61 protein-coding genes and 1 pseudogene are annotated in these 54,848 nt (G+C 60.7%); 27 read left to right on the top strand and 35 right to left on the bottom strand.

Going from position 1 to position 54,848, the window contains the following annotated elements; genetic code table 11:
* Positions 1 to 32: 32 nt before the first annotated feature.
* The 7 genes from QMX82_RS07990 to QMX82_RS07960 all read left to right on the top strand — a co-directional run bounded on the left by QMX82_RS07990 (position 33) and on the right by QMX82_RS07960 (position 5,059).
* On the top strand, positions 33 to 287 hold the full coding sequence (locus QMX82_RS07990) for a hypothetical protein (protein ID WP_156522266.1): 255 nt from the start codon (positions 33 to 35) through the stop codon (positions 285 to 287).
* A 23-nt stretch (positions 288 to 310) separates the two neighbouring features.
* Positions 311 to 652, top strand: a complete 342-nt coding sequence (locus tag QMX82_RS07985; protein WP_156522265.1) for a hypothetical protein — start codon at positions 311 to 313, stop codon at positions 650 to 652.
* Between the two features lie 420 nt (positions 653 to 1,072).
* Positions 1,073 to 1,717, top strand: coding sequence for a DUF2491 family protein (locus QMX82_RS07980; protein ID WP_082900352.1), 645 nt, complete (start codon positions 1,073 to 1,075; stop codon positions 1,715 to 1,717).
* Positions 1,718 to 1,732: 15 nt separating this feature from the next.
* Positions 1,733 to 2,170, top strand: coding sequence for a DUF350 domain-containing protein (locus QMX82_RS07975; protein ID WP_064306923.1), 438 nt, complete (start codon positions 1,733 to 1,735; stop codon positions 2,168 to 2,170).
* A gap of 11 nt (positions 2,171 to 2,181) precedes the next feature.
* Positions 2,182 to 2,964, top strand: a complete 783-nt coding sequence (locus tag QMX82_RS07970; protein ID WP_064306922.1) for a DUF1190 domain-containing protein — start codon at positions 2,182 to 2,184, stop codon at positions 2,962 to 2,964.
* Between the two features lie 10 nt (positions 2,965 to 2,974).
* A complete protein-coding gene (locus tag QMX82_RS07965) occupies positions 2,975 to 4,129 on the top strand; it encodes a glutathionylspermidine synthase family protein (protein WP_064306921.1) in 1,155 nt (384 codons plus the stop codon).
* Positions 4,130 to 4,159: 30 nt separating this feature from the next.
* The gene (locus QMX82_RS07960; RefSeq protein WP_156522264.1) at positions 4,160 to 5,059 is read left to right on the top strand and encodes a hypothetical protein; all 900 of its coding nucleotides are present in this window, start codon (positions 4,160 to 4,162) and stop codon (positions 5,057 to 5,059) included.
* Positions 5,060 to 5,180: 121 nt separating this feature from the next.
* Here the strand turns inward: QMX82_RS07960 and QMX82_RS07955 are convergent, their stop codons facing one another.
* The 4 genes from QMX82_RS07955 to QMX82_RS07940 all read right to left on the bottom strand — a co-directional run bounded on the left by QMX82_RS07955 (position 5,181) and on the right by QMX82_RS07940 (position 7,426).
* Entirely contained in the window at positions 5,181 to 5,720 is a 540-nt protein-coding gene (locus QMX82_RS07955; protein WP_064306920.1) for a hypothetical protein, read from the bottom strand.
* 65 nt (positions 5,721 to 5,785) lie between these two features.
* Complete coding sequence (locus tag QMX82_RS07950; RefSeq protein ID WP_156522263.1) at positions 5,786 to 6,019, bottom strand: hypothetical protein; 234 nt, start codon at positions 6,017 to 6,019, stop codon at positions 5,786 to 5,788.
* 196 nt (positions 6,020 to 6,215) lie between these two features.
* A complete protein-coding gene (locus QMX82_RS07945; protein WP_064306918.1) occupies positions 6,216 to 7,034 on the bottom strand; it encodes a hypothetical protein in 819 nt (272 codons plus the stop codon).
* A gap of 2 nt (positions 7,035 to 7,036) precedes the next feature.
* The gene (locus QMX82_RS07940; RefSeq protein ID WP_064306917.1) at positions 7,037 to 7,426 is read right to left on the bottom strand and encodes a hypothetical protein; all 390 of its coding nucleotides are present in this window, start codon (positions 7,424 to 7,426) and stop codon (positions 7,037 to 7,039) included.
* Between the two features lie 2 nt (positions 7,427 to 7,428).
* On the opposite strand from QMX82_RS07940, the gene QMX82_RS07935 reads away from it, so the two are divergent.
* Positions 7,429 to 7,578 carry a hypothetical protein gene (locus QMX82_RS07935; RefSeq protein WP_156522262.1) on the top strand — a complete coding sequence of 50 codons (150 nt, stop codon included), beginning with the start codon at positions 7,429 to 7,431 and terminating at the stop codon, positions 7,576 to 7,578.
* Between the two features lie 448 nt (positions 7,579 to 8,026).
* Here the strand turns inward: QMX82_RS07935 and QMX82_RS07930 are convergent, their stop codons facing one another.
* The 3 genes from QMX82_RS07930 to QMX82_RS07920 are packed head-to-tail and all read right to left on the bottom strand — an operon-like array spanning position 8,027 to position 10,110.
* Positions 8,027 to 8,218 (bottom strand): hypothetical protein, encoded by a 192-nt coding sequence (locus tag QMX82_RS07930; protein ID WP_064306916.1) that lies wholly within the window; start codon positions 8,216 to 8,218, stop codon positions 8,027 to 8,029.
* Positions 8,212 to 8,601, bottom strand: a complete 390-nt coding sequence (locus QMX82_RS07925) for a hypothetical protein (RefSeq protein WP_064306915.1) — start codon at positions 8,599 to 8,601, stop codon at positions 8,212 to 8,214. The genes QMX82_RS07930 and QMX82_RS07925 overlap by 7 nt, the downstream gene beginning before the upstream one ends.
* A gap of 15 nt (positions 8,602 to 8,616) precedes the next feature.
* Complete coding sequence (locus QMX82_RS07920) at positions 8,617 to 10,110, bottom strand: ATP-binding protein (RefSeq protein ID WP_064306914.1); 1,494 nt, start codon at positions 10,108 to 10,110, stop codon at positions 8,617 to 8,619.
* An 866-nt stretch (positions 10,111 to 10,976) separates the two neighbouring features.
* Here QMX82_RS07920 and QMX82_RS07915 point away from each other — a divergent pair.
* Positions 10,977 to 11,189, top strand: a complete 213-nt coding sequence (locus QMX82_RS07915; RefSeq protein ID WP_064306913.1) for a DUF3892 domain-containing protein — start codon at positions 10,977 to 10,979, stop codon at positions 11,187 to 11,189.
* A 92-nt stretch (positions 11,190 to 11,281) separates the two neighbouring features.
* Here the strand turns inward: QMX82_RS07915 and QMX82_RS07910 are convergent, their stop codons facing one another.
* Positions 11,282 to 11,935: a hypothetical protein gene (locus tag QMX82_RS07910; protein WP_064306912.1), complete on the bottom strand. Its 654-nt coding sequence runs from the start codon at positions 11,933 to 11,935 to the stop codon at positions 11,282 to 11,284.
* Positions 11,936 to 12,099: 164 nt separating this feature from the next.
* Here QMX82_RS07910 and QMX82_RS07905 point away from each other — a divergent pair, with 164 nt between their 5' ends.
* The 8 genes from QMX82_RS07905 to QMX82_RS07870 all read left to right on the top strand — a co-directional run bounded on the left by QMX82_RS07905 (position 12,100) and on the right by QMX82_RS07870 (position 20,413).
* Positions 12,100 to 13,533 (top strand): Ig-like domain-containing protein, encoded by a 1,434-nt coding sequence (locus tag QMX82_RS07905; RefSeq protein WP_064306911.1) that lies wholly within the window; start codon positions 12,100 to 12,102, stop codon positions 13,531 to 13,533.
* Between the two features lie 22 nt (positions 13,534 to 13,555).
* Entirely contained in the window at positions 13,556 to 15,025 is a 1,470-nt protein-coding gene (locus QMX82_RS07900; RefSeq protein ID WP_082900351.1) for an Ig-like domain-containing protein, read from the top strand.
* Positions 15,026 to 15,093: 68 nt separating this feature from the next.
* Positions 15,094 to 15,405, top strand: a complete 312-nt coding sequence (locus tag QMX82_RS07895; RefSeq protein ID WP_156522261.1) for a hypothetical protein — start codon at positions 15,094 to 15,096, stop codon at positions 15,403 to 15,405.
* A gap of 41 nt (positions 15,406 to 15,446) precedes the next feature.
* Positions 15,447 to 16,622, top strand: a complete 1,176-nt coding sequence (locus QMX82_RS07890; protein ID WP_156522260.1) for a tandem-95 repeat protein — start codon at positions 15,447 to 15,449, stop codon at positions 16,620 to 16,622.
* A gap of 180 nt (positions 16,623 to 16,802) precedes the next feature.
* On the top strand, positions 16,803 to 19,013 hold the full coding sequence (locus tag QMX82_RS07885; RefSeq protein WP_064306907.1) for a DNA cytosine methyltransferase: 2,211 nt from the start codon (positions 16,803 to 16,805) through the stop codon (positions 19,011 to 19,013).
* A 173-nt stretch (positions 19,014 to 19,186) separates the two neighbouring features.
* Positions 19,187 to 19,441, top strand: coding sequence for a hypothetical protein (locus QMX82_RS07880; RefSeq protein WP_064306906.1), 255 nt, complete (start codon positions 19,187 to 19,189; stop codon positions 19,439 to 19,441).
* A complete protein-coding gene (locus QMX82_RS07875) occupies positions 19,431 to 19,688 on the top strand; it encodes a hypothetical protein (protein WP_178121682.1) in 258 nt (85 codons plus the stop codon). The genes QMX82_RS07880 and QMX82_RS07875 overlap by 11 nt, the downstream gene beginning before the upstream one ends.
* Before the next feature lie 161 nt (positions 19,689 to 19,849).
* Positions 19,850 to 20,413, top strand: a complete 564-nt coding sequence (locus QMX82_RS07870) for a hypothetical protein (protein WP_064306904.1) — start codon at positions 19,850 to 19,852, stop codon at positions 20,411 to 20,413.
* Between the two features lie 129 nt (positions 20,414 to 20,542).
* On the opposite strand, the gene QMX82_RS07865 is transcribed toward QMX82_RS07870, so the two are convergent.
* The 3 genes from QMX82_RS07865 to QMX82_RS07855 all read right to left on the bottom strand — a co-directional run bounded on the left by QMX82_RS07865 (position 20,543) and on the right by QMX82_RS07855 (position 22,557).
* Positions 20,543 to 21,184 carry a DUF6012 family protein gene (locus QMX82_RS07865; RefSeq protein WP_064306903.1) on the bottom strand — a complete coding sequence of 214 codons (642 nt, stop codon included), beginning with the start codon at positions 21,182 to 21,184 and terminating at the stop codon, positions 20,543 to 20,545.
* A gap of 26 nt (positions 21,185 to 21,210) precedes the next feature.
* Positions 21,211 to 21,528, bottom strand: a complete 318-nt coding sequence (locus QMX82_RS07860) for a hypothetical protein (RefSeq protein ID WP_064306902.1) — start codon at positions 21,526 to 21,528, stop codon at positions 21,211 to 21,213.
* Between the two features lie 435 nt (positions 21,529 to 21,963).
* On the bottom strand, positions 21,964 to 22,557 hold the full coding sequence (locus QMX82_RS07855; RefSeq protein ID WP_064306901.1) for a hypothetical protein: 594 nt from the start codon (positions 22,555 to 22,557) through the stop codon (positions 21,964 to 21,966).
* Between the two features lie 181 nt (positions 22,558 to 22,738).
* Here QMX82_RS07855 and sppA point away from each other — a divergent pair, with 181 nt between their 5' ends.
* Entirely contained in the window at positions 22,739 to 23,683 is a 945-nt protein-coding gene (gene sppA / locus QMX82_RS07850; protein ID WP_064306900.1) for a signal peptide peptidase SppA, read from the top strand.
* Positions 23,684 to 23,774: 91 nt separating this feature from the next.
* Here the strand turns inward: sppA and QMX82_RS07845 are convergent, their stop codons facing one another.
* The 4 genes from QMX82_RS07845 to QMX82_RS07830 form a co-directional block, all read right to left on the bottom strand.
* Complete coding sequence (locus QMX82_RS07845) at positions 23,775 to 24,083, bottom strand: DUF3509 domain-containing protein (RefSeq protein ID WP_064306899.1); 309 nt, start codon at positions 24,081 to 24,083, stop codon at positions 23,775 to 23,777.
* Between the two features lie 357 nt (positions 24,084 to 24,440).
* On the bottom strand, positions 24,441 to 24,782 hold the full coding sequence (locus tag QMX82_RS07840) for a hypothetical protein (protein ID WP_064306898.1): 342 nt from the start codon (positions 24,780 to 24,782) through the stop codon (positions 24,441 to 24,443).
* A 5-nt stretch (positions 24,783 to 24,787) separates the two neighbouring features.
* Positions 24,788 to 24,964, bottom strand: a complete 177-nt coding sequence (locus QMX82_RS07835; RefSeq protein WP_173150413.1) for a hypothetical protein — start codon at positions 24,962 to 24,964, stop codon at positions 24,788 to 24,790.
* Positions 24,965 to 25,077: 113 nt separating this feature from the next.
* Positions 25,078 to 26,067: a hypothetical protein gene (locus QMX82_RS07830; RefSeq protein WP_173150411.1), complete on the bottom strand. Its 990-nt coding sequence runs from the start codon at positions 26,065 to 26,067 to the stop codon at positions 25,078 to 25,080.
* Positions 26,068 to 26,452: 385 nt separating this feature from the next.
* Between QMX82_RS07830 and QMX82_RS07825 the strand changes: the two genes are divergently transcribed.
* The 4 genes from QMX82_RS07825 (at position 26,453) to QMX82_RS07810 (ending at position 29,690) form a co-directional block, all read left to right on the top strand.
* Entirely contained in the window at positions 26,453 to 27,511 is a 1,059-nt protein-coding gene (locus QMX82_RS07825) for a hypothetical protein (RefSeq protein WP_064306897.1), read from the top strand.
* Positions 27,512 to 27,731: 220 nt separating this feature from the next.
* A complete protein-coding gene (locus QMX82_RS07820) occupies positions 27,732 to 28,313 on the top strand; it encodes a hypothetical protein (RefSeq protein WP_064306896.1) in 582 nt (193 codons plus the stop codon).
* A 603-nt stretch (positions 28,314 to 28,916) separates the two neighbouring features.
* A complete protein-coding gene (locus QMX82_RS07815; protein WP_064306895.1) occupies positions 28,917 to 29,354 on the top strand; it encodes a glyoxalase superfamily protein in 438 nt (145 codons plus the stop codon).
* On the top strand, positions 29,355 to 29,690 hold the full coding sequence (locus QMX82_RS07810) for a hypothetical protein (protein WP_064306894.1): 336 nt from the start codon (positions 29,355 to 29,357) through the stop codon (positions 29,688 to 29,690).
* A 126-nt stretch (positions 29,691 to 29,816) separates the two neighbouring features.
* Here QMX82_RS07810 and QMX82_RS07805 read toward each other — a convergent pair whose 3' ends face one another.
* From QMX82_RS07805 to QMX82_RS07785, 5 genes are all read right to left on the bottom strand, one after another.
* The gene (locus QMX82_RS07805) at positions 29,817 to 31,142 is read right to left on the bottom strand and encodes a type II toxin-antitoxin system HipA family toxin (protein ID WP_064306893.1); all 1,326 of its coding nucleotides are present in this window, start codon (positions 31,140 to 31,142) and stop codon (positions 29,817 to 29,819) included.
* 83 nt (positions 31,143 to 31,225) lie between these two features.
* A complete protein-coding gene (locus QMX82_RS07800; RefSeq protein ID WP_082900349.1) occupies positions 31,226 to 31,525 on the bottom strand; it encodes a HigA family addiction module antitoxin in 300 nt (99 codons plus the stop codon).
* 514 nt (positions 31,526 to 32,039) lie between these two features.
* Complete coding sequence (locus QMX82_RS07795) at positions 32,040 to 32,459, bottom strand: hypothetical protein (protein WP_064306892.1); 420 nt, start codon at positions 32,457 to 32,459, stop codon at positions 32,040 to 32,042.
* Complete coding sequence (locus tag QMX82_RS07790) at positions 32,452 to 32,739, bottom strand: hypothetical protein (RefSeq protein WP_064306891.1); 288 nt, start codon at positions 32,737 to 32,739, stop codon at positions 32,452 to 32,454. The genes QMX82_RS07795 and QMX82_RS07790 overlap by 8 nt, the downstream gene beginning before the upstream one ends.
* A 223-nt stretch (positions 32,740 to 32,962) precedes the next feature.
* Complete coding sequence (locus QMX82_RS07785) at positions 32,963 to 33,313, bottom strand: hypothetical protein (RefSeq protein WP_064306890.1); 351 nt, start codon at positions 33,311 to 33,313, stop codon at positions 32,963 to 32,965.
* A 147-nt stretch (positions 33,314 to 33,460) separates the two neighbouring features.
* Between QMX82_RS07785 and QMX82_RS07780 the strand changes: the two genes are divergently transcribed.
* Entirely contained in the window at positions 33,461 to 34,591 is a 1,131-nt protein-coding gene (locus QMX82_RS07780; RefSeq protein ID WP_064306889.1) for a phosphoadenosine phosphosulfate reductase domain-containing protein, read from the top strand.
* 65 nt (positions 34,592 to 34,656) lie between these two features.
* Here QMX82_RS07780 and QMX82_RS07775 read toward each other — a convergent pair whose 3' ends face one another.
* From QMX82_RS07775 to QMX82_RS07720, 12 genes are all read right to left on the bottom strand, one after another.
* On the bottom strand, positions 34,657 to 35,775 hold the full coding sequence (locus tag QMX82_RS07775) for a hypothetical protein (RefSeq protein ID WP_064306888.1): 1,119 nt from the start codon (positions 35,773 to 35,775) through the stop codon (positions 34,657 to 34,659).
* Positions 35,772 to 37,010 (bottom strand): hypothetical protein, encoded by a 1,239-nt coding sequence (locus tag QMX82_RS07770; protein ID WP_156522259.1) that lies wholly within the window; start codon positions 37,008 to 37,010, stop codon positions 35,772 to 35,774. The genes QMX82_RS07775 and QMX82_RS07770 overlap by 4 nt, the downstream gene beginning before the upstream one ends.
* A gap of 616 nt (positions 37,011 to 37,626) precedes the next feature.
* Positions 37,627 to 38,646: a ParB/RepB/Spo0J family partition protein gene (locus tag QMX82_RS07765; RefSeq protein ID WP_231893025.1), complete on the bottom strand. Its 1,020-nt coding sequence runs from the start codon at positions 38,644 to 38,646 to the stop codon at positions 37,627 to 37,629.
* A gap of 5 nt (positions 38,647 to 38,651) precedes the next feature.
* Positions 38,652 to 39,881 carry an AAA family ATPase gene (locus QMX82_RS07760; protein ID WP_064306885.1) on the bottom strand — a complete coding sequence of 410 codons (1,230 nt, stop codon included), beginning with the start codon at positions 39,879 to 39,881 and terminating at the stop codon, positions 38,652 to 38,654.
* 311 nt (positions 39,882 to 40,192) lie between these two features.
* Positions 40,193 to 42,856, bottom strand: coding sequence for a DEAD/DEAH box helicase (locus QMX82_RS07755; protein WP_064306884.1), 2,664 nt, complete (start codon positions 42,854 to 42,856; stop codon positions 40,193 to 40,195).
* A gap of 40 nt (positions 42,857 to 42,896) precedes the next feature.
* Positions 42,897 to 43,619 (bottom strand): hypothetical protein, encoded by a 723-nt coding sequence (locus QMX82_RS07750; protein ID WP_064306883.1) that lies wholly within the window; start codon positions 43,617 to 43,619, stop codon positions 42,897 to 42,899.
* A 35-nt stretch (positions 43,620 to 43,654) separates the two neighbouring features.
* Positions 43,655 to 44,215, bottom strand: coding sequence for a hypothetical protein (locus tag QMX82_RS07745; RefSeq protein ID WP_064306882.1), 561 nt, complete (start codon positions 44,213 to 44,215; stop codon positions 43,655 to 43,657).
* Positions 44,216 to 44,217: 2 nt separating this feature from the next.
* Positions 44,218 to 44,460 (bottom strand): hypothetical protein, encoded by a 243-nt coding sequence (locus tag QMX82_RS07740; protein ID WP_007163063.1) that lies wholly within the window; start codon positions 44,458 to 44,460, stop codon positions 44,218 to 44,220.
* A gap of 181 nt (positions 44,461 to 44,641) precedes the next feature.
* Positions 44,642 to 45,088 carry a hypothetical protein gene (locus QMX82_RS07735; RefSeq protein WP_064306881.1) on the bottom strand — a complete coding sequence of 149 codons (447 nt, stop codon included), beginning with the start codon at positions 45,086 to 45,088 and terminating at the stop codon, positions 44,642 to 44,644.
* Between the two features lie 41 nt (positions 45,089 to 45,129).
* Complete coding sequence (locus QMX82_RS07730) at positions 45,130 to 45,393, bottom strand: hypothetical protein (protein WP_064306880.1); 264 nt, start codon at positions 45,391 to 45,393, stop codon at positions 45,130 to 45,132.
* Positions 45,394 to 45,597: 204 nt separating this feature from the next.
* Positions 45,598 to 45,930 carry a hypothetical protein gene (locus QMX82_RS07725; protein WP_064306879.1) on the bottom strand — a complete coding sequence of 111 codons (333 nt, stop codon included), beginning with the start codon at positions 45,928 to 45,930 and terminating at the stop codon, positions 45,598 to 45,600.
* Positions 45,915 to 46,181 carry a hypothetical protein gene (locus tag QMX82_RS07720; RefSeq protein WP_156522258.1) on the bottom strand — a complete coding sequence of 89 codons (267 nt, stop codon included), beginning with the start codon at positions 46,179 to 46,181 and terminating at the stop codon, positions 45,915 to 45,917. The genes QMX82_RS07725 and QMX82_RS07720 overlap by 16 nt, the downstream gene beginning before the upstream one ends.
* 238 nt (positions 46,182 to 46,419) lie before the next feature.
* On the opposite strand from QMX82_RS07720, the gene QMX82_RS07715 reads away from it, so the two are divergent.
* The gene (locus tag QMX82_RS07715) at positions 46,420 to 46,635 is read left to right on the top strand and encodes an Imm31 family immunity protein (RefSeq protein ID WP_064306878.1); all 216 of its coding nucleotides are present in this window, start codon (positions 46,420 to 46,422) and stop codon (positions 46,633 to 46,635) included.
* A gap of 123 nt (positions 46,636 to 46,758) precedes the next feature.
* Here the strand turns inward: QMX82_RS07715 and QMX82_RS07710 are convergent, their stop codons facing one another.
* On the bottom strand, positions 46,759 to 48,624 hold the full coding sequence (locus QMX82_RS07710; protein ID WP_173150407.1) for a phosphoadenosine phosphosulfate reductase domain-containing protein: 1,866 nt from the start codon (positions 48,622 to 48,624) through the stop codon (positions 46,759 to 46,761).
* A gap of 610 nt (positions 48,625 to 49,234) precedes the next feature.
* Between QMX82_RS07710 and QMX82_RS07705 the strand changes: the two genes are divergently transcribed.
* Together QMX82_RS07705 and QMX82_RS07700 are read left to right on the top strand one after the other, a co-directional pair.
* Entirely contained in the window at positions 49,235 to 49,513 is a 279-nt protein-coding gene (locus tag QMX82_RS07705; protein ID WP_143075235.1) for a hypothetical protein, read from the top strand.
* 2,311 nt (positions 49,514 to 51,824) lie between these two features.
* Positions 51,825 to 52,445, top strand: coding sequence for a tyrosine-type recombinase/integrase (locus tag QMX82_RS07700; protein ID WP_093251033.1), 621 nt, complete (start codon positions 51,825 to 51,827; stop codon positions 52,443 to 52,445).
* A 117-nt stretch (positions 52,446 to 52,562) separates the two neighbouring features.
* On the opposite strand, the pseudogene QMX82_RS07695 reads toward QMX82_RS07700, so the two are convergent.
* A pseudogene (locus QMX82_RS07695) lies at positions 52,563 to 52,646 on the bottom strand (integrase); the annotation flags it as partial.
* Positions 52,647 to 52,751: 105 nt separating this feature from the next.
* Positions 52,752 to 53,738, bottom strand: a complete 987-nt coding sequence (locus QMX82_RS07690; protein ID WP_177344779.1) for a hypothetical protein — start codon at positions 53,736 to 53,738, stop codon at positions 52,752 to 52,754.
* Positions 53,739 to 54,216: 478 nt separating this feature from the next.
* Here QMX82_RS07690 and istA point away from each other — a divergent pair.
* On the top strand, positions 54,217 to 54,848 hold a 632-nt coding region (gene istA / locus QMX82_RS07685), incomplete at its 3' end, for an IS21 family transposase (RefSeq protein WP_282282155.1).

The raw sequence follows: 54,848 nt of genomic DNA, 5'->3' as shown, positions 1-54,848 counted from the left end.
ACTATTTCGCTTCAAAACGATAGGTTTGACGTATGAATGCTGACCATACTGAAGAACTTGCACAAGCTCGTCGTGAGAAGCTGAAAGCTCTTGCGCGGACGAGCCTTTGGTTTATTCCTTTTACCCTAGGAACAATGATCGCAGCTCTGTATGAGATGAATAATACAGAAGGTACTATGCTCTCATTAATGACTCTTAACGTGGAAGTTTGTTCTTGGGCGGCACCGGGTTTCGCTATGTTCGCTGTGCTTTTTCGGTTGCTTCTTGCTAATATGCAAAAGCCCTGAAACACCTTTGACGAAGATCATGCGTGCCAAGCCAGACTTCGTTGGTCCAACGCTGGACCCGTCTAGCAAGCCATTTAGCTGAAAATGGTCAAGCTTTAAAATTACTTTTTATCTTAGGACTCCTCTATATTTCTGCTGCTCTCTTGATGCTACTTGCCTACGTCGTCTTGGTGTTCACTATCATTCCACTGCACGATGTCCAGTCAATCGAGCAATTTTTCAACATCCTTATTACATACGTCTGGGGTGCGGCCTGCATCGTCGCGGTCATCGCCATAGTGGGCATCTATCTTTTTGTATGGATCGAAAATCGCAATGACGCGAAGGAAGAAGAGGAGAAATCCAAGCTCGCAGGTAGGGAGTGATGCCGAGATGATCCTAAGGGTGCTCATCGTTCTTATCTGCACGATAGCGGTCCCGACTATCGTAGTGCTGCACGACATTCAATCTGCAGAGCAGTTTGTCCGGATTTTCAGCATATACATGCTGGCAGCGATACTGGTTCCAGCAGTGCTTTACGGTATTGCTCGCTGTGCACTCGCCTGGCTAGACAGATAGACCAACCCCCGCGACGACCACGCCAGTCTGCGCTATCTCATGCCTGGTCACGCTTGGTGGGGTGATGCCCTGGCGCTCGTCACCCGGTTCACGCCCTGTCCCGGGGCGAACTCGCCACCCCTTCGGAGCTTGCATATTTACCTTTGCCGGTAGCGTGATCCTGCCGGCGACGCGTAACGGACCTTGCCGGCGGCCATCAGCCATTCCCACCGTCACGAGGATCCTCAATGTCACTCTTGCAACGTATCCGCAGCGCACTGGGTTTCAGTGCCATGCCTACCGGCCAACTCGTCGTAGGCTATCCCCTGGATTTGCGCGAGGGTCTTCCCCTCACCATCGACCCCCAGCTAGCCAGCGCCATGACTGGCCTGACGCTGGTCACCTTCCCCGGTGCGCAGCCCATTGAGAACATCGGCGTCATTGACCTCGGTGCTGGCGCGCAGCTCTACCGGGTCTACCTTGCCGATGAGGACTACTGGCTCCAGGTGCACACAGAGCACGGGCAGGTCGAGTCGATCGTCCTGTTCAATTACCTCAGTTGGTTGCCCATGGAATCGCAAGACCACCTCCTGCAGACCGCCGGCCCGGCTAGCCCCATCGGCCGCCCCACCTACCTGCTCGACGGCGTCACCTTCAGTCGCGACTGGGGTACCGCCGGCAATCAAGCAGAGCTCCAGAGCTTTACCGAGCGCTTTCCTCCAGCAAACCACGAACGGGACCAGGTGCAGCACCGGGCCATGCTCTACAGCCGTGACCTCGGCATTCCTGGCCGGCGAGAATTTCTGCTGTTCTCAGTCGAGGAAAACGCCCTGGGCGAGGTTTCCGTTTCAACCTCGCGCGGCCTGACGCTCTTCGCTCACGACCTCATCTGAATCAAGGATTGACCCATGCTCGACGCTCTGCAACTCACCCTGACCCTGTCCCTGAATCCGACCGCCCTGCTGGGGTTCGTCCTGTACGTGGCCACCGCCTGTGTCCTGCTGGCCCTGTTCCAATTCGCCTACACCAAGGTGACCCCGCACAACGAATGGGCGCTGATCCGGGCAAACAACACCGCAGCGGCCATCGCCCTGGGCGGCGCCATCATCGGATTCGCCTTGCCGGCCAGCAACGTCATCGCCTATTCCGTGAACCTCCTGGACTTCGTCGTCTGGGCGGTCCTGGGCGCCTTCATCCAGTTGGGCGCGTTCTTCGCGACCTCACTCGTGCTGCGGCCGCTGCGTACCCGAATCGAGAGCGGCGAAATCGCGGCCGGCGTCTACGTCGCGGCGGTGGCCATTGCCGTGGGCCTGATCAACGCCGCCTGCATGACGCCCAGCGCCTAAGGAAGAACGCCATGAAACGCAGTTCACGTGTCCAACTGTCCTTGCTCGCCGTAGCCGTCGTATCGGTCAGCGGCTGCGATGCCCCGGAGAAAGGCCAGGTCCTCAACAAGGTGGCGTCCTTCGACTCCGTGAAGCAGTGCGTCGACGCACGCATTCCGGATAACATCTGCGCCGAGTCCTACATGGACGCGCTGGCCGAGCACAAACGGCGCGCGCCCACCTATGACACCCAGGCGCAGTGCGAGGAAGACTTCGTCGCCGGCTACTGCGAAACGGCTGATGCCGGCAAGTTCGCGCCGAAATTTGGCGGCTTCGAGATCGCCGCCAGCGGGCGTGCTACCGAATCGCAGATCGCCGCGGCGCAAGCGGCGGCAAACAGCAGCCATGCGGGCGGCTCGAACGACGGCCTGCTCACCGGTCTGCTGATCGGCAGCATGCTCAACAACGGCGGGACCAGCCGCTTCAGCGAGCCGGTCTACCGCTACCGGGATGATCGCGGTGGCTTCGCCTCCTCCAGCCTCAATCGACGCATCGAGACGGGATCGCATTTCAGCAATTCGACCCAGGCTCGCACGAGCAATGCCTACACCGCGCCAGCGCCCCGGGTGAGCAGCGGCTACACGAGTCCGCCGTCTACCAGTCGCTATTCCAGCTCCCCCAGCACCAGCTCTACCAGCTCGATCGGCAGTAGTCGGTCCTCCATAAACACCTCCGCCGCTACCTCGCGTGGTGGCTTTGGCGGCAGCGCCGTTGCGAGAGCAAGCGGCTTCAGCGGCGGCAGCTTCGGCGGCTAGGGAGAACACCATGCAACGCATTGCTCATCAAGAACGACCAGACTGGCAGGCCCGGGCCGAGCGCAACGGTTTCAAGTTTCACACCATAGAGGGGGAGCGCTACTGGGACGAGCGTCACTACTACGCCTTCACCCTCGACCAGGTCGAGAAGGACCTCGAGGCGCCCACCGAAGAGCTGCACCACATGTGCCTTGACCTGGTAGGCCGTGTTGTACGCGATGAGCAGTTGCTGAAGCGCCTGGGCATCCCAGAGGCGTTCTTCGACCCGATCGCAGAATCATGGCGAGAGGGGCATCCGCACCTCTATGGCCGCTTCGACCTGGTCTACGACGGCAAGCGCCCGGCCAAGATGATCGAAGCCAACTACGACACCCCCACGTCGATCTACGAAGCGGCAGCGTTCCAATGGGACTGGCTTGAGGATGGCATGGCGCGCGGCCTGCTCCCCCAAGGAAGCGACCAGTTCAACAGCATCGAGGAAAGACTGGGCCAGGCGTTCCAGGCGCTGCGCCTGAAGCACCCCTTTTACTTCGCCTCCATCGACGGCTCCGAAGAAGACAAAGGCACCTGCGATTACCTGCGCGCTGTTGCCGAGAAGGCCGGCCTGCAGACCGAACACATCTACCTGCAGGAGATTGGCCTGCAGGAAGGTCGCTTCGTCGACCTGCAGGACCGGTGGATCCCCCACCTCTTCAAACTGCACCCCTGGGAGTTCATCTTCGAGGAAGACTTCGGCGCGGCGGTGGCCAAGTCGGACACCCAGTTCATCGAGCCCATGTGGAAGGCCATCATCTCCAACAAGGGCATGCTGCCGCTGCTTTGGGAGATGCACCGCGGGCACCCGAATCTGCTGGAATGCCACGTCGACACGACGCGCTCCGCCCCGGTACCGCCGGGCTGGGTGCGCAAGCCGTTCTTCTCGCGTGAGGGCTCGAACATCGAGCTGCACACCGCCAACGGCGAACGCGAGGTCGTGGATGGCCCGTACGGCGATTCGCCTCAGATCCTGCAGCGCTGTGCGTCGCTGCCACGCTTTGGCCAGGACTACACCCTGATCGGCAGCTGGGTGATCGGCGATTGCGCGGCTGGGATCGGTATTCGAGAGGACAGCACCTTAGTGACCAAGGATAGCTCGCGCTTCGTGCCACACCTTATCAAAGCCTGATCGGGTTAATCAAATAGATAGGACGCCTACTTGGATATCTGTTTTAAACTCATTGAAAAAGCCACGCTCTCAGAATGGCTATCATTTCTGGTAATAATACTTGGTGTCACGCTATCAGTCTTTTGGGGTTTTGTAATTGCATCAAACTTGAAGTCTTTCGACCCACCGCTGATATGCCGTAGCCGCATTTTCAGGCTGCTCATGTCTCTGCACGGTAAGTACCTGGGCATTCCTATAAGCGTCACGTTACTGATGGCAGGGTGGGTGCTCCTGGTAGATAATTTTCGCTTTCTAATTGTCTGTCAAAATCCCACGCAGCCAATGGACGTACTGGGTCTCTTTACTTGCTTTTTCGTTCCGCTCGTCTTATGGTTTTTTTTTGCTCGTGGTCAGGGATTGCCGTTCCGCCTAAACGAGTCTCTGAGAATGTCGTGGGATCGGAAAAATCAGCTACAACTGCATTTGAGCGGGCCTGTACCCCGAGCGATTTCAAAGAAATATATTCTGAAAACGGCACTTGAGCTCCACAGCCATCTCACCCAACTCAGAAGGCACAATATCTACAATACGACAGTATTAGAGAGTTGGCTTTTCTTGAGAAAAGCAATCACGGTCAGCCCCCGTTTGATTCAACTTCGCCAAAAGCTTTATTTCGCGGATCTTCACATTGCTCACTCCAGAGCAGAACATGTGCAAAATAAGCCAAAACGACTGGCGTTGCTATTCGTATTAAAGCTTCGGATCGTTGGTCGTCTTATCCTGTCGAGCCAAGAGATATATCAGCTGATGAGCCAGATATGTGTTGAGGACCTTATGCTCGACGGAGCAGACCATCATCGCAGGCCTCAGGGGGATGCCGAGATTTTTGTGCAATCTTTGTCACTGCTTGATAGCAGCTATAGATTTGAAGAACGGCCTATAAAAAATTAAATCTGGTCACAGTATTCATGTTGATCATCCACTACCCACACATCGTAAAATATTTCGTACCCTTCTCTACGGGTATCGAAATCAAATAAAAAAGCCCGGCAATGCCGGGCTTTTTTATTAATCAACCACTAGCCGTGCAAGCTCGGACAAGGCCATGAAGCCCCAGCCCGATCTCGTCGGCAGGCACATCGAGCCTGGCCAGCTCGAACCCGAACTGGCAGACCCGTGCGTAGCTGCTAACGCTGGGCACGGCAGGGGTTCGCAATTCCCGGCCGGAGCCGAGCATCACGATGTCCTCCGCCGGCGCCGGAGCGCCATGCGCCTTCAGCGCGTGCATCTGCTCATCAAGCGACCAGCCGAACAGCTGACCGTAGTGCTCAACGACCTCCCTGATCTGCCAGACCTCGTCCGGCCGAACAGGGAAGGCGCTCCAGTCGATCCAGCCTTGCAGCCGGAACACGATCTCCTTGGGGTTGCCCCAGGCGACCGTGCATTGCACCCGGCGTAAGGCAAAGGTACCTACGGCTGCCTGATGTACCTGGTCGCGAAGGTTGTGCTCGTCGAAGTCATGAACGTCGGCGATGCCCATCCCGACATAGGCGGTCAGCGTCGAGCCCTCGATAGGCCAGATGTTGCCGTTGGCGAAGCGTGCGTAGTGCATGGGTGTTCTCCTGGATCTCCAGCTGCGTCCCATAGCGGGGCGCAGCCGTCACGTCCGTGTGATGGTCAGAGGATGATGCGACGCGCGCTTGCCGGTACCGGGCGGGCGGCAGGTGCGTTCAGTTCGATCCAGTTGCACTGGTAGGTGCCGGCTATTGCCTGGCAGACCGGCACGATCCGCTTTGCCTGGACCAGGGATCCGGGGCCGGCAGGCGTTACAGGTGCGCTGGTGCAGCCGAGCAGCGTGCAGGACGCCAACACGAAGGTGAGGAGGAACAGGAGAAAGCGAGATTTTTTCATGAAAGGTCTCATCGATGGACGGACCTTTCCCCATACGGGGATTGGCCCGTATGGGTGGGAGAGTGCTGCAGAGCAGCTGAGGGTGGCCGAATGGCCGTCTGGACCGCAACGCATGTTGCAGATCAAGAACCTCGATTCTACGACGCGCCAAACGCTCGGTCCAGAGGCGTTCCAGGGCCACAGCCAAAACGCCTGATCAGTCCAGAAAGAGCTTGCGGCCTGACTGGGATTGCTCGCTGACCACCTTCGCTGCGGACGGCGGCTGCGCCGCGGTAGGTAGCTCGGGCGGCTCGGTCAAGGCGGAGCGCCTTGACCGAGTCTGCACCGCCGCCAGATTGGTCAGCGAGGGCGGTCCGCTCTCCACCTGAGGTGCTGCAGACCGCGCGCGCGCAGTCGCGGCGTAGGCCTCAATCAGGTCATTCTGCGAGCCACGTCGTATGGCGGTACGCCGGCTCTCCCACCAGGCAAGGCCTATAAAAAATGCTGCTAGCAGCACGGCGAGACATAAGGCTACCGCAAGAAGAAGCATCGCCTGTGATCGCCCGGCTACATCGGCTTCGGTAGGCACCGCCACGGCGATGTCCTCCAGCGAATCCTGCATGTGCAGATCTGTGGAAGATGGATAGGTGACGGATAAGAGCAAACCCGGGTTAGCCCTGCGCGAGCGGGTCATCTCATTGAGGGTTCCATTGCCCCCGGAAAGCCGCTGCACAGTTTCATCCAAGGTGAAGGTCTTGCCGGTGACCGTTCCGCCGAGGAAGTGATTGAGACCATCAGGATCCAGGACGCGGCACACCAGCCCGCTGGCGCGCTCGATGTACCGCCCTGGGCAGATTTGAACCTCATCTGATCCGTCAGACTTCGTCACTACCCGGTATTGATCGTCGGCGATGAAATACGCCCTACTGGCCCCAACGCTCGGCTGACTACGTGGTTCCAGATCTGGAAGTGCGGCAAGCACAGACGACGTAGTGAAGCCGAGCAGAGCGAAACAGAAAACGTGCAGTCGGGTCACCACTATGCTCCAGCCCCGTGATCAATTTGGGGCAGGTGCTTGCCCTGGGCCCAGATCAGATGCTTCTCGAAGGCGATCGCCTCGTGCCGCTCAATGAATGGGCCGTACCGCTTCTCGTCGACCAGAACGAGCCAGGCGCACCGCCAGGTCCTGGTCCAGGCGGCAAGCTTCGTCGACTCTCCTGCGACGCTGCGAATGGCGCCGAAGAACAGCCGTTTCAGGGCGCCGGCCGGTACCACGTGAGAAACCCGCTTGCGCTCAAATGACTCGAGCTGCAGGCCAGCAAAGCTCACTTCGTCCTGGAAGCCGGTCACCGTCCCTGCGGAAATCACGATGCGGCTGGGCGCTGCGGCCCGGCCGCCGGCAGATTGCCGATGCACGGAGCTGGTCATGCTTGCGGTCCTTCGTCGAGGAACAGGCGGCGCCCTGCGTGGCCGGTATCCATACCTATCCCTGCGGCCGCGCGCTGTTCGCTACCGACGCGCTGATTCTCCGGCACGACAGTAGGCTGGCGGAGGAGCAGTGGCGCAACTGGCTGAGGTGAGGCCGGCACAGCAGTAACAGGCTGGGGTTCTTCTGCGATAGGCGTTGCGGCCCCACCAGGCCCAGGTGTCCACCAGTGATCAACAAGCGACAAGAATAGGGATCCGAGCATCACCACTACGGCGACTACCTCGAAGAACACCATCAGCGCTGGAGAGAGATCGGTTGCTAAGGCCAGTCCGACGGCGAAACAAGCACCGGTCACTGGAACATATATCCATCCAGAGTCGTAGTAGTGTTCGAGGCACCACACCCAGGCTGACATGCAGAAGATGCCGAACGATCCGAAGACCCACGGTCGTACATGCTGATCGATGACCGATGCAGATGGCCAGCCAAGCCAGTAGAGCGCGAGACATGCTGCAACCGGCGGCAGGGTAGCGATCCCAATGAGGGTGCAGTGGTGTCTTTTCTTCATGAGTAGACCATGCGGTAGGTAGTCGGCGAGGTCAGTAGATGACCTTCTGGGTAATTACGGCCTGCAGCTCGAATGCATGCTCCGGCTTCAGCTCGACTTCGGTGACTTCAGTCCCTTCCAGCCGCAGCCGATGCTCTAGGTCCTCGCACGTCTTGCCCTCGAAGCCCTGGAGGTCGGCGGTCACCTTTGCCGCTTTGATCGTCACCATTACGCGCTTCACCATACTGCCTCCTCAGCAATCACTTCCAAATGGCCGTTCTCCCGCCGGATCTCCACCTGGTAATTCTCGGCACGCAGGGCCGCGGCGTAGTGCTGCGCAAGGTACATATCGGCCAGCTCTGCGCTAACCCGGCGCGTCCACTCTCCCACGTCACCGTAGTGCTCCTGGTAGGGCATGTAGCGGCCGTCCTCGAGGTTGAAGCCCAGACGGAACTGAGGCCTTTCCGGGTGTTGAAGCACCAGGTCGTAACGCTCCGTGGTGTAGCCGACCATGACCCGGTACAGCCTTTCGTTGGTCAGCACGATGCCCAGCTCAGCCAGAGCTGTTTTGAAGACCACCGCGTCGCTGTAGGCGACCGTAACCTGCCCTTTCACGATATGGCTCATGTCTGATAAATCCTCTTAACCCAGTTCCAGTGCCCGTCCGCCGTACGGCTCGACGATCGGGTCGAGCGTGTTGGCGCGGGTGAATCCGTCCTCGCCCAGGCGGCGAATGGCATCGATGTCGGCCTTGCGGGTCTCGCTCGAAGGGCTGATGTCCTCCAACGCCTGCAGCAGCAGGGTCTGGCCTACCGGAGCGTCGTGCTCGGCCGCCAGATAACGCGCATCGGTAACGGCTTGCTCGATCTCGGCGCCGGTGTACCCGTCGCTCGTACGCACCAGCACGGCAAGATCAAGATCCTCCGCCTCGCACTGGGCGATCCGTAGATGGATGTTCAGGATGGCCTCACGCTCATCCGCGCTCGGCAGGTCGATGAAAAAGCAGCGATCCCATCGGCCGGCACGCATCAGTTCCGGCGGCAACGCCGCGACCCGGTTAGCCGAAGCTACGATGAAGACCTGCTCACGGCGCTCCTGCAGCCAGTACAGGAAGCTGCCAAGCAGCCGGCGCGAGATCTCGTTATCGGCCTCGCCACTGGCGAAGGCCTTGTCGATCTCGTCGATCAGCACGGTGACGGGCGCAATCTGCTCGATCGTCTGCAGGGCCTGACGGAACCGCTGCTCGGTCTCACCCTGGTACTTGGAGTAGAAGCGATTCATGTCGAGGCGCACGAGCGTGGTACCAAAGACGCCGGCGGCGGCCTTGGCCATGAGGGTCTTGCCACCGCCCGGCACGCCGGCCAGCAGCACGCCTTTGAGCGGTAGGTTCTTCTCCCAGCCCACCTTGCGGCCGCGCAGGAAGCGCTTGAGCGGCTCCAGGCCGCCGACGGTATCGATCTCTACCGGCTCCAGCACATCCAGGCCAACCTCGCGCAGGATGTGGTGCTTCTCACGGCGGATCTCCGACAGGTACTCCTTCCCGTTGCGGCGGCTGTTGGCTGCCAGGATGAAGACGTTGCGCATCTGGGTGTGGCTCAGCCCCATCGCGTGGTTCGCGACCACGCCGCGTTCCTCTTCCGTGAAGATCGACGCTTCCGCACCGCTCCCCGTGGCGCGGCCACCATTGAGCGACCGCTGCACGTCTTGCTCCGCGGTCTCGATAACGGCGATGACTTCGGACCTTGTCATGGGCGGCAGGTCGATGTGGTAGACGAACTCCTCCGATAGCCCTTCTCGCCCGGCGATGACGTAGCTGACGCCGTATTTCTCGAGGGCACCGAGGCTACCCTTTAGGGCAGGCAGATTTTCGCTGGAGCTGCGCTGCCGGTCCTGAAAATACGGATCGAAGATCACCACGCCCCGCTTGGCATCCGGTCCTTCCGCGATCTGCTTGATCTGGCCTGGATCGGGTACCAGCTTGAACGGCATCTCGTGGTAATGCCGGCCCAGGTCGGCGGCGACTCTCTTGACCGCGGCGCGCGCGCGGGCGACTTCGAATGTCTTGAGGGCCACGACTGGGAAGGCGCAGCGGAAAGCCGCGGTAATGCGTTCGAGGACTTCGTTCTCTTGAGACACGGCCCAAGCTCCTATGCACAGTGGCGATGGAGTTAGGTTGTCATTACGGCGTAGAGAATAAGGCGCAGTTTGCGCCCTCAGCGGGGGTGAACCGGCAGGATCTGGCTCGATGCGGCCAGAGCAGATCCGGCCCTTACCAGGCCGCGGGAGCAGTAATCGTCGAACCAGCCCCCCTAATCAATCACCTATCCACAGGCGGGCAAGTAGGCGGCAAAATCAACATCTGGTGACCTTATCCCCAAAGGCCACCATATATTGTGTCTGTTCGGTTGCTGAGGGGCGGTGACGCCTACCTCTGTCAAGACTGTCTTGCCTAACGAGGAGGGCTTATCCTGTCGCCCGAATTATTGGGATAGAGCAGATCCACGACCTGGATCAAAATCCCCACTTATTGTGGTGTAGCTACCAAAAAACACTAAATGTAGTATCTGGAGACAATGGCCAGCTCATAAGAGGTGGCTTGGCAAGGATGCCGGAGATGAGGGTGACCTAGGTCATCCTGGAGAGAAGATACGGGTGGACTGCGACTAGCTTCCTAGGGCGCACCGCAGCCACCCGTGGCTCCGAAACGACACCGGTGAGCAGCATTTCGGAAGGCCGTATTTAACGCCCGACGTGATTCACACGTCAAAGGGTTTTGATGACGGTCGAGGCGCCGCTCACCCTCAAACTTGCTCTATTTGAGGGTCCATCTTCATGACCAACGTACCACTCCGCCGCTGTCGTATTCGGCGCATTCCTCGCGTCAAAACCGTGTTCGTTCACCGCTATCGGCGCTTCCGCTTCGGGCGCTGGGAGGACGTCTGCCAGCACTACCGCTGTCTGCCGCAACCACAGCTTGTCTTCGACTTCGGGGAGGACTGAGCATGGCCAAGCACATTCGCGGCAACGGTGACGGCAAGAACCGCGAGAACCAGTCCTACACCATCCCAGGCCGGGGCACTGTCCCGCGGCCTCAGCTGGTGCGGGAAGTCGAAGCGGGCAAGCACCCGCATTTCGGGATCGTGACCCGCAACGGAACGCCTTATGTCCGGGCGAACCCGGACGGGCGGAAAGGCAACAACGTCGACCAGGACTAGGTTCACCCAGGCCACGGATGGCCTACCACCTCCTCCGCGCAGGAGCACCTGGCGTGCGCATGATCGCTGCAAGCCAAGCTAAAGCTCACTATTCACACTGGCGCGGCCTGGGCGCTTTCAGGCACGCCACCCAACGCGGTCTGCATGAGCGCAGGTGCTACCTCCGACGCTTCGCCTGCGAGCCGCGGCTTGATCCGATCGGTGACGTCACGCGCTAGCGTGCTGATGACCGACCAATCGACCTGCAGCCAGTATCCGACGACGGAGCCGGTCATCGTGCGATCCAGCGGCGAAAGCCTGCCTTTCAACAGCAGCTCCATGTCGACCTTGAGCGCGTCAACGTGGAAGCCGGCCTTCTCCGACGTGATCCAGAAGCCTGGATCCTGAATGCGGAACATCAGGTCGAGGGTGAGGCGCGCCAGCTCGAGCAGAGGCTCTTGCGTGGCAGCAGCGTGGCTGCGGAAGCCCGCAATCTGAAGCTGCCGTGAGCGCCGAATGCGGTCCGCCCACGCCTGCTGCTTGGCAGAGCCACCCCATAGGTCAGGAAGTCCCGATTCGGCGACAGCCTGCGCCGCAGGCGCACACGCCCAGGCCGATCGCAGTTGCTTGGAGCAGTCGCTGCACAGCGAATAGCGCGCGTAGCGCTCTTCATCCTGGCGCGCCTTGCTGGATTGGTAGTGGAAGGATGCGTTGTCGGTGTGGCCGCACACGCGGCGCGTGGCAGCAGAGAAGTGGGTGGTGGTCATGGCTTGCTCCTTAAGAAAGCTCAAGCATCCCCTCACTTCTGAAAACGCAAGCGCTGCGCCGGCGGTCCCCTCTATCCACGCCCTGCACTGGCTCGAATCGACCCCAAAGTAGGCTTTTGACGGCACCACAATGGGCTATCGGCAATGCCTATCGAGCCATCAGTATGTCCCGCCTGCAGAAAGCTCTATCCGCCAATCAAAAAGTCTTGCTCGCACTTTTGCTGAGCGCGCTTGCCTGGACGAGCACAGCGCAAGCCGAGACATGCAAGCTCGATGGCGCAACCTACTTCTGGCTATACGCAAGCGGAGATACCAACGACACGCTCTATCGCTACCTCTACATCGAGGGGCAAGAGCTCTACAGCGTCGACAATATCGAGATTGAGCGGGGGGGCTACTTCACCGCCTCCAACGGCAAACGCTACCGCATTGGGGGAATGACCGACCGAAACTCCGACCATCAAGAGGTCTGCGGGGATTTCGGACCGACCTATCAAAGCACGCAGTCAGAAACACAACAGGCGAACTGCCCAGCGACTCATCCTAGCGGTTCCATCACTCAGCAGCGCACATTCGAAGTTTGGTCCGATGGCAGTCGGCGCAACTATTCCGGCTGGAACGAGACCGGCCGTAATTGCCAGGCGGTCTATAACTCGACGCAAACGGAGTCCCGCAATCAGGACTGCCCGGCGACTCATCCCCAGGGCACCATTACGCAGCAGCAGACCTATGAGGTCTGGTCGGACGGCAGCCGGCGCAATGATTCCGGCTGGAGGACGACCGGCAACACCTGCACCGCGATCTACTCGTCCAAGGGATCGGAGAGCCGTCAGCTGAGCTGCCCGGCCGCGACGCCGAGCGGCACCTGGACCCAGAGCCGCAGCTATGACCTCTACACCGACGGCAGCCATCGTAACGAGTCGGCCTGGGGCGACACCTCCACCTGCTACAACCGGACGCCAATTGCCGGCAACCTGGCGATCGCCAGCGACGAGGACACGCCGGCCAGCGGCACCCTGCCGGTGACCGACGACCACTCGACCTTCACCTACCAGATCGTCAGCGCGGCGCCTGCAGCCGCGGGTACCGCTCGCTTCGCCGGTAACACCGTCGTAATCACACCTACGGCCGATTGGAATGGCGCGACGTCGATGACCTACCGCGCCCAGGACCCCAGCGGCGCCTGGTCGAACGTGGCCACCGTGTCGATCACCATCCGGCCGGTGAATGATGCCCCTATCGCCGAGGCCAAGAGCCTGATCCTTGATGAGGACACCCAAGCCAGCGTGCTGCTGTCCGCAACGGACATCGACTCCCCTGCCCCTACTGCCTTCCAGCTCGTCGCCATGCCGCCGGCCGCGGTTGGCCAGGTCACCCTCGCCGGAGCCACCGCCACCTTCAAGCCGGCCAAGGACTGGAACGGCGCCACCCAGTTCACCTACCGCGCCCAGGATACCGCCGGCGCCTGGTCGGCGCCGGCGGCGGTCGCCGTCACCGTGCGGCCGGTAAACGACGAGCCCGTGCTGACTGATGTTTCGCTCGAGATAAGGACGAAGGAGTCCCTGCCGGTGACCACGCGGGCAGTAATCATCCGCTGACCGCTCCATAGGGGGAGTAACCATGATCCGTCGTTTGTTGATCGCACTGTCTGCTGGCGGCGCACTCATGTCGCCCAACTACGGCATGGCATACCCCAACCCGCCGACGCAGGGCTATCACCCGGAGCTGATGTCAGGAGCTGATTGCTCCTATGGCTACTTCACGACCCGCTCCGCGGCGAACGGATACACCGCGGTGCTTGGTCCGCCGGACGCATCGTGGATGGTCTGGGATGACTGGCCAGGATCGAAGTGGGGTGGCGATGGATCCGCGATCGTAGAGCGAGAGGGTAGGCGCTACTTCGTCGGACCATACTCTTCATCGCAACCGGACAGCGGAGGCACCGCGTACACCTGGTCGATCTGCCAGGCCGCAAACGTGTACTACGTTCGGACAGAATCCGAGAGCCAGCAGGCTAACTGTCCCGTCAATCAACCCGCAGGGTCGGTGACCCAAAGCAGAACGTATCAGCTGTGGTCCGACGGCAGCCGCCGCAATTATTCCGGCTGGAGCGAGACGAGCCGCACCTGCCAGGCCGTCTACAACTCGACCCAGACCGAGTACAGAAACCAGAGCTGCCCCGCTACGCAGCCCCAGGGCACTATCAACCAGCGGCGGACCTACGAGGTGTGGTCCGACGGCAGCCAGCGCAATGACTCCGGCTGGACCACCACCAGCAACACCTGCACCGCGGTCTATGCCTCGAGCGCATCGGAAACGCGCCAGCTCGCTTGCCCGGCAGCGACGCCGACGGGACCCTGGACCCAACGCCGCACCTATGACGTCTACAGCGACGGCAGCCGGTGCAATGAGTCCGCCTGGATCGATACCGCCACCTGCTACAACCGGACGCCGGTCGCCGGCAACCTGGCGATCACTAGCGACGAGGACACGCCGGCCAGCGGCGCCCTGCCGGTTACCGACGACCACTCCACCTTCACCTACCAGATCGTCAGCGCGGCGCCTGCAGCCGCGGGCACCGCGCGCTTCGCCGGGAACACCGTTGTCTTCACGCCAGCGACTGACTGGAATGGCGCTACGTCGATGACCTATCGCGCCCAGGACCCCAGCGGCGCCTGGTCGAACGCGGCCACCGTGTCGATCACCATCCGGCCGGTGAACGATGCCCCCGTCGCCGAGGCCAAGACTCTGAGCCTCGATGAGGACACCCAGGCCAGCGTGCTGCTGTCCGCAACGGACATCGACTCCCCTGCCCCCACTGCCTTCCAGCTCGTCGCCATGCCGCCGGCCGCGGTTGGCCAGGTCACCCTCGCCGGAGCCACCGCCACCTTCAAGCCGGCCAAGGACTGGAACGGCGCCACCCAGTTCACCTACCGCGCCCAGGATACCGCCGGCGCCTGGTCGGCGCCGGCGGCGGTCGCCGTCACCGTGCGGCCGGTAAACGACACACCTGCGCTGACCGATGTTTCGCTCGAGATTAGGACGAAGGAATCGGTGCCGGTCACCACGCGTGCCCGGGTCAGCCAGTGACAGCTCGCCAGCCTTGCATTCTGGAGATAGGCAATAGCCTCGACTGACCCAGTCACATGAGGCGCCCCATGGAAGTACTACGCAGCTCTTTCACTGCCGGCGGCGAGCGGGTCTACCTGCTCTTCCAGCCAACCATCAGGCGATTTCGCCTGGCCACACGTTGGTGCTACGTCGCGAGCTTTCTGCAGCTGCAGGACGCGACGGATGCCTTCGAGGCCTTGGAGCTTTCGGATCGGCCGGCGGCTCAGCTTGGACGGCTATTGGTCCGAGCGGTGCGAAAAACACCTCGATCGATACCGGGCTCCCGCCGTCATGCGATGTGGAGGATCAACCGCATCCTCGACTTCATCGACGCCCGCGCGTCTGGAACGGCCAGTTGAATCCCCTTCCACGGCGTGAACTCACGCCCCAGGGCTATCCCATGTCCCGTTTACTTGTCCCACTCCCCTATGCCGAGGTGGCTATGCCTTCGCGCCCAACCGCACCTGCACCGATCACGATCGTCGCTGCGGCCCTACTCCTCCTGCTCAGCCTCTTCAGCGCGCTGTCCCGTGCGGACGAGGTCGGCACGACCTTCAGCCAGAACTCCTTCATCTGCGACTCGAACTCACCCGGGTATTGGAACGGTGGACTGGACAGTGGCTGGAAAAACCACATCATTTCAGTCTATCGGCAATACCCCACCAACTTAGGTCGGTGCCCCGATCAAGGCGGCTGGACCTATTGGCAAGGTGACATTCCAAAGTACAACGATACTTATGAAAGCTTTCGCAAACGCTGGAACGAAGCGGCGGATGCCGATGTTAGGGACAAAGGCGGCCCGGCTGGCTACCAAGCAAAGTTCGATGCGGAGTGCCTCGACTCTGCCCGGCAGATTTACGGAAACTATGTCATTACCGCACGGTATGTTCACTACACCGGCAACGGGTGCGAAATCACCCGAGTCATTCCCAATACGCCACCAACGGCCCTGAATTCGACGGCCACGGTCAACGAAGACGCCATAGGCCGGTTCAACCTGCAGGCGTACGATTCAGACGGGAACATCGTCACCTATTCCGTCATTCAACCACCAAGCGTTGGTACCATTTCGCAGAGCACCTCGACTATCACGTACTGGCCGCCAGCGGACTGGTCTGGTACTACCTCAATGACCTTCCAGGTCACCGACAACCGCCGCGCTACCTCAAATATCGCCACCGTCACCATCGTCGTCATGCCGGTGAATGATCCGCCCGTCGTCCAGCCGGTTTCCCTGACCACGGACGAGGACACGCCGGTTGAGACGACGCTGTCAGGTACCGATATCGACTCGGCGCCGCCCTCCTACTTCGAGCTGGTCTCTCCGCCACTCAAGACCGTGGGCGTTGCAACCATTCAGGGCGCCAACCTGCGTTTCGAGCCGGCCAAGGACTGGAATGGCACAGCCAGCTTCACCTACCGGGCACGCGACCCCGAGGGCGCCTATTCGGCTGCTGCAAGGGTGACGGTGCTGGTGCGGCCGATCAACGATGCCCCGACCGCAACGACACCGCTGCAGATCAAAACGGTGGAGTCCAGGCCTGCGACGGTCCGCGCCCGGGTCACGACGCCTTGATGATGGGGAGCGAAAGATTCTTTCCCTACCCCGCATCTTCTGAGGACCTACCTGCCTGAGGCAGCCAGTGGCTACGTCGCCGGCCCGCTAGTGCAGGCTCACGAGCTTGCGTTTTCAGAGACGCCTGGAGGATGGGCTCAGTGAGGCGGCTGGCGCCTCGACGCACTGAGGCCCCTCCCCATGACCGCATTTCCCCGCAAGCAAGCTCCTGTCGACTTCAAGACTCAGTACAGCCTGAGCTTCACCGCCCAGGAAGATGAGATCGTTGTCGACTTCTTCTGCGGCGGCGGCGGCGCCGGGACCGGGCTCGAGATGGGCCTGGGGCGCCCAGTTGCGGTGGCCAAGAACCACTCTGCAAAAGCCATCAGCATGCACACCGCTAACCACCCGGCGGCGCGGCATTTCACCACCGATGTCTTCGAGGGCGACCCCGACACCGAGTGCGGCGGCCGCCGGGTGGGATGGTTTCACATGTCGCCCGACTGCACCCACCACAGCCAGGCGGCCGGCGGACAGCCGCGGCAGCACGAGATCCGCAACCTCTCTTGGATTGGGCTGAAATGGGCGGGCAAGAAGCGTCCACGGGTTATCAGCCTCGAGAACGTGAAGCAGATCCTGCAGTGGGGCCCGCTGATCGCCAAGCGCGACCCTGCCACCGGCCGGGTCGTGACCTTGGATCGTATCCCTCACCCGACGAAGCCCAAGAAGTTCGTGAATCGGGTAGCCGAGGTCGGTGAGCAGGTGCCGGTCCGCAACCAGTTCCTCGTGCCTGACCCCAAGCGCAAGGGGCAAAGCTGGCGCCGGTTCGTGCAGCTGCTGCAGGGCATGGGTTACGAAGTCGAATGGGAGGTCGGCCGGGCCTCCAGCTATGGTGCGCCGACTAGCCGCGAGCGCTTGTTTATGATCGCTCGCTGCGACGGTCAGCCGATCGTCTGGCCAGCACAGACCCACGCCAAGAAGCCGGCCAAGGGACAGAAGCCGCTGCGCGTCGCCGCTGAGTGCATCGACTGGTCGGTCCCGTGCCCGTCGATCTTCAAGCGCAAAAAGCCGTTGGCTGCGGCCACGCTTCGCCGCGTCGCCAAGGGCCTGCGCAAATTCGTCCTGGAGTCGGCTGATCCCTTCATCGTGCCGATCGCCAACTGGTCCCGAGAGGCGGCCGTCTCGGTGGGTGAGCCGCTGCACACCATCACGGCTTGGCCTCGAGGCGGATCCTTCGCGGTGGCAAGCCCGATCATCGTGCCGGCTACCCACCAGGGCGCTGATCGGGTGCACGACCCGCGTGAGCCACTGCCGACCGTGACGTGCGCCAACCGCGGCGAGCAGATGCTGGTCAGCCCCACGCTGATCGGCCTGGGAGGCCCGGCCTATGCAGGGAAGCCTGCCGACGCCGGCGCCCCGCTGGGGAGCATCCTGACCGAGAACCACCGCGCGGTGGTGGCGCCCACGCTCGTATCGGTGGGCTACGGCGAGCGCCAGGGGCAAGAACCGCGCGTACCGGGCCTGGACAAGCCGCTGGGCACGGTGATGGCCGGTGGGATCAAGCACGCGGTCGCGGCTGCGCACCTGGTGAAATTCCGCTTCGACTCCGCCGGCGCCGCGGCCGATGAGCCGATGCCCACCATCACCAGTGGCGGTGAATGTCAGCGCCCCGCCGGCGCGGCGCATGCGATGGGGGTCTGCACGGCGTTCCTGGAACAGGCGAACGGCGGTTTCAACACCACGCCTGCACACAGCGTCGAACAGCCGATGACCACTATTACCAACACGGGCAGCCAACAGCGCCTGGCGGTGGCCACCCTCGCTCATCTGCGCGGCAATTGCGATGCCCGCTCACTCGAGGAGCCGCTCCACACCATCAGTGCCTCGGGCCAGCACCACGGTGCGATCACCGCCTTTCTGTCCCGGCAGTTCGGCGGCTCCGTCGGCCAACGCGTCGACAAACCGGCGCCGACCATCACCGCCGGCGGCGGCGGCAAGACCTCGGTAGTCGAGCTGCAGCTCTCGCCGGAAGTCGAAGCCGGTGCCCTGCGCGTCGCCGCCTTCCTGATGAGCTATTACGGTGCGGATAACACGAGCCGGCCGGACGAGCCCTCCCCCACCATCACCACAAAGGACCGGCTGGCGCTCGTCACCGTCACGATCGGAGGTACCCCTTACGTCGTGGTCGACATCGGCCTGCGCATGCTGCAGCCGCGCGAGTTGTACCGCGCCCAGGGCTTCCCGGACTCCTACCAGATCGAGTTTGGCCATGACGGCAAGCCGTTCACCAAATCCGAGCAGGTCCACATGTGCGGCATCAGCGTCTCCCCGCCGCACATGGCGGCGATTGCCCGGGCCAACGACCCCTGGCGCGCCGCAGTGGCCACTCCGCAGCGAACAGCTGCGGCATAGCGTCAAGTCACCGATTCGGCCGGTGGCGGCGACGCCTGGCCGATCGAAGCAACACCCATTACTCAGGAGAAGAACGACGTGAACGACTCATATCAAGGCGCGATGGTGGAGGCGGCGCAGCGCCGTCGTCGCTTAGTGATGAACGCAGCCCAGAGCACCCGAGCGGAACAGCCGTGAGCGGAGCAACGATCTACGTGTCGGCCGAGGACCTGGATGCCTTGCAGGAAGCCGACGGTATTTTGTACGCGCTTTTTGAAGCCACGGACGGAGAGGCGACCAGCTTGAATCTTGCGCGCGATGGCCTCCGCCGTGTGATCGAAAAGACGCAGAAGGCCACGCGTGCCGCCGGCGGACGTCGTCTGGTACGGACCGCATTACGCTACGCGGAAACCTTTGAAGGAGAGGATCGTGCCCCAGATGGACTATGAACCGTATGCAGGAATCATCCAGCGGGCGCTACAAGCTCGCGGTACCACGGAGGGTGATCTCGCCCGCGATCCGAGATATCTCGCGCCCGGCTATGTCGTCCGAATGTGCGCAGCGCTGGCCAGGGCCGCTGCTGAGCGCAGCGGGCGCGACGTGGCGCTCGACGAAGTCATCCGCCTGGAGCGTACCTGCACCGGTGCCGACTACCACCACAAGCTGGCACTGCGCTGCGCCCAGCTCGCCGGTTGAGCGTCGGCTGCGGTCCACGATCCGCCAGCGTGGAGAACCGCGCGGGCAGAGGAGCGCCCTCGCTATTGAGGCCCCGCCACAGGCGGTTATTGGCACTAGCGCGTCGACGGAGATGGGTTACGTTGGCCACCACCTGGTCTTTCGCCTCACGGGAGTAGCGAATGAGCTCAAGCTGGATCCTCACCCAGTCTGGCAAGCAGTTTGACCTGCTGGCCCCTGAAGCCGGCATGGTGGTGATGGATGACATTGCCCATGCACTGGCGAACATCTGCCGATTCGCGGGTTATACCCAGACCCACTACAGCGTTGGCCAACACAGCGTATTGGCTAGCCACCTGGTGCCGCCGGCGGACGCGCTTCACGCGCTGCTGCATGATGCCGCCGAGGCCTATGTCGGCGACATGGTGAGTCCCCTCAAGAACCTGCTGCCAGGCTTCAAGGCGATCGAGGCGCGAATCTGGATGGCCATCGCAGCGCGCTTCGAGATCGCTGAGCAGATGCCGGCGAGCATCAAGGAGGCAGACCTGGTGCTGATGGCAACCGAGCGACGCAATCTGCTCCCGCCGGGTCCGCCTTGGCCGTCGCTCGAGGGGATCCAGCCGCTTCCCAACCAGATAGTGCCCTGGGCGCCGGCCTTCACGCGCCTGGCATTCAAAAGACGCTTCAGACAGCTGGTGCGGCTCAGTGGCAATTTTGCTCGGTTGCGCCAGGCGGCCGAGGCCTAGGCCACCTATGCACGGTGGCACGCTATCAGGCGGTTTCACCGTGTAAGAATCTTACAAAGGCGTAGCGGCAGCAGAGATCCGGCCAGGCGGTATCCAGAGAGCGAAAGAATCTTTCGCTGGCACTCCGGCCTAGTCCTCACCGCCAGCAAAGGGATAGGGATCGCCCCCCTGGCTTGCGGTACCGAGCGGACAGGTCACGACGTCCGCGAGGCGCGGCGCCCGATGACACAGGGAATCGTACAGCCGCTTGAACCAATCGCCCCGTTCCAGCAGCGGGACCTGGAACGACTCCTCGCGCTCGAGCAGCAGCCCGTTGCTTCCTACTCGCTGGTTGACGACCTTGTCGTGGGGCACCAGGCACGTCGCTTCCAGCCGCGGCTGGACGAAGGTCGGGATCGAGTGTTGATGCTCTGTCGGCCGCTGTGGCCAAGTCGCCATCTTGTCTGAGACGACCTTGTAGGCGCCTGGCTCGCCCAGCAGCTCATAGTGCACGCGATGGACGATCACCTGCTCTGCCGCGACCGCCCACCGATACACCACGGTGAACGGCTTGGCCGGCTGGAGCGTATCGATCAGCAAACCTACCCGCGCCATCCGGCCGCGCTTACTGCAGCCAATCGCCATGCGCTTGTTCGGCATCGGCCGGCGTGTGGCCAGGTCCACCCGATCACGCAGGAGCAGGCCCACCGAGTCGATCCGCAGGTTGATCAGCTGGACGTGCGGACCGGAGGCTGGACAGGTCAGGAACCGTGGTACCAAGTGGATGAGCATGAGCGGCTGCCTAGCGCGTCGGGGTGCTAGCCAGCCGAAACCTGCGAAGGAGATCGCTTGAACAGCGGATCGGCGCCCTCGAAGACGTTATCCGGCGCTTCCGGCCACTCACGGCGGATGGCATCGAAGTCGCCTTCGTTCCAGCAGCGCAGAAAGGTCATGCCTTCGTCGGTTTCCAGCGCGAAGGCGATCGCGGCCGTGGATGCGTCAGGTGCCTGGTCGACTTTCTTCAACGCGTCGTCAATCGCGGCAGCGTAGCCTTCACGGTAAGCGTCATCTGGATGGGCCTTGGTGGGGCCAGCCGTGGGGATCAGTGCACCGATCATGTTGTACAGGTCGAGCATGGGGCCGTCCTCGATAGAAGTGGTCCGTCCCAGATCAACGCGCTTTCCCACTTGGCAGCAAAGGCGTCGACCCGGGCGGTCGGCCTAGTGTGCAGCTGCCGCCCTCAGCGCAAGCGGCGATTCACGCCCTTCTTGGTAGGGGATTCGGGGGTTGCCCGAGATGCTGCATCGAGCTCGGCTTGGAGCTCACCAGGCGTGCCGGTGATCTCTGCCAGGAGCTGCCGGGCCAACGCGTGCGCATCGTGATCCGCCGCTGGCGCCGACCGAGCGCGCGCTGGCCCATCGATTGTCGGGCCCGGCGCCCTGGCACGAGGTTGAGTCATATTCACCCTCCGAAACGTGGGACGCTGACTGTCATTCCGGTAGCACGCGGCGTCAAGAGGACATCTAGCCAGCCGCCAGCACCGGGCGCCATCGACAGGCGCCGGTGGCGTATCAGGCCGGCGGGGTGTGCCGGCGCGAACGTTCCGCAGCCAAGAAGCCCTTCACCAGAACCGAGCCCCAGGTGTAGAGGGTCTGTCCAAACACCCCGTAGTAGAAGGTGAGTAGCCAGGGGCCGGGTGTAGGCGCGTCGAGCATACGTGCCAATCCGAAGGGGGCGCCGGCCAGGGATGCAATCAGCGCGAGGAAAAGGAGGTAGTCGCCCATCTGGCTGCCATGGCTCACCGGCGGCGCCACTGGCTCCGGGGTTTTGAAGGGAGTGGTGTCCCAGGTCTCGACCAGGCCCAGCGCGCTGCGGACGGCCGCCGGCGCCAGGGACACTTTCGGATCGACATCCAACCGCAGCACCTGGATGCCGCGCATCTCGTCCCAACTCAATCCGTAGCCTTCTGCAGCGAGCTGCTCCAGAGCGCTGATCAGCGCGGTATGGGTCGCCTTGCCATGCCACAGCCCATCGCGGTGATCGATCCAGATGCTTCTGGCACCTTGCGCCTGGGCGCATGCCAAACGGGCCTTGATGGCCTTGAGGTAAATGGCCGGATCGACTGGCAGGGTGCGACCGCCCCTGTGCTCGAGCGCGTATTTCATGGCTGGAATCCCGACTGGAAGAAGGGATCAGTATCAGCGCGCCACCTCGCCCTAGGCTGGCGATTCAAGCTTTTCCAGGGCGAGAACCGGGCCGGTACACACCCATTCAAGGGGCGAACTCGTGACTTTTTCGGCGCGGGTCTCGCGACACTGGCGGTCTGATACCCGCCACGAGGTTCCAATGTCCGAACACGACAACACGCTACTTCCCGAACTCATCCGCGACCTCATCAAAGAGCGGCGCGCTTCTCGCCGGCTGAAGCTGCTCAAGTACTCCTTCTGGGGTACCGGCCTGCTGCTGGTTGCAGGTGCGGTACTGGTCGAGCACCTGCAACTCGACGAGGCGGATGAAGCCAAGCAGATCACGGCCGTCATCCAGGTGCGGGGCGAGATCGCCGACGGCGCCGAGGCCAACGCCGCCGCGCTGAAGAAGGCCATCGGGCGCGCGTTCGATGACGAGCGCGCCAAAGCCGTGGTTCTCAAGATCAACTCGCCCGGCGGCAGCCCGGTACAGGCCGGCCAGGTGTTCGACGAGATCAAGCGCCAGCGCGGCCTGCATCCGAAGGTGCCGGTCTACGCCGTCATCGAGGACCTGGGCGCCTCAGGTGCCTACTACATCGCCGCGGCCGCCGACGAGATCGTGGCCGATAAAGCCTCGCTGGTCGGCTCCATCGGCGTGACGGCGGCCTCGTTCGGCTTCGTCGACCTGATGAACCGCGTCGGGGTGGAGCGCCGGGCCTACACCTCCGGCGCGCACAAGGCGTTCCTGGATCCGTTCCAGCCGAAGAACCCTGAAGAGACCGTCTTCTGGAACGAAGTGCTCAAGCAGACACACCAGCAGTTCATCCAGTCGGTAAAGACCGGCCGAGGCGATCGCCTAAAGGATGCCGATCATCCGGAGCTCTTCTCCGGCCTGATCTGGACCGGCGAGCAGGCCAAGCAGCTGGGGCTAATCGATAAGCTGGGGGATGTCGACTATGTCGCCCGGGACCTGGTGGGCGCCACCAGCCAGGTCGACTTCACCGTCAAGGACAATGCCTTTGATCGGTTCGCGAAGCGCCTGGGCGCCTCTGCTGCGCAGCAGCTGTCGATCGCGCTCGGCTTCAGTGGTGTGTCGCTGCGATGAGGAGTAGGGACGGCCGCCGGCCTCCCCAATAGCGATAGCCGCGCCTTACGATGCCTCAGGCGCGGTCACTATCTGTACCTGTCCGAATGAGCTATTTCGCCTTGCGCGCGGCATGCAGCTCTGGATTGAAAGACTCCAACCCGCGCGAGCCTAGGCGCCGCATCAGCTTCGCGTGCTCCTCCTCACCGCCCTCCCGACCCAGTGCCACATCGCGCCTGAAATCGTTGATGACATCGGCGAGCTTGGCCGGATCTTCCAGGTCCGCAAGCTTCACAGCGCGCGTGACCTCCGCCTCCTCATAACTGACCGTTACCACCAGCGCCCTGTCAGCCGGACGTGGCGCAGCTGTGGTGGTGTACGGCGCTAGAGCCGCTCTAAGCCGATCGATTCCTTGTTCCATGACCTCTCCTTGCTATGGGCAACGGTTACCGAGGTCATAGAGATCGCCGATCTCGCTTAAAGGTCCTACTGCGGTGGGAAATCTGAGGAAACGAGACTTTGGACGTGGGCTGGGCCTGACCGGCGTGTCTGCTGACGGGGGGCTAGGGGATAAGCCTATCCAACGACTGAGCTCCCGGCAGCCGCCGTCCCGATACGAGGGAACCCTTCGCCCGCGTGGCATTTGGAGATTGCCGGACAGGCAAAACCACTACAGGCGATTGACCGACCTGGATGTCAGCTTCCAGGCCGGCGGGCAAGCGTTTGACCTGGGCGATTGCCAAGCTGTTCAGAAGGCGTAGGCGCGCGACTTGAAGCGTTACGCGCCGGGCCCTCTGGGTGAGTCCGGCGAACGATGGAAAAGGAGTGCAAAAGGCCCAACGAGGCAGACGCCCGACAGCAAGATCCAGAAGGTGATGAACGTCGCCTCCCCTCGTTCATAGCGCGGCGCTTCAGCGCCGAGCGCGCCCTGGCCATACCACAGCAACAAGGCCACCAACGCAAGGCCTAGCGCCCACAGAGCCGGGGCGTAGTCCTGCCGGATATCCAGGTTGATGAGGAGCTTCCACAGCCACGCACCCGCGTTGCAGACGCTGGCTATCACGCAGAGCCACATCAGGGCGTAAAAGATGTCGGCATAGAAGGCGGGGATGATTTCCATTTTCTCTAGCTCCCGAGGTTAGCCGTCAGCTCGTAGGCGACGAGCCAATCGCTCCCTGCCTCGCCGGCGTCGCCCACAACGCCGCTATCCAGCTGCTCCCGCAGGCGGGCTGCAAGCTCTTCGACCGAATCGCACCCCATGTCCCCGAGCTCGTCAGTCGTTACCTCAATGCGTACCTTCATCGGTGATCCCCCCTATAGGCCAGGTGACCATCACACTGACATAACTCAGCGCTGCTGCGAGCGAGGTTCATACCGATCAAGGGCGCGAACTGGCAGTAAGCTCGCCTCCAACGCTAGCAGGGAGCAGCCATGCTGGATTGGAACGCGACGAGCGAGGCCCGAGCCTGGCGGCACGCCTCAAGGTACCCAGGAAAGGAACACGGAACATCGGCCAGCGCATCGGCAAGCGCCTGGCAAAAGTTTGCGAGCGCGAATGGCTCGTCTATCCCCTCTCCCGCGCCGACCAGGTAGTTCGGCGAGACTTCGACGACCAGGCTGGGATTTGAAGCTGCCTCGCGCCGCAATATGAAGCGGCCTCCCGAAAGCTCGCGGATCAGCCGCCCCAGCGGTATCCGCGCAAAGCTGCGAGCGTCATCGAAGATACCGGCGAGCTCACGGATCCGGGCGAAGTGCTCGCGCCAGCGTCCCTCCTCCTCTGCTCGCGCTCGCGCAGCCCTCTCCAGGTACCACCGTTCGTACTCAACCACCGGTAGCCCTCGGTACAACACATCCTCGAGCTTCTTTTGCTCAGGACTATCGATCCAGCGGTCTCGGGTCTGCGACACGTAGGCAATCAGCAGGTGCGCGCACCCATGCTGCCGCAGGCGCTCAACCTGGTGTTCAAGTGAGGCGGCCGGATCCCACATCCACGCCGGCGCAAAGCACTCGATCTGTGCCGCGAGCGCAGCGGTCGCAGCGTGCACGTCAGCCAGTACCTGGAACCAGAGCTCTGCCGTGATGGCGCCGGCCTGGTGATCGAGCGGGAGCCGAGAGAGGCGGTGAGGCAGGGCCAGGGCCTGATCCACGAACCCAGGCAGCCGCCGAACGCCGAAGGTGTGGCGTTCCGCGGGGCGGTGGTGCCGCGCCCGTGCTTCGGCCTCTAGCGCGCGCTGCAGGATGTCCGGCAGCCACGGCAGCGCTGCGGCCATACCCCAGCGCTCGGCAAACTGGCGAGCGCTGAACGTCCCGTTCTTGCCGTTGGGCACCACGAACCAACCACACTGGACAGCTTCGTCTATGAGCTGGACGGACGGCTGCAGGTGAACGGGCACTGCGGCCAGCACGTCACGAACAGCGTCCGCCGGAAGGTATGCGAGGTACCGTCGTGCCCAGGGATAGGCCTCCTTGCACAGGACCGCCTGGCGGTAGTGCTCGAGGGGGAAAAAAGCCCGTTCCTAGGCGAGGGATTCTATGGATTTCATCTTGGTGGCCTGCAGTTGATGCAGACAGCGTACGAAGAACCGATAGAACGCAAGGGGTCAGTGTCCGACCCAAAGCTATCGTTGGCGGTGGGCAGTTACCAGTTAAGAGCAGCCCTCACAGTTTTCCTATAGACGACGGCTTAAGTCTGAAAGCAGACATGTTCAGGTGCTGTGAAGCGTTTATGCGGGTCGCAATCCAATGCGCATGCTACATTTATCAGGTAACGATTGGGTGAAGAATAATTTAATGAAACGCGTAACAAGACAATCAACCAAATTTGGTGCATTAGATTTGGCAGCGGATATTGGCCGGGAGTTTAATCTTCCACTTAACCGCATTGGCGAGGTGTTTTCCTTTGACGAAGCCACCAAGCTTGGAATCGAGGATATGCGCCTTCTGATAGGCCGCCGGGCTGAGAAGATGTTCGAGTACATGGTGGCTTCGTTAGGGCAGGCAGATCTTATTGCTCCAGAAGATACAGCGGCTCCACTTTATGACGGGGCCGATGTCCAAGCCCCTGACTACTTCGTAGCGCTCAAAACCGGTGAGCGCTACTTCGTGGAGGTCAAGCACGCGCGTACGGAGAACTTCAATCAACCAGTGACATTCAGCAAGAATTACTTAGCAAGGCTCAAGCGCTATGCCTATCTCAAGGGTCAATCACTCACGATTGCCGTTTATTGGCAGTCGCTTGGGCAATGGACCATAAACAAGGTAGAAGACTTTGAGACACCAAAAGGTACGATAAATCTACGGTTTCCAGAGGCCTTGCAGCGCAACATCGCCGGAGCCTTTGGCGACCGATTAATTGGCGTAGTTCCCCCGCTCGTATGCCGCATACATGCAAAGCCAGAATACCCAAATTCAATTAGCGAGGACGGAATCGCTAATTTCATCATCAATGGCATCTCGTTCTATTCTGAAGGAAAAGAGATAATCTGTGACTTAGAGCGGCAAGTGGCGTTCTATCTGATATTTCACTCAACCTGGGAAGAACACGCCCCCGTTGCGAAGATGGACGGCGACAGGGTGGACTTCATAGAGTTTTTTGCAAAGCCGCTCGATCGCAATGAGGCGCAGGAGTTCGAGATTATTGGATCGACCGCTGGCATGGTCTCAAGGCATTTCGAGTGGCTTACGACGGCGGATGCACGCATTGTTCGCCTCACCCCTCAACTTAAGCCAAGCGAGATGGCTCCCGCCTTTGACGATTCCTATAGAGGAGAGATTCTCCGCATGTGGCTTCTTCAAATACAGCCAAACTATGGGCCCCTTATACACAAAGTGGGTCGAGACCTGGAGTAGGCTTCCGGCAAATCTACGACTGCTGCAAGGTGGGCATAGGCTTTCGAGTTGTGGACGAAAGCTATGGGTAGATTGTTGTCATCGGCTATTTTCGGTTTTGGTATTTTCAGAATCTCGCAGCAATTTCAGATATTGCCTTGAGGCCTGCCGGGTGCCTGTCCCCTTGCGTTTTAAAAAGCTATGTCAGGGTGAATGGCAGATATCAACCAGGAGCCTCACCATGACCATCGCAACCCTCCCCTCCTCTACCAACGATACGGCACAGAGCACCGTCGTACCGGGCCGCCTGGTCTTTCATCGCGACGAGCCGTCCCGCTTCGGCCCCATCGAAGTATTGAGCCACGATGGCGTGGTGAAGGGCCGATCGATGAAGCAGCAGCAGGCGCTACCGTTCGAGCCGGAGGCGCTCCTCACTGCCGCGCAGCTGGCGGAAGTCATCATTGATCTCGCCGGCAAGGCGACGACACCGGCCAGCGCTGACCAGTTGGCGGCCTACGCTCGCACCCTGGCCGAGGCCTATGGTGCGCATAGCCAAGCGGGTGATCTCGCCGTCGGCGACTTCGCGTTCTACCGCGAGGATCCAGATGCTTATGGGCCCCTCTCCATCCAGGCGGTTGCCTCGAAGGTGACGGCCTACAGCAAGTACAAAGAGCTGGAGCTGGACTTCGACCAGACGGACCTGAGCACTGCTGACCAGCTGGCTGAGGAGCTCATCGGTGCCCTCACCATCGAAGAAGCTGAGCGGCGGCAGCTGAAGGTGTCAGCTCGCGCCAAAGCTCTGGCTGCCTCGTTTGCGAGTTAATATCATCTGGCAGCTGCCGTAACAGCGCGCACCCTGCCGAAGCCCTCCTTGTCGAGGGCTTCGTCTTGCTGGTTTCCCAGTCACGGGCGAGTTTTCTGAGCAGCCAGGCATTTTCTGCCGCAGTAAAGGCGATAGAGGCCATTTTTGATAAGCATCACGTCTGAGTGGGCGACGCCTCCACCGAAGGCCGTAGCGTTACGAGATAATCTAGAAGCTCGGCGCCAATAAGCAAAGTCTGCCCTCGGTTTCTTCGCAACATAGTCGGCTGCCTACGGAACGTTCAAACATGGCCGCTAGACGGTTATGGTTCTAGCTGTGCGCTAGGAAATGTCCAAAGCGTAGATCAGCGAGCTGCCCGGGGATGCCGGTACCGCTATCTTCGGCGTCAGCGATTGGCATGGACAATCAGCTACGGCCACGCCCATCGCGGAACTTGATAATCTCATATGGTTGAAATAGGCTACAACAAGGCCACTTGCTGCCCGCCCCCTCCGCCATATCGGCATGGTGAAAGCAAGGCTCTACCTCCTAATGGTGATTCTCACCGGCAGGTCGCAATGGAGGGCCGACACGCGATGCGAGCCGGTATCTTGAGAACACATCATGACCACGATCGAATCGCTTAAATCGCAGGCCAAGCGTCTGCGCGCTCACCTATCTGCGAAGAACATACAGCTTACCCATAGCCAGGCTCTCGAAGCCGTTGCTGCCATGCACGGACATCGCGACTGGAATACGGCTTCAGCCGCAGCAGACGATCACGTCACGTTCACCCCCAAGTCCTACCGCGTCAGATTTTCGCTCGACGAGTTCTTGGGTGGAGACCTAGGGCCTGCCGAAGTGCAAACGGAAGGCACCTACAGACGTGGCTACCACCAATGTGCTGCTGAAATCATGCATGCGATGCGAGGACCCAGGCCGATTACAGCCGCCATATTGGAGTCTTGGGTAGAAGGGGCGGGAATGGAATGGCGAAAAGATAAGCCTTTAAATCGCATGATTACGGCGCCCGGTTTTGTGAATGTGAGCGAGGAAGAATAGATGCTATTTAAGTTTTCTAACGTTCAGGATACGGCAAGCGCGCTTATCGAATCATCAGCTACCTTCTCAACTAAGTACAAGACGCTTGAAGACGCCATCCAGTATTTAAAGCAACAGTCTGTGATGCTTTATGAGCGGGCGTATGGTGACGTTGAAGATGCTGAAGACGTAGGTGATGGGGTTTTACAAGTCCCAATATGGCGGAATGTCGGAACAACCTACTACGCCGTGCGTTCTCCGAACCCTCCTGACGGTGAGGAGTGGGCCGTTAAATCCAATACCCCGAATGCTGCGTACATCGACGTCGTTTTTTGGATGGCTGTGTCTCTTAACTAATCAGACAGGCGTGCTCAGGGTCCGAAGGCCGCTAGCCATGGGATTTGGAAGCCTAGTCTCAAAAGCCAGGCTTCCAAATTTTTTAGCGTCAGTCCGTGGGCAAGAACGCTTGGGCGCCAAGCTTCGCTATCGCAGATCTGCTTTCTGCAGGTAACCATCTAGCCACCGCAGCGGGATCGTGGGGTGCTCCCAGGCACTGGTCGGCAGCACCGGCTGCAGGAGATCAGGCAGCGCGCGCAGTCGCTCAGCGTTTTGCCTCAGAGCGAGCCACAGCCTCTCCGGATCGTCCCATGCCGCCAACAGCTGGCAGACCTCCCGCCAGTTGATGGTGCCGCCCTGCTCAACCGGCGCCGGCCATCTGGTGGCCCGAGTGACCCCCTGCTCATCCATCGCCATGGGCGCCAGGTCGTAGATCGGCGCCAGCCGTACGCCCTCTCCGTCACGCAAGATCGCAGCGTTGCGGCCATGGTTGTCCGTGTTGCCCACCACCTGATTGAGCAAGTCCCGCAGCAGGTACTCATCGAGTAAGCCTGGAATAGCGGCGTCCTGGCCGGAAGCCCGCCACACCCTTACCAGGGCCTCAATAGCGTCGAGGTGCCCCAGGTAGCTCCCGGGCACCAGCGTACCTGTCAACGAATAGATCGACTCGACAGCGACCCGCTCAAGACCCGCGGCACCGGGTCGGCGGTCGAAGCGTGGCAACCATAGGCTCGGCTGCCTACCCTCCTCGAGCATGAGCCCATCAACAGAGATCGTCTCCAGGCCCAGGCTATCCACCGCCAAGTAATACCGGTACTCGCTACGAAGCACGTCCTGGTCCGCCGCGCGCCCCTGGTTGCGGGGAAATTTGACGAGCCAGTGCCGAGCTGCCAAGTCGTCAGCAAGAGTGCCGTCCAGGTACAGCTCGCCTTGAGTACCCTGGGTCAGCAGCAGCTTTGGCGCATCGCCCCCGGCGCCGGTGGCGCTTCCTAGGAGGGCACCTTGCGCATAGGCGTGATCAAGGAAGTCGGGGCCCTGATCGATGACCTGGTCTCGCCGGAATGCGATCGGCGCCCACTCCTCGCCGATCGTTGCGGCTTCGCGGATCCGCAGCTGACCGATCGGGGCAAGGGTACAGCGCGCTAGCAGTTCGAATGCCGGCTGGGTGGCTTGCCCGCTTACCAGCGCGAGACGGGGAAGCAGGAATCGACGCGCCGCACCGGAGGGCACGATATCGAACAGGAACGCCGGCCAATGCGAGAGACGAACAACGTCCCAGCTCAGCGGGAGATTCGCGCTCACGGCGTGCTGCAGCGATGGGCCGGATTCGGTCAGGTACTGAGCGAGAAATGACGCCAGGTAGCGGCAGCTGCAGGGGCTGTTGACAGGATGCCTGCCTGGATCGTCAAAGTGGATGTTGAGTGCATCCTGCCAATGACCATCGACGAACGCCTGGACGACTAGATCGGCCATAGCCGGCCGCCCAATGTGTCGCCGTGGGTTGCTGCATATCGGCTTGTCGCTGGCGCAGCAGGGGTCAGTTGAAACGCCATGCGCTATTGCTTCAATCCGCAAGCAGGCTTGGTCTCGGCCGCCTGCTGGGCAACAGCTGCAACCCTCTCATCGCAGGTGGCCTGTAGCGACAGCCAGAAACCCTCAGATGTCTTGAAATGTGCCGCCAGCTTCGACGCCAGCTCAGGCGTCACAGGCGCGCGCTCATTCACCACCGCCTCCACCGTAGCGGCCGGAACGCCAAGCCGCTCAGCAAACGCTATCGTGTCGGTCTGCAGCGGTACCAGGAACTCCCCCCTGAGGATCTCGCCCGGGTGGATCGGCGGCATACCGTTCTTGATCACTGCGATTCTCCTGGGGCGGCTTGTCAGGTCAGTATGCCGGCATTGAGCCGCGGAGAGGAGGACAGGCCGTAAAAGGCCGCTGGCGTATCACCTGGTGCCGGCCAGGCAAAGCATCGGTGGCACCTGCAGCAAGCCGCTGGTGCCAAAGACCCCATCCGCGCTACTGGAGTTGATCAAACCGCCCCTTTCGAGCCGGTCGACGCTTGGAATGCCACTCTGCTCCTGGCCGAGAGACCTTACCGGGGTGTGATATCCGGGGACTTGTTACTGGAAGGATCCTTGCCAAACAGGAACACCGAGGCTTCGGCTTCCAGGGCGTTCTGCCAGTCGAGCGTGGTCTCCTGCCTTGCATCATTCCGGCAGACCTCTACCCGTGCTTTGCGCCAGGTCGTTGCGCTTAGGGTCGTAGCGCTGCCACATAAATTCTGGTCATAGGTACGCCCCGCCCACGATGCCCCAGGGCCAGGTGCGAGACCGCGGGGAGGGGTAAACGCCAAAGCCTGCTGCTGTTGCATCACAGGAGAGGCAACTGTCGGTTTGCATCCGCCTCGTCTTGAAACGCCTGGATCGCCTCGTCATCAGCATCACACCCGCGGCCGGCGCCCAGCAGGCCGGCGAAATGCGCCTTCAAGGCCTGTTCGCCCTGGCCGCCCTGGCCGCCCGGGGCGAGCTGGTCGATCGCATGCCAAGGCACCAACCGCTCCGGCGGCAGAAACCGATAGGGATCGGCCACCAGCCCGCAGGCAAAGCGGCCGGTACCGAGCGAGATCAACGCTCGGCACCTCTCCTCGTCACCTAGCTCCTTGCCGAGGTCGCACACCTCGGCAATACAGCACAGGCCGCATCCGTTGCACGGTTTGCCCTGCGGCGGCTTATCCATCGAGACCAGGTGGAGCAGATGCCAGACGGCGCCTGCAGGCTCGAGCTTATCCATCTACCCTCCCCTTCTCACCGGCGCGGCCCGAAAAAACCCTGCCCAGGTCACCCGGGCGCCATTGGGCAACCGGCTCATCACAGTCGGCGCAGTAGAGAATCTTCCCATCGCGGACCTTCAGGTTCGAGTACATATCGGTGTTGTCCGCAGTGCCCCCGTCCAGGTCGACGTAATACTCGCCTGACCCCTGGTAGTGCCGCTTGATGAAGAAATGTACCCGGTTTCCGCAGGACGGACAGGACACCGGGTCATCGATCGTCTGCAGGTTGCTACTGCGCATTATTTGCCACCTCGGCGCGCGGTTCCGGATTTCCTGCCTGATCGGCCTTTTCCACCTCGGTTCTTCCTGCCCTTTTTGCCTGGCTTCCCCCACCCTGCACCCCAGGGGTCGACGCGGATGTCAGGGTACTGGTCTTTGACCGCGTTCCAGCTCGCCTCACGCGCTGGGAGCGTCGCTTCGACATAGGGTTCCCAGCCGACCCAACTGATCGCATCCATCAGCTCTATGCACAACTCCCCCCGTCGATCGGTGACAGGAGGCCGTGCTCGTCGATAATACGGGTGTCACCGAACGACCAGGTCTGCTCGTCGAGCTCGACCGCCATGAACACTTCCCACTCGGTCGTGTCGTCATCCGGGCCTGGATAGGCCACCCAGGCCTCACCGATCTGCAACGGCCCGTACTTCGTCTGGAAGGTGACCGTCACGTGGCCGCGGGCATAGTGCAGCCGCGGATTGCCGGTACCGCGCACTTTTTTGATAACTGACGCGACGCTCATCGGCGGCAGGTCTTTCTCCGGAGCGTGCGCAAGGTGCTCGAGTAACTCAACGAAATCGTCGTAGCGGATATCCATCGTCTCAGGTCCATGAGGGGTACCCCGATACCCTGGCACCTTTCCTGAGAATGCAAGGACGATCCCGCATGGACGCAAGCCGTGCAGAAGTTGCATTCCTGGGGATTGGGAGATCCTGCAGAGGTCCTTCCAATAGCGGATCTCCTCATGTCTGTCGTCGCCCGAACTGCTGAAATCGACGCCCTCCTCTCCCGTGATGCCGTGGTCGCCATCGGCGTAAGCGGCGGCAAGGACTCGGACGCCTGTGCACTGGCAACGGCTGCCTACCTGGACCAGCTTGGCCACCGTGGGCCCCGGCTGCTGATTCATGCCGATCTTGGCTCGGTGGAGTGGGAGCAGAGCCTCCCCAAGTGCCAGGAACTGGCCAGTGCGATCGGCTGGGAGCTTGCCGTCGTACGCCGTGAGGCGGGCGGGATGATGGAGCGTTGGGAGGGCCGTTGGGACAACAACGTTCGTCGCTACGCTGACCTTTCGTGCGTGAAGCTGATCCTGCCCTGGAGCACACCGTCGATGCGCTTCTGCACCTCGGAGCTCAAGAGCGCGGTGATCGCCAGCTACCTCAAGAAGCGTTTTCCCGGACAAGACATCATCAACGTCACCGGCATCCGTCGCCAGGAAAGCTCCAGCCGCAGCAAGATGCCGGTATCCAAGGTAGACACCCGACTTAGCCGGCGCGGCCTGCAAGGCTTGGTGTGGAATTCGATCATCGAATGGACGCTGCCTGAGGTACTGGGCGAGATTGCCGGCCACGGCCGAGAGCTGCACGAGGCCTACACGCGTTACGGCATGAGCCGAGTGAGCTGCTCGTTCTGCATCATGGCCTCCAAGCCTGATTTGATCGCTTCCGCCGCCTGCGCGAGCAACCAGGATACCTATCGCAGGATGGTTGCCCTTGAAGCGAGGTCTTCGTTCTCGTTTCAGTCCGGCGCCTGGCTGGGCGACATCGCCCCTCATTTGCTCGACCACAAGGCATTGGCGCGGATCCGTAATGCGAAAGAGGTATGCCGCATACGCGAATCTGCGGAGGCGACGATCCCTCGGCATCTCCACTACGTCTCTGGATGGCCCACCTGTATCCCAACCGCACATGAAGCTGAACTGCTCGCAGGCGTGCGGCTGACCGTCGCGCGATCGTTGAAGCTCGACGTAGCGTGTACCACCGGCTCTGAGGTCAGGGCTCGTTATGCGGAGCTGTACGCGGCCAAGCCCGATCAGATCGTGGATGCACCCGTTCACCTGATTCACCCGGCTGCATCGCAGATCGCGTTCGAGTTCTGATCGCGACGCTGAGTGTTCACCCGCCCTGCCCAATACCCAGGCGTGCAGTGATCGCTTCGTGGCCATCAGGCTGGCATCGCCGGGTGGTGAAGTCTTGGCGTCGTCCACGTGCCCTGCCTGATAAGCTTCGCAGCAATGTTGATAGCTTTAGCTGTTGGGTGCTTGGCCAGCGCGCCATTCTGCAGGCTTTGAAAAACCTCCTTGGCCAACTGAGGTAGGCGATCGCTGGCGACGCCGCTCTTCACAAGCTTTTCCATGATTGAAAAAAGCCACGACGCGTTTTGTGTTTTTTCTCTCGGAAGAGTTATTTCTTGGGGGGCAATTCTGGTCCCCCCTCTTTTAAGATTTGGCCCCCCTGCCGCGGGCACCTGATTACCGGCTTCGCGAGGGGCATCGTGGTTCATACGTAGTCGGCTCGGCACGTCGGGCGCTTTCGGTTTCGTGCCGATGCTTCTGAGGGCAAGCCGCTCGATGGCAGTGAGTGAACGGCCTTCTCTCTGAGCTGATGCCTGGATGACCATTGCAGCATCTACCTCCGTGTCGCACGCCTGTTTTACGTCTCCGCAAAGGCTTTCTACGTCACCACTGGTGGATATCCCGTCACCGTGCGCTTCCACCGTTACTGCCATTTGATCTGAATGCCCTTCAGAAGCCGATAGCTCACCTTGGGTAGAGGCAGTGGACTTCGGCATGTCCGGTTGACGAATACCCGTCGGCTTCACACCGATCTCCCCTTCTACCTGGTTACTTCTCCCGCTGGTCTCGAGGGTCTCGACTAACCCTTCGAGCGCAGCTTCGCGCTGCTTTCGATCAGGGCAGCTGACGTTCAGCTTGGCCAGGATCACTTCGCTGAGCCTAATGCGGAAGACGTTCGGCAGACTCATGCCGTTCTCTGCTCTTCGTACCACGACCTCAAGCAGCCCCCGCTCGACCAGTCGCTTGCACAAGCGCTTGGCCGTGTTCTCTGAAAACCCAAAACGCTTCGCGAGGAAAGACCAGCTGATCTCCCGCTCCATGTTCGGATTGCTGCTGCAGAGATCGTAAAGCGAGAGCCACATTCCGAAGCTATCAAGGCCGATCTCAGCGACGCGCTGGAGATGCCTCAGGTAGGTGACGGGAATCATAGTGAAGGGCTTCGATCTGCTGTGATGGTAGAGGTCGTTCACAGTGCATAGGGTGGTCATCGTGTTTTTCCTAGGCATAAAAAAACCCGCCTAGTGGCGGGTTTCTTGGGCGTCCTACCGATTTGGCGGCGCCGGTCTATGTGAGGTGGTGGTGGAGGGCCTGTATCAGGCGGAGCGGACTCATAGCCTACTGATTGGCGAGGGAGGCCAATCGTGGTCGGCGCTAATCGCCGGTTGGCCCAGAAGCTATAAATGGGGTCATCCAATTTGTCGTATGCATACGACAAATCCTGAGCGACCAGGGTGGAGGCGGCCTGCACAGCAGAGCGCCGGACCGTTTTGTCGTATGCATACGACAAAGCCGAAGAGGCCAGATCGGGCACCTGGCGCAGGTCTGAGGCGATGGCGATCTTGTCGTATGCATACGACAAATCCTGAACGTCCAGAGTGGAAGCGGCCGGCGCCGGAGAGCACCGGACCGTTTTGTCGTATGCATACGACAAAATTGAGCTACCCAGATCGGGCACCAGGTACCGGGCCGAGGCACCGGCCATCTTGTCGTATGCATACGACAAATCCTGAACGTCCAAAGTGGAAGCGGCCAGCTCAGCGGAGCGCAGGACCGGTTTGTCGTATGCATACGACAAAATCGAGCTACCTAGATCGGGCACCAGGTGCCTGGCCGAGGCCCCGGCCATCTCGTTGTATGCATACGACAAATCGTGAACGTCCACGGTGGAAGCGGCCAGCTCAGCGGAGCGCAGGACCGGTTTGTCGTATGCATACGACAAAATCGAGCTACCTAGATCGGGCACCAGGTGCCGGGCCGAGGCACCGGCCATTTTGTTGTATGCATACGACAAATCCTGAACGTCCAGGGTGGAAGCGGCCAGCTCTGCAGAGCGCAGGACCGGTTTGTCGTATGCATACGACAAAATCGAGCTACCTAGATCGGGCACCAGGTGCCGGGCCGAGGAACCGGCCATCTTGTCGTATGCATACGACAAATCCTGAACGTCCAGGGTGGAAGCGGCCGGCGCCGGGGAGCACCGGACCGATTTGTCGTATGCATACGACAAAACTGAAGCAACCAGATCAGGCACCTGGCGCAGGTCAGAGGCGATGGCGATCTTGTCGTATGCATACGACAAATGCCGAGCGCCCAGAGTGGAAGCGGTCAGCTCAGCGGTGCGCCGGACCATTTTGTCGTATGCATACGACAAGTCCGAACCATCCAGATTGGGCGCCAAGCGCAGGTCCGAAGCCTCGTCGATTTTGTCGTATGCATACGACAAGCCCCGGGCGTCCCGCGTGGAAGCGGCCGGCGCCGGGGAGCACCGGACCGTTTTGTCGTATGCATACGACAAAATCGAGCTACCCCGATCGGGCACCAGGTACCGGGCCGAGGCACCGGCCATCTTGTCGTATGCATACGACAAATCCCGGGCGTCCAGGGTGGAAGCGGCCGGCGCCGGGGAGCACCGGACCGTTTTGTCGTATGCATACGACAAATTTGGGCGTGCTGAAACAGGCCTCGCCCGAGGCCCCTGTTGTAGGGCGAAGCTGTCGTATGCATACGGCTGACTGTCCACGCTTCGCTCACTTACGCGGCGTTGACGAAGGACGAGATCAGATTTGTCGTATGCATACGACAAATTCACAGAGAATGAAGCAAATGCAATCCTTACCACCCTCGAATCGAGGGAACGCGAGATAAGCGCCCCGTGCTTCAGTAGGGGAGGGCGAGGTCTCGCTGTACGCTGCACGGTCTCCGAGGGCTCATCCGTGGAACCCGCAGCTAACCGCCCAGAATTGAACCGGCCCTGAACGACGCAACTTATCGGAGCGCTATAAGCACGAAAGGCGAGCAACCTAAAAGGTGCTCGCCCACGTGCAACGCTGCCCGACGGTCTAGTCTTCACTGGCGCCAGCATCTCCTTGTTGCTCGAGCAAAGCAGCAATTCGCTTCGACAAGTCATCCAGGGTTAGGTCGCTGTTGAGCTTTGAAGACAGGGTGATCTGGACCGACCCCCGCTCCGTGCGACGGATGCTTCCCAGTTTCTCGCCGCTTTTACCTACGACCTCGATCGCACTAGCGGCACCCACCGCGCCCTGGTTGCTGCGCACTACCCGCTGCAGAACCTTGTCGCTCATAGCACCCGACCTGATCCGTGGGGCCAGCTCTATAAGGGTGCGCTTGTAGCGCTCTCCGTGATTCTCGTCGTTGACCAGAGCCACGATGGCTTTAGCGGTCAAGACACTGACCTTACCCATGGGCCCGATCGCATCCATCAGCTCGCGCGGAATCCGGAAGAAGGTCAGCAGGTTGTTAAGCGTTTGCCGTTGCAGGCCCAACTCCGCAGCCAGCGACGTCTGATTCTTGTAGACGCCTTGATCTAGGGCTCGCTGATATGATTTGGCTTTGGCCCAACTCGAGAGGTTCTCCCGAAGGTTGTTCTCATGCTCCATGGCGGCGAAGGCGGACTTATCGTCCAGCTCTTTCACAACACACAAGAACGGCCGCTCAAGATCCTTGGATACGAGCCAACGCCTAAGGCCGAAGATAAGCTCGTAATGCCCTGGTTTGCTCGGGTTGGGACGAACGAGCCCGGGAACCGCCTGGCCCGCTGCGCGAATGGCCTGCGTCAGCTGGTCCAGATCGCCCATTTCATCTTCGGGGCGATCAGCAAACGCCCACGGCTCTACAAGAGACGGATCGATCTCCTGAATAAGATTTCCCTGCCGTTCCGCGTCGGAGATCTCCGGTTGCTGCGGCGCCTTGGGTTTCTCAGGAAACCGCGCAAGCAGGCTGTCACCGCCTACGCTCTGGGCATCAGGATGAACACGTCGGGGGCCTGCGGCAGCCAGCTTTTGTTTTTCTTCGACAAGCTGCGCGGTGAACAGTCCTGCTACACCGGGCGCTCGAGGCATGTCACTCACTTATCTCTCCCCGCAGCTTGCGCCTGCTGTTCCCAGATAGTTTTCAAATCTTTAAGAATCTCATCGTTGACGCCATCGAGAATTTCGACAGCGCGGCGATAAGAGTCGCGAGTGGATCTCGACGGAACTTGGTCGTACACAGAAGAAAGTTCCGCGTTGGCGCGCTCAATGGCGGCCGTAAGATTGACTACATTGCTCAACACGTAGTCGCCGTAAAGATGGCGAATACGCTGTTCTATCTTCATCGCCGCTTGAAACTTGGGCCCTGGATGACGGGTGATCATCAGGCGCAAGTAATCAAATTCCTTTTCTGCCGCCTCAAACAGGCTGGCCAGAGCGGAGCAAAGCATCACGAAGGACGCGTAATCATAGGTGCCTGGCGGGATCGGCACAATAAGGCCATTTGCCGCCATCATGGCGTTCAGCGATACGCTCGCCATGTTCGGGCCGCAGTCGAGAAGAATCAGGTCATATTCGTCTCTTACAACATCGAGCGCATTACGCAGGCGGAACACCGGGCTGCCAAGATTTTCCGAGTTGTTCATCTCGGGATTAGGCAACTGGATATCCAGTTCCTGCAAACTTAAGTTCGCCGGTATCAGATGGATACCTGGGAAGTAGGATTCGAAAGTGCAGCGCCGAATTGCCTGGGGATCCAACAACAGCGCCTGGTTGATGATATCTTCGCTGCTGAGTTCGATATCGGGAATATAGGGGCCGAGGTTGACGGTGCTGGATGCTTGCGGGTCAAGATCGACCACCAGCACTCTGAGGCCTTCGATAGCTGCCTTCTGGGCCAGATGAACGACCGTGGTCGTCTTGGCGACACCACCCTTGAAGTTCGATACGGCGATGATAATCGAGCTGGAGCCGGCGGGTCGGAGGTAGCGTGAGCCGAACCGATCGCGGTAGCGGTTGATGTCGTCCAGGGTAAACGACCACTTACCGCGCTCGTCCTTGGGGATCGGCTTGGCAGAGGAGTCGCCTGCCTCGAAGGCCGCCACGATCTCAGCTTCGGCTGCGCGTATCGTATTGGGCGACTTGTCGATCAGCTGAGCGGCTTCGGCCAGGGACCAGGTGCGGGCACGTTTCTGCTCGTCCGGCTTGATGACGTCGGTGCGCAGCATGGCCAGCTCCGCGTTTCCCTTCTCGGAGAAACTGCGAAGCAATGCGCCGGCGTTTTTTGCGCCCAACTGACTCGGTACGTGCTCGAACAGCTTATTCATCCCACACTCCGCTTTGAATGGTCAACGGCGTAATAATGCTCTTTGAGCGTTCAGTCCGCAATAGTGCATTCAGCATCTTTTACGGTGTGCGGACGGCTGTGCTCTCGTTTTGCCGTGGTAGGACGAGCCGCGCGCAGTTGCACAGAGAGCACCCCTTTCCAGCGGCAAAATGCCATCAATCGGGCGGAGTGCAGTCTCGGCTATCGAATTAGAGAGGAGTTTCAATGCGTTAGGGGGCAGGTTCACACCCTTTAAGGGCGTGAACTGCGAAATATCGACGCCCCGCAGGCTTTACTGCACAGCGTGGACTGCTACGACAAAACGCCCAATCGGCGTAGGGCGGCTTGCTTCGTATCGTGGAGCTTGCCGGCCTTTAGTAGGGTTTTCTGCCGAGATACCCATGAACCCAGCCGCAGGCCGGCAGCTGTCACGTGTTTCACCGGTACCGAGCCGCCGGCATTGGCGGCCAGGTAGTCTTGGAGCGCTGCAAAGTGCTGTTGCCACGCAGCTTCCGCAGGATCGAACGAAAACCCAGCGGCCAGCAGCCGGCCGTGATCCGGATCCTCCGGTTTGTCCTTCAGCCGCGTGCGCTGATTCGAGCACCACCTGCCGAGCTTGTAACCATCGCCAGCCACGTAGGCGATCGGCACATCGCAGTGGCCATGCGCGGCCTTGAACTGCTCCAGGTGCTGCAGGCCCTGGTCGAAGGCCGCACCGAACATCTCCCACACGAAACCCAGCTGATTCAGCAGCTCAATGCGCTGCGCGTCCATTTGGCCGTCGCGGTAGCGCGCGCGCTGGTTCCCGACCCAGGTACCAAGCGCTGTCCCATCAGGCAGCACGAAGTCGAGCGGCACATTCACATGGCCATGCCGTGTACCGAACTCCTGCAGCGCGGCGTAGGCGGCTTCCCAGCGAGCGTCCAACACGCCAGCGCCGAAATCGAAGCCCAGGGCGGCCAGCCGATCGCGCCTGGACAGGTCGATCTGACGGCTGCGCTGGTTCCGACACCAGTCCGCCAGATCGGTACCGTCTACCAGCACCTGGCGCTGGGCGATGCGGAGGTGACCGTGCTGCTCCTTAAACGCCACCAGCGCCTGATACCGTTTCTCCCAGGCGTCGTCGAAGGGGCTCAGGATGAAGCCCAGGGCCTCAAGCAGCTGCTTTTTCCGCGGCGCCAGCCGGCCGATGCGATAGGCCTTGCGCTGCTCGCTGCACCAGTGGCCCAGGGCGAGCCCGTCTGCGGTGACGACGTCGACGGCGGGGGAGGGCGATCCCGTGTCTGCCAGATAGCTGCGTAAGGATTCGTACCCCCGCTCCCAGGCATGCTCTCGCGGATCGAACTCGAAGCCGATGGCCTCCAGCTGCTCGGCACGGTTGGGTGCAAGCCGGCCTAGCCGGTGGAGCGCGCGCTGGCGAGAGCACCAGGCGCCCAGGGTATGCCCACCCGGTGTGCGATAGCTGCGGGCGACCCGGGCGTGGCCCCGGTCAGTCACGAACGCACGCAGGAGACCGTAATAGTGCGGCCAGCTGCCGGCGATGCGCCCTACCAGCTCCGTTGATAGCACAGCCTTGAGGCTGGCGGCCCAGGCGCCCGCGTCGAGACGACCTGCAGGCGCGATGACGTGCAGCTTGTTGAACCAGCCGGGCGACGCAGGCTGTCCGGTTTCGCCCTGGTCTACTGCAGCGCGCTGCACCTCGTTGAGCATGGCGTCGTCCTGCTCGGCGAGCGCCGCCAGGGTCCGCCAGACCGTGGACATGTCGCTGCGCGCCACGGCCTGAATGAGGGACTCGCCGGAGCTCCGCTTTAGGCGTAGGGGTATCAGGACATAGCCGTAGCGCTTGCCCGGCGCCTTGCGCACCGCGCGGCCGAGCGCCTGGACGATGTCGACGTGGCTTTCCCGCCGGTGCATGAAGGCGACCAGGTCGGTATCCGGCACGTCCACCCCTTCAGCCAGGCAGCGTGCGCAGGACAGCGCTGCGCGCGGGGCCCGGCCGTACTGGTGCAGCAGGCGGGTGCGCTGCCACGAGGGGAAAGACCCATCGATGTGGCGCGCCCAGAAGTCGCCGGCGCCGACGGCCTCCCGCAGCGCGGTGGCAAAGCGCTTCGACTGCGAGATCCGCGAGTAGAAGGCGAAAGCCTTTCGGGCGCCGACGTCTGTCATCGCCCGCAGCAACTCCTGGGCATGCACCGCGTAGCGGCGCTCCTCATCTTCCAGCGCTTCGGCGAGCTGCTCGTCGTCCACCTCCTCTACAGAGATGATGACGCGGAAATCGCAGATGATCCCCGCCGCGACGGCCGCGGAGTAGCTGAGCTCGTAGGCAACCGGACCGAAGACGGCCTCATCCGTCATGGAGTAAATGGGCCCGGTACCGGCCGGGCCTTCCTCCTCAGCGATGGCCAACGGCGTCGCGGTAAGGAAGAGGCGCTTGTCGATGCGCAGGGTAGCGTGGTCACTCAGCGCGAAGCTGTTGCGGCGGCCGGCGGCGCCGGCTGTCTTGTGCGCCTCGTCGAGGATCCCCAGGTCAAAGGCAAAACCGGGCGGCAGGCCCTGGGCGAGGGTAGGGGCACTGGCGTAGGTGCACAACACGATCAGGTCTCGACCCAGGGTGCTGACCTTGAGCGCGATCTCCTCAGGCGAGGTAGTGACCGCCACCGGAAGATCCTCGAGCACCTCATGCTCGTCGTCGAGCGTGGCCACACTCTCGTCGCTGCAGACGCACAGCACGCGCTCCAGATCCAGCTCGGCGTTGCTCACCCAGGCCTGCAGCGTCTGGCTGACCAGCGCGAGCGAGGGTAGGAAGATGACGATACTGCGGGCATCGAGCGCCGCGGCGACACCCTGCGCAAGCCGAGTCTTGCCGGTCCCACACGCCATATGCACCTGCAGCCGGGCCCGCCGCTTGAATCCGTCCAGGATGCGGGCGCGGGCTTCGAGCTGGTGGGGGGCGAGAAGGCTGGAGGAAAACTGCATCGGTAGTGGGCGGCGGTGATGTAGTAGGGGAGGGGGGTGATTATCGCACCGAATCGGCTTGTGCTTCAGGTGCTCGGCCGCGCACAGGGATACCGCGGCGCTGACGGGCGCTGGCATAGCGGGCAGGGGTCCCTCCATGCTGCGCCGCCAGGTCCTCATCTGACCAGGTACCCAACAGGCCGGTGATTTCCCTGAGCGGCGTCTTGTTCGAAAGCACCTGCTCGCCGCGGCGGATGGCCTGGATCTGCACCACGCCGCAGCCAGCCCGGGCGGCTAAGGCCTCGTCAGATAGGAGGGGTAGCAGCGCCTGCAACTCGGCCGTCCAGTTCAGGGCGTCGCGGGTCGCCGGAATGCCACGGTCCCGACGCAACTTGCTGACCACGGGTTGAGCGATACCAAGCGTAGAGCCGATCGCCAGGTCGGTGACGGTGCCCAGCATGGCGTCCATCTCTGATCGATCCGGTACGTGCCGAGGGATGCCAAGCCGCGTGCGCACCTGTTGGATCTGGAAGTCGCTGAACCCGAACTCGCGCGCCAGCTCGCCATCCGAGCGCTTTCCGAGTTGCGCTACCTGGTCAGGGCTCAAGACCGCCGGCGCCACGGTAGCGCGTGGAGGTGACGGGATCTCACGCTCCGTGCGCCATTTCCAGATCAAGCGTCGGTTGACCCCCAGTCTCTTGGCCAACTCGGCATCGGGTAGCGTTCCGAGAAGCTCGGCCACCTCGGCGGGCGGGCCATCGCGCTTCTCTTTCCAGGTCAGCATCGGGGCGTTCGACGCTGGGCGCGCAGGACGGCTCTTCACGGTTGGAGCCAGAACGCGAGGTCGGGGTAGGTAGGCAACGGACGGTAAGGGGTAGCGCGGACGACGCAGAAACCGGCGTGCATCAAGCCATGTATGCCGATGTAGCGACGTGCCGCCAAAGCAAGACGGATGTCGCGGCCGCCACCGCTGTATTCCCCATCCAGGATGATGAGCTCATCCGGTACGCCCAGATGGCGGCCGGCAGCCCAGGCCCAGGCGGTGGCTTCTGGGTCGCTCGCCTGCAGAAGCGCTCGAAGTGTCGGGTGATCCGGAGGCAGCTCCGATACCGACGGATCGTGGAACACCTTGCCGATCGCGCGGTGGACGTCTCCGGACAGCATCGCGCGGTAGGGGGTCGGCACTAGCGCCAGGTGGCCAGCCTCGTGCAGCAGTGCCGAGATCGAGCACCGCGGATCCAGGTGCAGCGCCCCGGCAACGACCTCGATATGGTCGATGAAGCCCGATGCGCCCGGGCGCCACAGAACGGTGAGGCCGATATCTGCCAGGAATTCAGCGGCCTTCAGAACGTAGGGGCACCCAGCCGAAAGGGAGGTCATCGTTACTGCACGACGTGCAAGCCGAGGGCCTCAGCTTCGCGCTGCGCCACTTCCGCACTGTCCCAGCAGCCAATCCAGAATTCGATGTCGTCCTTTGGCGCGACTGCAAACGCAGGAACATCGGGCGTGCATTCGGTCTGGTGATAGATCACCACATCGACGCCAGCGAGGAGGTATTGAGCCATCTGCTCGCGAGATTCTGGGAACACCTTGGCTACATGTCTTTTCTGCACTGAATTGAGCATTGGTACCTCGTCCACCATCGCTGGTTTTAGTGATAGGAGCTGGCTTGGGAGTTGAAACGTCCGACCAACCTACTAAGTCGCCTGGCGCGCAGTGAGCCGCCCAAGCAGGCATCCTTGCATTGTGTTATTTCATCGCCGAAATGTCGCGCGACCTCACGCCAGCGATTCACCAGCCTGGCGCTCAGGGCGGCGCCGGGTGATCAGGTAGTTCCCAGCCAGGGAAGAGATCACCAGACCAGCGAACAGTCCGACACCGGTCAGATTGCGTAGAGCCGATCGCTAGGTCGGTGACGGTGCCAAGCAAGGCGTCCATCTCTGATCGATCCGGTACATGCCGAGGGATGCCAAGCCGCGTGCGCACCTGTTGGATCTGGAAGTCGCTGAACCCGAACTCGCGCGCCAGCTCGCCATCCGAGCGCTTTCCGAGTTGCGCTACCTGGTCAGGGCTCAAGACCGCCGGCGCCACGGTAGCGCGTGGAGGTGACGGGATCTCACGCTCCGTGCGCCATTTCCAGATCAAGCGTCGGTTGACCCCCAGTCTCTTGGCCAACTCGGCATCGGGTAGCGTTCCGAGAAGCTCGGCCACCTCGGCGGGCGGGCCATCGCGCTTCTCTTTCCAGGTCAACATTGCGTGGCCTTCAGCATTGGAAGGAGAACGCTCGGCCGGCTTCACGAAGAGCCGAGGCGTGCCATGACATCCTGTTCTATATGCACGAGATACCCACCCAGCAGGCTTGCCGCGGGCTCATCAATGGCCTCTGCATCCAGCAAGCCAACCAGATAGCCTTTGGCGATTAGCGCAGCCTCAGTGGCTGCGGCTGGCGTTGGGCTCGCCGATACCGCGGTAAGCTGGCGGTACCAATTTGCCTTGATACGCTTACTTAGCTCAGGAATCTGGGCTTGCCACGTAGCTTTAAACCCTTCAATGCCCATTTTTCTCTCCATTACGTCTGCAGATGCGGGTTCGCATCTTGATAGAGTTAACGGCCCATTAAGGCCTGTGGTAGGTACCTACATCGCGGAGATCTCGGCCAGGCATCAATGCCCTGCGCAACTAGGTCCCCAAACCGCCGCTGGCTTCATACCGGTGACTCGCCAACCTGGCGCTCGGGGTGGCGCCGGGTGATCAGGTAGTTCCTAGCCAGGGAAGATCATCAGACCAGCGAACAGTCCGACACCGGTCAGGTTGCCCCCCTGCAGACGCCAATGCGGCTGCTGATAGGCCATGGGACCGTCTGGCATCTGGATCGTCAGTGGCGGCTCGGGCAGCGTGATGGTCCAGGTACCGTCGAGGTTGCCCTCGGCTCTGCCTCTGACCTTGCAGCTAGACGCACCGTACGACTTCACGACCGCGCAGCGTTCCTTGTCCAGAAACACATCCACCGGATCCATGATCTGCATGGCGAAGCCGAGCCTCATGAAGAAGGCTAAGCACATGGCCGTCCAGACGATGCTCAGGAGAAAACGCATATCAAATCCGCCGTCGTGGCAGCAACGCGAGCTGCGAGAGCTGGTCGGTCGGTCGAACGCGCGAGGTTCCAGAGCAGTGCAATGCGCTCGGCGACCAGGTGGCGCGTCTCGTCGTCATGGCTGTAATTGTACGTTGATGTGCACAGTGCGACGTGCCCATTGTCCAGTCGTACGGTCCGGCCCTGGAATCCTGTCGTGCCCGCTGATAGGCGGATCAGATGCTCGATTTTCTGGCGGGGATCGATGGACATGACAGTTCCTACGTTCGATTGGCTGAGCTTGTCTTTAGAGGGCTAATGGCGACCCGCGAAGGCTGTGTCGGTATGGCTAAAGCATGGCACGAGCGCCCAGAATGCAAGGGGTGAATCCACGCCCCCAGACGGACTAGACTCCTGGGTCACTCGACCGGTCGGTGACACGTGCCAGAGCCCTTCGAATCGGTGAGTCGCGTTCCTGCGGCCGACTTTCTTCTGCGAGAGAATCAACCAGATGGCGGAAACCATAGGCTTTTTTCAGGAGGTCGAAATCTGCAACGCTGATCACGAACACTATGGGAAAAGGGGCGTGATCTTGGGTATCAGCGAAGAAGGCGAAAGGCTGTTCGGCTACGCTATTTTGATTCACGGCATGAAAACCACGACCTACTTCGAGCCGACCGATTTGGCGGTCACAGGAACAGAGTTCCCCCGAGAGCAATTCTATTGACGGGCCTCTCTGTCCTGCCGCAGCACTTCGGGCACCAGTCCACTTCGCCGCTGACTCCGACCCTTTGTTCACCCTGGGCGCCTCCTGAGCTGCCGTTTGACGTTTGTAGGAGAAGCGCCAAGCCTAGAAAGCCATCAGGTACTGGCCAGAGTCTGTCACCGCGGGCGCCGGCCGTTCGGCCGCCTGCGGCCGGGCAGCTGCAGCAAGCCTTTCGGCGGACGCCGCATACGCGCGCAGCCGCGCAGCCAGCGCTTCTGGATCGTTGAGTACGTCGCGCACGCCCGCGCGATGCAGCTGATTGCCAATCCGCAACATGCGATCCCAGGAAGAGTGCCCACCCTTCTTGAAAGAGACCACACCGAAGCGCGCCAGGTAGTGAACGACCTCTGAGGGATAGACGTCCGTGTGCGGGCCGTAATACTCGAGCGCGCGGTCGAGCTCGAATTCGTAGAACAGCTCCACCCCCTCGTCGTCGATATCGAATTCCTGGGTCTCGTTGACGTGGGTGTAGTAGACCCCGCCCTTGTTGATCACATGCTCGGCGCCAGCGGCTGCAGCGCTTACCGAACGCAGGCCATCATGGAAGCCGGTGAAATGGCGATCCGCGAAAGGCACCTGGATCGCCTGGCCGACCTTCAGCGCAGACCGCGGGTGCTCCTCGTAGGCCTCAGGAATCGTGTACCGGCGGCCGCGCTCGCAGATCTCGCGGTATTCGTTGAGCGCGGTGAACGGGCGCTGGTAGGCGTAGCGCCCCCAGTACAGGTCGATCGTAAGGATCTCCTTCATGCCCAGCAGCGTGAAGCGCCGCGGCTTGCGGTTGGCCATAGCCCAGTCGGCCTCATCGGCATCGATCGTCAGGGCATAGCGCAGCAGCTCCAGGCAGAAGTCCGGCGAATAGGCGTTGGCGGCGATCGTCAGGTAGCCGGTATCCGGATCGACAGTGCGCGACGCCCAGTTGCGGGCCGCTGGATCATAGTGGCGGGCCTTGAGGTAGTTGCGGAAGTCGTTCAGGGGCTTCATCCAACGATGCTTGCCCGACTCCTCGGCCAGCATGTTCTCCATGCTGCGATCGGTGCTCACGCGCAGGCAGCCCCAGCACCCATGACGGCTTCCGCACGAGGTCTTGCGCTCGGCGCCGCCGTCACGGATGAACACGTTGATCATGCATTCGCCGGCCGCGTCCCGGTAAACATCAGTGAGGCGCTTGAAGTCGGAATAGGTTTGAAAGCGCTCGTTGGTGACTTCAGCCAGGAAGCAGAAGATGTCCTCGGTGGTGAAGTCGGCGATCGGACTCAGCACCCAAGTCGGGGTCTCGCCAGGCTTGGCCGTGTTGACAGGGACATCGGCGCGCTCGCCGCGGGCTTCCATGTTCCGCTCGCGGGCCGCCGATTCGTCCCGGCGGGTGCCGATCAGCAGGACCAGGTCCTCGTCCCGGAAAGCCTTGCCCAGTTCGGCCTTGATCTTGGCGCGGATCTGGCGTTTGGTGCGCTCCAGCGGCGCCTTCTTCAACTGCTGCTGGCATTTGGCGCTGTTGCCCGGAAGGCTGGCCACCGTACGGCCGCCGATCATCGACACCAGCCAATTTTCGGTGAGGTTCGGCCGGCAGATCCACACCCGTACCGGCAGCGCTTTGGCCTTGGCATAGGCGCGAAGGGCCTTGATCTCGCCCTGGGCATAGGCGTGCACCACCGGGTTTTCCATCAGGGTGTCGCTGTTCATGACGTGCAGCTCGGGGACGGCGAACCCCTCGGCCTGCAGCTCTTCCATCGCTCGCAGGGCTAGCGCGACCATGACGCTGCTGTCCTTGCCGAAGGACGATGCGGCCACCAGGTGCTTGCCCGCCTGCAGCAGACTTTTCACTACCGCGACCGCGGCCCGCACCTTCTCTGCCAGGGAGGCCTCCACCAGCCGCGCCGGCGCCGTGATATCCAGGAGGCTGATGGCCTGTTTGTCAGCGGGGCGGAAGAGGGTAGGGGCGACGTGCTGCATGGCGGTAGCTCGAAAGTCTTGAGGTACCTTCAAGCTACCGGCGATCTCCAGAATGCAAGTCTGGTGTCAGTTTCCGACCCATAGCTGCCGTTCAGGCCCGCAATTGATCGCCAACACCGTCTCTCTTGACCTGCCTTAGTTGAGCACGTCCGCTGGCTGCGGGACCTGTGCTTCCCTGTGTCGATCAGACATTTGGATCTGCGATGACTTTGATTCCCTGGCCACCACCGGCGTCTGCTGACTTCCAAGATCGGCGGCGTCTCCGGCGACTTAGTCACTGCGGAGAGCTGCTGTGCCCACCTGAAATAGCGCGGCAAATGCAAGTGAGGTCTATACGCCCGCCTGTCTGATTGCAGGGAGCGGCAAACTGATCTGTAGATGCAACTGCGCTAGCTCGAAGAGTTTTTAATCTGGAAATTTCACCTGTATTTCACGCTAATTTCACAATCAGGACCTAAAAACGCGCCGCGCCTCATGGGGGCAGAATATTTACACCTGTCAACATGTAAATGACCAATCGAGACATTGCTTGTCGGCGACTAGTGGTAGAACGTGCTCCTCGTTATCACGATATCTTTTACAGCAATAGGTACTGCTCGGGAGCTCGTCGATGACTCGTTATCTTCCTATACCTGCATCTCTTGATCGAGATTATTTACTTGGCGTTCATGTCCTCTTGTCACAAAAAATTGACCGCCTGCGTGCTATGGACGTTAGAAGCCCTGACTTTCAGCAGCAATTACGTCACTTCGAGTACATTACAGCGAGAGTTCTTGATTTAGTCGAAGAATTGAAAATTAGGCTTGCTATTGAAGAGAATCGCATTCCGGAGTTGAGTGGTGGGCTCATGCTACCAAAGCGCAATTATCGCTTGATGAGCGACTCATAAAAGCTTAGAGACAACTAGCATGCATGAGAGTCACCGCGCAAGCAGTAATATATCCATTGTTACAGCATGGTCAGAACCTTCGGAATTGCCTGAACATCCGCGTTTAAAGCAGCCTCATGTATTTGCTATTCTTGAAAAGCTTAATAGGAGTCTTGCGTCCGCCCAGCGGCAGCATGTGATTGATATTAAAAAGTGCTATTCTTCGTTTAGCCGCGCGACTATTGATCGGCTGCTGGAGAAGCTGCAGCATACTTAAGATTATGATATATTGATTAATGTGTCTCACTAGAAATTTTCTTCAAAATAGACCAAGGTAATGCATATGAGTCCTCACTATACGCTTGCCCACTCGCAACAATTAGCAAGTAAACTGTCACGCAAACTCATTAACTATACGTTGCTAGTAAGTCCACCCGCTCCTGATGGCGCTATCTTCGCGCACTTTTATTCGCCCTCCAACAATCGCGCACTCACAATCTCCTTTGATGCACAGACAATCCATAAAGACGATTATATTCGCGAGCGGCTATCTACAATTTCGTAGGAGTCGATATGTTAGCCACGAGAAGCTAGCGGTGTTGCTAGCCCTGGACGCGGTCTTTATCGCCTCAACCTATACTCGTCGCTTTCTAGCGGGGCTCCGGGCGTAGAGCCAACCAGCTTTCTTCCTGCTGCTCGGTCTGAGACTGGCTGGGTCTATCTGTCCTGACTTCACCGTAAGCTTCCTGCAATGCGGCTACCTCTCCATTGCGACTAATCTTGGCGGCGGCCGCAATTACGTTCGCCTTCACTGCAGGCGCTGGCGTCTTCTGGGCAGTCAAAGCAACCTTGGTGGTCCGGCGCCAGTCCTGTGAGCAAATGGGGCGGATGGCGGCATTGGCAGTGATCTGCTTGATGCGTTTAGTCCGAGCGCGCTATGGATGGCACTGCCCTTCCCATGCCTTCTATCTTTCTAATTCGTAGCGGCATCACTAGCGCCGACTTTTTCATTGCTAGTCTTCTACTTTCGCCTTTCCGCTCCATCCTCTGTCGCGCGCAATCGGTGAGCCATGTACGCGTTTTAGTGGCCTACGGGCAAAGTTCGCCGCGGATACTGGCCGCAATGGATTCCATCGAGCAGATGTCAAGGATCGATAATGCTGACCCCTTATAAGAGGCTGTCTTACCGGTAATGTGGTTTCGAACGATAAGGACCCGATCATCCGGATCATGAAGGCTTCGTCTAAGGGACACTTCGAAATCGGATGGGAAAAACGCCTGGACGTAGGCATGTAACCTTAGCTGCTCAACTTCATAACGCATGGCTTCATCCTTATATGATCGATGCGTCCAGGCTACCTGCGCCAGGTACGCTTCGATCAAGCGTAAGCGTTAAGCAATTTTTTCAGTGGGAAGCTTTCCTGCTATGTAGGGGAGATGTGCTCAGTCGCTAGTCTTATCGCTACCTCCTCTACCAATTCCTTGGTGAGCTGAGTGAGGTCTTCGAATTCTCGGAGAATCTTAGCCAGCTTAGGGTCATCCATCCTTAATCGGTGAAGCTCATGGAGACGGGCATTGAGGTGGCGATGCACGCAGAGCAGGTATTGCCGCGACGGGCTATCTGGTATAGGTAAGAAGCTTTCCATGACGCTTTCTCCAATGCGTGATCCACAGTTGGTTATCGTCCCACTTTCTGCATTGTTTAACGGCCGGCACAAGCGAGCCTTTTGTGCTTTTGGGGTACTGAAAAGGATCTTTCTGATCTGAACGGCGGAACCCCGTCATATGGCTCACCGGCAACGGTATGGTGCTTGCTCTATGTCAAGTTCCCCTCCGGGATCAAGTCAGCGCTTGCAAACGATTGCCCTGAACCATATCTGCTCGAGCGCCTGATTACATGGAACAACCCTCGGGCGTCCAACCTAAAGCGCTAGCGCTCCGGTCAGCCGTGTGTCATGGATGATGACTCGGAAATAGAGCTGCAGAAACTTGTAAAGCAAGGGCGGTTCACGACGGTGAAAGGAAGATCTACTTTTATGGTAGATTGGGCCAGTCCATGCGAGCAGTGAGACCAAGCGTCCACTGATATGTGCCTCACCGCTTTGCAGCAATAAAAGCGATAGCGAACCAGCCTCTAGATTTCGCGTGTCATCTGATTGCGTACTACGCGTCATCGCCTAGCCTGCTAGTGGTCACATCTGTCACCGGGGTCGTTATCCGAAACTGAAGGCCGTTTCTGGCCGTTTCCACCTCGGTGGCCGGCTGATGGGACGGATAGCTCCGTCCCATGGTCGGGCCCATGCTTGTACACCCTCACTGAGGAGAACAAGCCATGAAAGCGATAACAGTCGTTAGCCGCGAGCCTTGGAACAAGGGAAAGCTCGTTGGTCAGAAAGCCCCGCTCAGGATTAGGGATATCTGGGCTATCCGCGTCAGACTCCAGCTTGCGGAGAAGACCAGGGACTTGGCTCTTTTTGACCTGGCAATCGATAGCAAGCTGCGCGCCTGTGACCTCACCAGACTGCGCGTGCGGGACATAGCCCACGGGGAGCACGTCTCACCGAGAGCTATCGTGATGCAGTTAAAAACTCATCGTCCGGTGCAGTTTGAGATCACAGAGCAAACACGCTCAGCGGTGGAGGCTTGGATACGCCATGCCAAGCTTCGAAGCGAGAATTTCCTGTTCCCAAGTAGGCTTGCCCACTCCGAGCATATCTCCACCCGACAGTACGCACGGATCGTCAAAGCCTGGGTGACAGCGATTGGTTTGGATCCAGCCTTGTACGGAACCCATACCCTGCGGCGAACCAAGGCGTCGCTGATCTACCGCAGGACAAAGAACCTTAGGGCCGTACAACTCTTACTGGGCCATACGAAGCTGGAGAGCACTGTCAGGTACCTTGGCATCGAGGTGGACGATGCTCTGGAGATGGCCGAACAGACAGAGGTTTAGCCGCATGACCTGGCGACGGCTGCGGGGCCGTCGCTATCCGACCCAAAGCTGCGGTCGGGGGATGGCAGCCAATGGCCAGTTAGCGACTGGTCTAACTTTAGCCGGCGCTACACAAGATCAAACGTCAGTCTGTTCCGCCATTTCTAATGTGTCATCAACCTCAATCCCCAGGTATGGAACAGTGCTCTCCAGCTTCGTATGCGCGCACCTACTGCTTGCCTAGGTGTCGCAGACCCGGGACCGTGAGCTACAAATTCACTCGACGCCGCTTGCGATGGAGGTCATAGAACGCATCTGGGTAGGCTATCAACCGCTAGACCGGCGACGTTTCGCCAGCCGTACCGAGCGGCGCTTGTTTCGCCACAAGCGGCGTACGTCGCCAAGCGGCGCGGTACCAATGCGGATGGACCAGTATGCCCACCCGGTGGTAGTCATCAGGCCACGGCGCTGCTTTTGCTCTTCCAGTAGCACCAGCTCCTTGATGTACCGGTAAAACCCGGCATCGCTGAGATAGTCGTCGTTGGCGCGCTCGACTGCTCTGTGCCCTAGTCCGGTAACCATATCGAGAATGCACGCCACAGGTAGGACGCACGTGGCTATCGGTACCACGATTATCTGGAACAATGCCGAGTAGGCGAATGAGAAGTCCGACCAGAGTGTTGGAATCGCAGGATAGAACGTTTCCTTGTCGATGAGGGCCACGACCACTGCCGCTATCACAGCGAGAAGCCCACCCAAGTACGTCGCGAAATTGCCTGCACTCGGGAGGCTGAAAAAGTGGCGTGTACGAAGGGTTGCGGGGCTACCGGCGCGTTGCTCAAGAGCCTGACGCCACTCCCATTGTTCGATGAGCTCTTTGGCCAGCTGGGCAAAGTCTTCTCGGCCAGCGAATTGTTCGGAGATCATTCGCCGCTTCGCTCGATCCGTTGCCGCCATGGCCTGCCGGATGCCCAAGATTCTCTTGCCCGGGTGATTTCGGGCGAAGCGACGCCGGTCGACCTCTATCAGGATCTGGGCGAGGCCCAGCAGCATCGGGATCTCCCAAAAGAGAGTCCAATAGGAGAGATTGGCGTAGGTCGGAAGTTGCAGATAGACGTGGTGGTAGAAGAAAAGCGCTATCGACAGGACGACAAGCAACATCGATGAGGCGAAGAGGATAAAGATTCGCGATCCCCAGACGAAGCTAGGTATGAGTCGGAATTCCCGTCGAAAGGTCTTAACGTGGTGGGCCACGGTCCGCATGGCTAGCTTCCCTGCTTGTTGATCGCTGAAGATATTCCAGGGCAATACCATGTCACCAGCGACGCTTGTCCGTCCGTGGCCATAACCGCGACGACTGGCTACCCATTCGCCGATAGGTATCGATCCGTTGCGGCCGGATCCGAGCTGATGAGCCAATCACCTTCTGCTGGAACGGCGCGGATGCTGTCCACGCGGTTGAGCGGTACCCGGTAGGTCTTACAGGACCTGAATGCCTAGACCTCAGCGTCACTGGCGATCTTCATGTCTATGGCATCCTGCATAGTGGCGACCTGGGTGCTGGCGTACTGCAGAAGCAGGGCGCGTTACCGGGTAGCCAGGTCCTTCGCTGCGGCCAACTAGGCTGCCTCGTTCATATTGAGATTTCCTATAGAAGCGGCGAGATTCAAGGCTGACTGTTGCCGCTGACCGAAAACTGACCCAGTAGAGGCTGTTCTGCCGACTGAAAACTGACCCAGGTGTTCAACTGCTTCTGCTCAATTTTTGAGCAGGAGAACACAGGGTGATCAGTATGGAAATGATGGGCAAAATTCGCCGGATGTATTTCCGCGACAAGCTGTCGCTGCATGAGATAGCCAAGCGCACCGGGTTGGCGCGCAACACGATTCGCAAGTGGGTCAGAGCACCTGAGGCCAAGCCGCCGATCTACCAACGCCGCGCGATCTTCAACAAACTCAGCCCTTTTCACGCCACGCTGGAGCAGGCGCTAAAAGCCGATTCGCTGCGGCCCAAGCAACAGCGGCGCAGTGCCAAGGCGCTGTTGGCGCAAATCAAAGCCGAAGGTTATGACGGTGGCTACAGCCAGCTCACCGCGTTTATCCGTGCCTGGCGAGGGGGACAGGGCAAGGCGTCGCAGGCCTTTGTGCCGCTGACCTTTGCTCTTGGCGAGGCGTTTCAGTTTGACTGGAGCGAGGAAGGCTTGCTGGTCGGCGGCATTTACCGGCGTATGCAGGTGGCACATCTGAAGCTGTGTGCCAGCCGTGCGTTCTGGCTTGTGGCGTATCCGAGCCAGGGCCATGAGATGTTATTTGACGCCCATACACGCTCGTTCGGCTCCTTGGGCGGCGTGCCGCGCCGGGGCATCTACGACAACATGAAGACCGCCGTCGACAAGGTCAATAAGGGCAAAGGCCGGGCGGTGAA

Origin of the sequence: Pseudomonas sp. PS02302, from assembly GCF_029959585.1 — a bacterium.
In the GTDB taxonomy this organism is placed as follows: Bacteria; Pseudomonadota; Gammaproteobacteria; order Pseudomonadales; family Pseudomonadaceae; genus Chryseomonas; species Chryseomonas aestiva.
This window is presented reverse-complemented; position numbering and strand designations above follow the sequence as displayed.

Excerpts from the sequence above, each read along its gene's own strand:
- QMX82_RS07980 (WP_082900352.1), top strand. The coding sequence starts at position 1,073 with ATGTCACTCTTGCAACGTATCCGCAGCGCACTGGGTTTCAGTGCCATG.
- QMX82_RS07955 (WP_064306920.1), bottom strand. The coding sequence starts at position 5,720 with ATGCACTACGCACGCTTCGCCAACGGCAACATCTGGCCTATCGAGGGC.
- QMX82_RS07805 (WP_064306893.1), bottom strand. The coding sequence starts at position 31,142 with ATGGCCGATCTAGTCGTCCAGGCGTTCGTCGATGGTCATTGGCAGGAT.
- QMX82_RS07890 (WP_156522260.1), top strand. The coding sequence starts at position 15,447 with ATGTCCCGTTTACTTGTCCCACTCCCCTATGCCGAGGTGGCTATGCCT.
- QMX82_RS07750 (WP_064306883.1), bottom strand. The coding sequence starts at position 43,619 with ATGCTGACCTGGAAAGAGAAGCGCGATGGCCCGCCCGCCGAGGTGGCC.
- QMX82_RS07715 (WP_064306878.1), top strand. The coding sequence starts at position 46,420 with ATGGCGGAAACCATAGGCTTTTTTCAGGAGGTCGAAATCTGCAACGCT.
- QMX82_RS07785 (WP_064306890.1), bottom strand. The coding sequence starts at position 33,313 with ATGGATATCCGCTACGACGATTTCGTTGAGTTACTCGAGCACCTTGCG.
- QMX82_RS07725 (WP_064306879.1), bottom strand. The coding sequence starts at position 45,930 with ATGCGTTTTCTCCTGAGCATCGTCTGGACGGCCATGTGCTTAGCCTTC.
- QMX82_RS07735 (WP_064306881.1), bottom strand. The coding sequence starts at position 45,088 with ATGTTGACCTGGAAAGAGAAGCGCGATGGCCCGCCCGCCGAGGTGGCC.
- QMX82_RS07765 (WP_231893025.1), bottom strand. The coding sequence starts at position 38,646 with ATGCCTCGAGCGCCCGGTGTAGCAGGACTGTTCACCGCGCAGCTTGTC.
- QMX82_RS07840 (WP_064306898.1), bottom strand. The coding sequence starts at position 24,782 with ATGGAAATCATCCCCGCCTTCTATGCCGACATCTTTTACGCCCTGATG.
- QMX82_RS07755 (WP_064306884.1), bottom strand. The coding sequence starts at position 42,856 with ATGCAGTTTTCCTCCAGCCTTCTCGCCCCCCACCAGCTCGAAGCCCGC.
- QMX82_RS07990 (WP_156522266.1), top strand. The coding sequence starts at position 33 with ATGAATGCTGACCATACTGAAGAACTTGCACAAGCTCGTCGTGAGAAG.
- QMX82_RS07705 (WP_143075235.1), top strand. The coding sequence starts at position 49,235 with ATGACTCGTTATCTTCCTATACCTGCATCTCTTGATCGAGATTATTTA.
- QMX82_RS07910 (WP_064306912.1), bottom strand. The coding sequence starts at position 11,935 with ATGACCACCACCCACTTCTCTGCTGCCACGCGCCGCGTGTGCGGCCAC.
- QMX82_RS07855 (WP_064306901.1), bottom strand. The coding sequence starts at position 22,557 with ATGAAATACGCGCTCGAGCACAGGGGCGGTCGCACCCTGCCAGTCGAT.
- QMX82_RS07870 (WP_064306904.1), top strand. The coding sequence starts at position 19,850 with ATGAGCTCAAGCTGGATCCTCACCCAGTCTGGCAAGCAGTTTGACCTG.
- QMX82_RS07780 (WP_064306889.1), top strand. The coding sequence starts at position 33,461 with ATGTCTGTCGTCGCCCGAACTGCTGAAATCGACGCCCTCCTCTCCCGT.
- QMX82_RS07790 (WP_064306891.1), bottom strand. The coding sequence starts at position 32,739 with ATGCGCAGTAGCAACCTGCAGACGATCGATGACCCGGTGTCCTGTCCG.
- QMX82_RS07905 (WP_064306911.1), top strand. The coding sequence starts at position 12,100 with ATGTCCCGCCTGCAGAAAGCTCTATCCGCCAATCAAAAAGTCTTGCTC.
- QMX82_RS07875 (WP_178121682.1), top strand. The coding sequence starts at position 19,431 with ATGGACTATGAACCGTATGCAGGAATCATCCAGCGGGCGCTACAAGCT.
- QMX82_RS07950 (WP_156522263.1), bottom strand. The coding sequence starts at position 6,019 with ATGAAAAAATCTCGCTTTCTCCTGTTCCTCCTCACCTTCGTGTTGGCG.
- QMX82_RS07860 (WP_064306902.1), bottom strand. The coding sequence starts at position 21,528 with ATGCTCGACCTGTACAACATGATCGGTGCACTGATCCCCACGGCTGGC.
- QMX82_RS07925 (WP_064306915.1), bottom strand. The coding sequence starts at position 8,601 with ATGAGCCATATCGTGAAAGGGCAGGTTACGGTCGCCTACAGCGACGCG.
- QMX82_RS07965 (WP_064306921.1), top strand. The coding sequence starts at position 2,975 with ATGCAACGCATTGCTCATCAAGAACGACCAGACTGGCAGGCCCGGGCC.
- QMX82_RS07835 (WP_173150413.1), bottom strand. The coding sequence starts at position 24,964 with ATGAAGGTACGCATTGAGGTAACGACTGACGAGCTCGGGGACATGGGG.
- QMX82_RS07895 (WP_156522261.1), top strand. The coding sequence starts at position 15,094 with ATGGAAGTACTACGCAGCTCTTTCACTGCCGGCGGCGAGCGGGTCTAC.
- QMX82_RS07930 (WP_064306916.1), bottom strand. The coding sequence starts at position 8,218 with ATGGTGAAGCGCGTAATGGTGACGATCAAAGCGGCAAAGGTGACCGCC.
- QMX82_RS07810 (WP_064306894.1), top strand. The coding sequence starts at position 29,355 with ATGCTATTTAAGTTTTCTAACGTTCAGGATACGGCAAGCGCGCTTATC.
- QMX82_RS07710 (WP_173150407.1), bottom strand. The coding sequence starts at position 48,624 with ATGCAGCACGTCGCCCCTACCCTCTTCCGCCCCGCTGACAAACAGGCC.
- QMX82_RS07900 (WP_082900351.1), top strand. The coding sequence starts at position 13,556 with ATGATCCGTCGTTTGTTGATCGCACTGTCTGCTGGCGGCGCACTCATG.
- QMX82_RS07740 (WP_007163063.1), bottom strand. The coding sequence starts at position 44,460 with ATGCTCAATTCAGTGCAGAAAAGACATGTAGCCAAGGTGTTCCCAGAA.
- QMX82_RS07700 (WP_093251033.1), top strand. The coding sequence starts at position 51,825 with ATGAAAGCGATAACAGTCGTTAGCCGCGAGCCTTGGAACAAGGGAAAG.
- QMX82_RS07975 (WP_064306923.1), top strand. The coding sequence starts at position 1,733 with ATGCTCGACGCTCTGCAACTCACCCTGACCCTGTCCCTGAATCCGACC.
- QMX82_RS07825 (WP_064306897.1), top strand. The coding sequence starts at position 26,453 with ATGAAACGCGTAACAAGACAATCAACCAAATTTGGTGCATTAGATTTG.
- QMX82_RS07720 (WP_156522258.1), bottom strand. The coding sequence starts at position 46,181 with ATGTCCATCGATCCCCGCCAGAAAATCGAGCATCTGATCCGCCTATCA.
- QMX82_RS07970 (WP_064306922.1), top strand. The coding sequence starts at position 2,182 with ATGAAACGCAGTTCACGTGTCCAACTGTCCTTGCTCGCCGTAGCCGTC.
- QMX82_RS07940 (WP_064306917.1), bottom strand. The coding sequence starts at position 7,426 with ATGACCAGCTCCGTGCATCGGCAATCTGCCGGCGGCCGGGCCGCAGCG.
- QMX82_RS07845 (WP_064306899.1), bottom strand. The coding sequence starts at position 24,083 with ATGGAACAAGGAATCGATCGGCTTAGAGCGGCTCTAGCGCCGTACACC.
- QMX82_RS07690 (WP_177344779.1), bottom strand. The coding sequence starts at position 53,738 with ATGGTATTGCCCTGGAATATCTTCAGCGATCAACAAGCAGGGAAGCTA.
- QMX82_RS07730 (WP_064306880.1), bottom strand. The coding sequence starts at position 45,393 with ATGGGCATTGAAGGGTTTAAAGCTACGTGGCAAGCCCAGATTCCTGAG.
- QMX82_RS07760 (WP_064306885.1), bottom strand. The coding sequence starts at position 39,881 with ATGAATAAGCTGTTCGAGCACGTACCGAGTCAGTTGGGCGCAAAAAAC.
- QMX82_RS07820 (WP_064306896.1), top strand. The coding sequence starts at position 27,732 with ATGACCATCGCAACCCTCCCCTCCTCTACCAACGATACGGCACAGAGC.
- QMX82_RS07915 (WP_064306913.1), top strand. The coding sequence starts at position 10,977 with ATGGCCAAGCACATTCGCGGCAACGGTGACGGCAAGAACCGCGAGAAC.
- QMX82_RS07795 (WP_064306892.1), bottom strand. The coding sequence starts at position 32,459 with ATGGATAAGCTCGAGCCTGCAGGCGCCGTCTGGCATCTGCTCCACCTG.
- QMX82_RS07865 (WP_064306903.1), bottom strand. The coding sequence starts at position 21,184 with ATGCTCATCCACTTGGTACCACGGTTCCTGACCTGTCCAGCCTCCGGT.
- QMX82_RS07745 (WP_064306882.1), bottom strand. The coding sequence starts at position 44,215 with ATGACCTCCCTTTCGGCTGGGTGCCCCTACGTTCTGAAGGCCGCTGAA.
- sppA (WP_064306900.1), top strand. The coding sequence starts at position 22,739 with ATGTCCGAACACGACAACACGCTACTTCCCGAACTCATCCGCGACCTC.
- QMX82_RS07885 (WP_064306907.1), top strand. The coding sequence starts at position 16,803 with ATGACCGCATTTCCCCGCAAGCAAGCTCCTGTCGACTTCAAGACTCAG.
- QMX82_RS07815 (WP_064306895.1), top strand. The coding sequence starts at position 28,917 with ATGACCACGATCGAATCGCTTAAATCGCAGGCCAAGCGTCTGCGCGCT.
- QMX82_RS07775 (WP_064306888.1), bottom strand. The coding sequence starts at position 35,775 with ATGACCACCCTATGCACTGTGAACGACCTCTACCATCACAGCAGATCG.